The sequence below is a fragment of the Ferruginibacter sp. genome (assembly GCF_028288465.1).
In the GTDB taxonomy this organism is placed as follows: domain Bacteria; phylum Bacteroidota; class Bacteroidia; order Chitinophagales; family Chitinophagaceae; genus Ferruginibacter.
In genome coordinates, this window is record NZ_JAQBNR010000004.1 from 57672 (window position 1) to 102853 (window position 45182).

Consider the following 45182-nt stretch of genomic DNA (forward strand, 5'->3'; position numbering starts at 1 on the left):
TACCTGTGGCTTTTTATTTTGTGCGGTAATGATTTCATTTTGTATTTTAAAAAACTGTTGCAGGTTGGTGTTTTCAATTAGTGAAGGAGTATTTTGTAATCCTGCCTCAATAAAATATTCTACAGTCTTGCTTTGTGCTCGCAAAAGAAAGGGCAGTGAAAAAAATGCCACCAGTAAACTTATTTTATACATGAAAGTTTGCCTTTTGTTTTGATTCAAGTATGCACAATTTAATATTTTCAATTGGTGTAACTAAGATTAATAACTCCAGCACGTTTATAATAATTACAATGGTAAAGGCTCATTCTGAAGAAATTCTGATTATTCGGTTTATTAAAAGCAAGTTCTTTAAAATCTTTACAATATAAAAATCAGATAGCTGCCTTATCAGACACATTGAGGTTATTAAATTAAAATAGCATTACCTTGTCAGGCAATGCTATTTTCCAAATCTTATTTTATCGAAACTACATAATTCGCCGGAGTGAATCAACCTATGCTGTCTGGTTTCTCAAATTTTTTATTTCGTCATGCGCACTTCGTAACAATTCCTGTTGTTCTCTTATCATGTCTTTTAAATAATGGGGAATATGTTCTTCAGTCAATGCATCCTGGTACGCTCTTTGGGCCGCATCTTCCCCGGCCTCGCAATTTGAAAGTATTGAATGAACATCATGGCCGGTGAAAAGCGCCTTGACATCCATCCAGGCCCGGTAAATTTTGCCGCTGGCCATGGTTCCTTCGGCCATTTCGCCGCCAAGCACCTGCACTTCCCTTCCCAGGGCATTGCGTAATTCCCGGCTTTCATCAATCATCTTTTCAAAAGTTACCGAAAGGTCTGTATCATGCCCTTTCAATTCTTCAATTGCTTTTTCATAGCCAGCAATACGGTCATTATTGATCATAATAAGATCATTCAGCGTTTCTATTGTTTCATTTTTGTTTTCCATAATTGAAAGTTTTCTTACTGTGGCTTAAATTCCATGCCAGTTGTTGCCTTTAACTGCTTAATAATTTTCAATAATAATGATTTCTTCATAATTGACAGGCCTTGCCAGAACCTGGGTCGAATAGTCTAATTAAAATGTACGGTAAGGTTTTCAGCTGAAATTAAATGCGTTGTTTTGAGCAATCTCTTACACAATGTAGCAACTCGAGTTCCCGGCAATAAAAATGACGTTTAACAGGGGGCTTTAATATCGGGGAGAAGACCTTGAAATGCCGTCCACCGCGGCAGATACGAAAGCGATACTGTGTGAGGTATTGTTTTTACAAAATCCCTGCTCACTCCCGTTTTCAGGATTTTTTTGCACGCCGTGTTTCTTTTTTATTATTAAAATTTGGGGCGAAAATTAATACCCAAGGACGAATTTTGGTGTCCAATCTTTACCGAAATTACAATGGGATAATACTCTTTGGGCAATATTTTTCGTGAAACCTGTATACTGCTTGTGGTACCCGATGAATTTAATATGTAGACAGTTAGATCATGGCAATAATAAAGCCCCTTGTGAAAGGGGCTTAGTATCGGGGAGCAGACTTGAACTGCCGACCTTCGGGTTATGAATCCGATGCTCTAACCAGCTGAGCTACCCCGACATTTCGGGGTGCAAATATAGGCGTTTTTACCAAATGCCAGAGACTAAAAACTTAAAAATTAAACGGGGTATCCAAACATGGAAGGTTTTTCCAGGAATATATAGGCAATTATTAAGCGCCGCCAGGGACAAAACTTTAATCAACAGTAAGGGAAGCTATGAATATTGATTGCTGCGGCTGAGGGAATTAGAAGTATAAGAAGCTAATTTATTTTATCTCTAATTTTAATAACATCTCTTTTTCAATAAAAGCTTCCAAATCGTCTCCCACCACGCATTCTCCTACTCCTGCCGGGGTACCTGTAAATACCAGGTCGCCGATGTTTAAAGAAAAATAATTAGAAATGTGAGATATAATATAATCGAAAGAAAATATCATTTGGTTACTATTGCCTTGTTGTACCAGTTCTTTATTTTTATAAAAACTAAAGTTGAGGTTTTTTTTGTTGAAGGTTGGAGTAAGATCTATAAATTTTCCAACAGCAGCGGAGTTATCGAATGCCTTGGCTTTTTCCCAGGGTAATCCTTTCGATTTTAATTCATTTTGAATGTCCCGGGCGGTAAAATCTATCCCAACGGTAATGCCATTGTAATAATTGGTGGCATGTCTTTCCTGAATGTATTTTCCATTTTTACATATTCTCAATACCAGTTCGCATTCGTAATTAAGCTCGTTGGTAAATTCAGGATAGTAAAAGGGCGTATGGCTCTGCAGCAAAGCACTTTTAGGCTTCATAAAAATCACAGGCTCGTCTGGTATTTCGTTGCCAAGTTCATTGGCATGTGCCGGGTAATTCCGGCCAACACAAATTATCTTCATTTTATTTTTATTATTAGGATAGCCGGGGTTTAGAGAGCGAATATAAACAAATCAAATAAACAAAACAATTGTGTGATTACCATGCAGTTTAAGGCTGTATAGAAAGTTTGTTTACTTCACTCATAGTTTGCTCAATACCCGCAACAGCGATACGTTCAATTATTTCGATGCATTTTTTGATTTTCAACTGTACTGTTGCCAGCTCACTAGCCAACCACTTACTTAGCACAAAGTCAGCTTGCATACCCCTTGGATAATTATTACCGATTCCAAAACGAAGCTTGGCATATTTATCCGTTCCTAAAGTATTTTGAATATCTTTAAGTCCATTGTGCCCGGCATCAGATCCAGCCGCCCTCAATCTCAGTTTATCCAACGGTAATGCAAGATCATCCACAATTGTGAGCGTATTTTCTAATATCACTTTTTCTTTTTCCATCCAATATTTAAAAGCCTTACCGCTAAGGTTCATGAAAGTAGTAGGGCAGATACAAACAAATACATGTCCTTTCCATTTCACTTCTGCTACCATGGCCAACCGGTCAGTTCTGAAAGTGCCGCCATGTTGCTGCACAAATGCATTTACCACGTCGAACCCAATATTATGACGGGTATTAGCATATTCACTACCAACATTTCCAAGCCCTACAATTAAAAATTTTGACATTAAAACGAAGATAAAATAAAAGCAGTTGCTGCCAATATTCTTTATATCAATGTTGCAAATTCTTGAAAATAATTAAACGTAATGAAATTAGTTTTTAGTACAATTTATAATATTCTGATTTATTGTTTGCCACACAGATTTGTTCACGTTTATTCCAAAACAAGAACTGATATCCAATAGTAATAGTAACAGTATTTTTGGTGGCATTTTTTGAATCATTAGCTTTCCCCATATAATTTACCGTAAAAAACCGGCCTGTTAAGGGCCGGTATGAACAAATTATTTAAACAGCATTTCAGATCATTTGCTCTCAAATTAATCAACTAACAGTTTTGCTTTTTTTCCTGAAGATCTTACTTAATATGTTGAGGGCGCCTAACTTAACGGGGGCTGCTTTTCTTGCCACGATATTAGCTAAACCTAGCTCCATTGCAGTTCCGAATAATTTTCTGGCAACACCCGCCGATTTTCCAATTACCAATCTGTTAGTAAGTAAGCTCAGTCCTACTCCCATCCCAGTATTCACAATCTTCTCAACAACATCTGGCGAGTGTACAACCTTGTTCAAAGAATTTTTTAAAATATTAATCGGTTTCATGCTGTTGTAAGTGTCATGAAATTGCTTGACCAATTTTTCTTTCTGTTCTTCAGTTTGTTCCTCCAGTTGCCTGATGGAAGTCCGCAACTCCTTCACATTATTAATTTCCATGGCCATCAATTGAGTAATTTTTTAATAATAAGGTCGCCAACAGGTTCTTTAATCCATTTATTTTTAAAAGCTACGATCAATGCCCCAATCAGCAAATATAAACCTCCCACTATAAAAAAGCCATACCATGCTTGCCCCAAAACCGATCCCAGCCAAATGCATAATCCAAGATTTACGATAACAAAACCAAAGATCATCACCCCGGCAATAATTAGTCCCGCTGTAAGAGATGCAATAATATCGGCTGATTTGTCGACTGTCTTTAATTTAAGTAGGTCAACCCGCGTTTCCACGTAATCTCCCGCAGTTTCAAACAATGCTCCAATTGAATTTGGCTGATTTTCCATTTAAATGATTTTACCCTAACTTATAAAGATTAAAAAACTAAGACAAAGAGTGCTTGATACGGGATTGCGCAGTTGTTGCTTTTTCTTTTCCTTCAGCAATCGCATCTTCTGCGTCAGCTTTCGCAGTCTCTATCTGATCAGAAATACTGTCTACAAGATCATTGAATTTTGCCTTGAGAGAGTCCGTTAAGTCTCCGCTTTTTTTACTGATTTTTTTTCTTGTATCAGCTCCTTTTTCAGGTGCAAATAAAATACCCAATACTGCGCCAGCGGCGGCTCCAATCAAAAGGCCGGTGATAATTTTAGAAGAACTCATAGTTTTAAGTTTTAAATTGTTTAAGAATTTCTATCCTTTAAATCCAAAACACTGCCAATTTTTTATTAAGGTATATAATTCTCTTTATTATTAGAAAATAACTTCAAAGTTTTTACTATGCTTTAAAAATTAAAATGCAGGGTAAGTAATTTGAGTAAATTGTTACCCGATGGAGTACTACTTCTTACCAGGTGGTAAAGAATTGCAGCATTAATGAAATTAAAACAAGTGTATAGGTGCGGTTTCATGCGCCCGAAAAAAAACGACGGAGCAGTTAACTTTTTTGGATGACTTTTTGAGTATTGCTCTTGTAAGTTTTAACAAGTATAACTTGGATAAATTTTTATTCTTGTATTGTCTTTAAAAAGTTAGCTGGCTAATCAGCATTCAAAAACAATTTTACCACATTATAATGGCAGCAGTGACCTTTTACATAATTACTCTTTATGCTCAATGTTATTAAACAATTACAAATAGACAGGCGTATTCGGGTTGGTTATGGGACTGCGTTTTTGCTTTTGCTCATTTCTTTTCTATCTACTTTTTACGCAAACCGGGAATTATTGAAACAAACTACCAATATTACCCGGGCAGACGGAATTGTTATCCATCTTGAAGACCTGATTTCAGGAATAAAGGATGCGGAAGCAGGCTTAAGGAATTATTTTATAACGAAAGATGACAAGTTTTTGGCGCCTTACCATGCCAGTTTACAACAGGTAGAAAATTCATTTTTACTGTTGAATGTTTCGTTCAGCAATTTGCCTGGCAAGCAACAAAAATTACTTCAGTTAAAGTCTTTGTCAGATAGAAAATATCAATACCTGTCGACTGAATTACAATACTTTTTAAAGCACAATTCCTTTATCAACGATTCACTTATTGCAATTGGTTATGAGGGTAAACCCCTCATGGATTCTATCAGTCAAATAGTAAGATCGATGGAGGCAGACGAAAAAAATCAGTTGGTTGAAAAGGCCGCCAATCTTGACAACCGCTATCATACACTGAACGTGTTTATTGTTATTTCCGCTATACTAGCTCTGTTATTTGCCTTGTTGGGCTTGCTCACGTATATCAGGGAGAAAAAGGCCCGACAGGCCTCAGATAAGAAAGTGATTGAATTTCAAAAGCAATTAGAGTTAAAAATAAATGACCTGGCCAATGCGAATAAAGAGCTTATACAAATGCGCCGCATTGAAAAATTTGCCGCTACTGGAAGAATAGCCCGCAACATTGCCCATGAAGTACGTAACCCGCTTACCAACATCAACCTGGCAATAGCACAACTAAAATCCGAATTGCCTGATACAGATGATAACGCTGCTCTTTTATTTGACATGGTAAACAGGAACAGTCAACGAATTAACCAGCTGATCACAGAATTATTAAATGCAACCCGTTTTGCAGAATTGAATTATCAACCCGTATTGATAAGCGTGTTACTGGATGAAGCCCTGGAATTAGCAAAAGACAGGATTGTTTTAAAACAGGTGAAGATTGAAAAATATTATTCAACTAACCAATTTACTATTTCAGCGGATAAAGAGAAGATGAAAATTGCACTTTTAAATATTATTGTAAACGCAGTTGAAGCTACTGAAGCAAAGACTGGCATTGTAAAAATTAGTACAAAACGAGAGGATGATAAATGTTTGATTGAAATTGCCGACAATGGGATAGGAATGGATGCACTAGCACTCAGCAAACTTTTTGAACCCTATTTTACCACCAAACAAAAAGGCAATGGCCTGGGCCTTACTAATACCCAAAATATTATTTTGAATCACAAGGGAAGCATTCAGGTGGATAGTGCACCAGGAAATGGAACACTGTTTTCATTACGTTTTGAAATTTTAAGTTAGATTATTTTTCGCCTGTTACAATAGCCATAATGTTGATACGAGGAAGGAATTCATATAAAACAACAACAAATTAGCTGCAACCCAATTTTTTTATTTTGCTGTGTAACGCAGATTTTAAGGATTCGGAAGCGTAGCATTAAAAATAAGAGGGGGCCCTTACTTCTCAAAATACTGGTTGCCTTGGCTTTAAAATAAAAGACGGGAATAGTGTGGAATGAATTGCCAATTGCGATTCGAAAAAAATGCTAAACAATCAATTCAAAAGCCAGTCTTTTTATTATTGCCATACACAAAACACATAAATAATTAATTACCAATTACTAAAACATTATTCATTTAAGAATGAGAATGTAGAAAAATATCTACAATTGGGGAATGCTTCCGGATTGAACTGAAGCAAGCGCATTAAGAATTGCATCTTTGGAGAAAGGCTTTGGAATAAAAAGATCAACGCCATTTCGAATGGCTTGTTGCCGGTCTTCGATTGTATCGTATGCCGTTATCATTATTATTTTGGTGCCCGGATAATCTTTTTTGATGGCGGCGGCAAAGTCTGCCCCGAACCCATCGGGCAAATGATTATCTAAAAAAACAACTGCAGGGGCTACATTTCTTAATGCAACTACGGCATCTGCTAAATTATTAACATAATTTGTAAGGCAGCCTTTTTGTTTTAATATTCCACTCAAAAGATAGCAAATATCAATTTCATCATCAATAATAAGCGTTTTCAAATTGTCTGTTTTTAAAGAGGAAAGATTACCAAACGTTTTGATTCACTGAAATGCAAATCATGAACAACAATTTCAAAGCCAACTAAAAAATTTGACCGTTAAAAGTTGAGACCTAGCTATAACGAATTGCAAGCGTTGTATATTTTAATATTTGATAATATTTTTCACCATAGCTGAAATTCAAACAATTTATAATAATAACCTTTCAATTTTTTATTGGTTACATTGTTTAATGTAAATTGTCAACCATGCACAAGAAAAAATTTTCTCTCTACCATTTTTTAAAACAGGTTGCAGCTGAATTTATTGACGATAATGTAATGAAGTATAGTGCTGCGCTGGCTTATTATACCGTATTTTCCCTGGCTCCCATGCTGATTATTATGATTACAATTTGCGGGATATTGTTTGGGCAGGAGGCTGTTGAAGGGCGGGTGTATATTGAGATAAAGGATCTTGTAGGAAGCCCGGCTGCCCTACAAATACAGGAAACTATAAAGAATCTTCATCTCACAAAAAACAGTCCGGTGGCAGGTACCTTTAGCATTATAGTTTTAATCATCGGAGGAACGGGAATTTTCGGAGAAATGCAGGATTCTTTAAATAAAATATGGGGCTTAAAAATAATAGCAAAAAAAGCCTGGTGGAAATTGATCATTAACCGTTTACTTTCCTTCTCGCTCATCATTAGCCTGGGCTTTGTACTCATAGTATCTCTTTTGTTAAATGCATTGGTGGCCATTATTGGCAATCATCTTAACAGCATACTTTCAGGAGTAGGTAAAGTTTTTATTCCTGTGATCGACAATGTGCTTTCATTTGGCATCACTTCCCTTCTTTTTGCCATTATTTTTAAGGTTTTGCCGGACGCCAAAATAAAATGGAAAGACATAACAATTGGCGCTTTTATAACAGCCATCTTATTTACACTTGGCAAATTTTGTATAGGATATTATTTGGGCCGAACCAATTTAGCCTCCATTTACGGAGCCGCAGGATCAGTAATTATTATCATGTTATGGGCCTATTATAGCTCGGTAATTTTATACCTTGGAGCAGAATTTACTAAGGTATATGCCAACGAACATGGTACCAGTATCCAGCCATCTGAGTACTCGGAATGGATAAAAATTAAGGAAATTCCAGTTTTAGAAGTTACCCTAAAAAAAGAAGTATAAGTAGTTGTATATTTGAGAAAAAATTGCCCCAATGAGTAAGAGCATTTTAATTATAGATGATGATGCGGATATGTGTGCATTGTTGACAAGATTTCTATCCAAGAACGGCTATACAGTGGAGGCTGCACACAGTGGTAACAAGGGTTTGGAAAAATTTAAAGCCGGTAAATTTGATATTGTGTTATGTGATTTCAGGCTGGGCGATAAAAAAGATGGAAAGGATATTCTTATAGAAATAAAACAGCATAATCCTAAAACAATTGTGCTGATTATTACCGGATATTCGGACATTAAAACTGCCGTAGATGTTATCAAAGCTGGAGCATACGATTACATTACCAAACCGCTTATTCCCGACGAGGTATTAAATGTATTGCAAGCCGCAATCCATCAATCCGAAAATAAAGGAGACACTGACAACTATGCAAATGACAGACACCTTTCCAATACTAACAAAAAGAGTAGTGGCTCCAATTCAGAATTTTTGATAGGTGAAGCTCCTGCAACCAAAGCGTTGTATAACCAAATTGCCATAGTTGCGCCGACCAATTACAGTGTTATTTTAAATGGTGAAAGTGGAACAGGTAAAGAAGTAATTGCAAAAACCATCCATGAGCTAAGCAGTCGTAAAAGCAAACCTTTTATTGCCATGGATTGCGGTACACTCTCTAAAGAACTGGCGGGAAGTGAACTTTTTGGTCATTTGAAAGGCGCATTTACAGGTGCCATTAATGATAAGGAAGGACATTTTGAATTAGCCAACGGTGGCACTTTATTTTTAGATGAGGTAGCTAACCTTTCATCTGAAATACAGGCATCCCTTTTACGGGTAATACAGGAGAGAAAAATAAAACGAATTGGCGGTAATAAAGAGATTGATGTGGATGTTAGAATTATAGTAGCAACCAACGAAAATCTGCAGGATGCATATAAACACGGCAAATTCAGGGAAGATTTATACCATCGGTTTAATGAGTTTTCAATTCAATTACCACCGTTAAGGGAGCGCAGGAATGACATTCCATCTTTCGCGGATTTCTTTTTACAAAAAACAAACAAAGAACTGGGCAAAAATATTGAGGGTTTTGAAGAGGAGGTAATGAAAATGTTCATTGCTTACTCGTGGCCAGGAAATTTGCGTGAATTTAAAAATGTAATTCGCAGATCTGCACTGTTAACCATCGGAGGTAAAATTTCACCTGCAACATTGCCGGCTGAAATAACAGGGTTCATTTCCACAAAACCAATACCCGCAGCAGAAGAACCGCAGGCTGTAAAAGCCACTGCTGTAGATTTAAAAGACACAGCCTCGAAGGCAGAATACGAAGCAATTATGCAGGTGCTGAAAGAGGTAAATTTTAATAAAACAAAAGCAGCTGAACTTTTAAATATAGATCGTAAAACACTTTACAATAAGATTAAAAGTTTTGAAGATGCCCAATAATTCGTTCTAATTTTAATTGAATGTAAAATGTAAAAATTGATATACTTAAAAGGCTTCAAATACGAAATTGAAGCCTTTTTTATTTGTGCAGCTCCCGAACGATGGTTTAGTAAATAAAAAGAGGTTGAATTAACAACTAATTAATACATCAGATCTTCTATAAATTATTTATTGAACTCAACTTTTACTGAAAGGCAGTTTATCTATTTTTTCCAGCGTAAGTGGTTTCTTAACGATTTTATTAGGTGCATGTTTAAATTCAGGAAGCATTTTCCCCAAAAGGGGAGCTATCATTTCGTTGCTATGAGCAATAGCAGCAGCTTCCAGCTTAATCAGTAAGGAATAAAAATTGGGATTCGTATCTGAGCATTTTTTTGCTCTTAATATTTTTGGATGGCTTGTAGGTGCAAATTCTTCGGAATCCTTAAATAATTCTTCATACATTTTTTCTCCTGGTCTTAACGATGTACACTGTATGGCAATTTCTTTACCCGGTACGAAGCCAGCCAGCTGAATCATGCGGGTAGCAAGGTCCATTATTTTAACTGGTTTACCCATGTCAAAAAGTAAAATATCACTGGATTTACCAATTCTGCCAGCTTCTAAAACTAACTTGGCTGCTTCCGGTATCGTCATAAAATACCGCGTAATTTCCGGGTGGGTAATTGTAACCGGACCGCCTTCAGCAATTTGCTTTTTAAAGGTTGCTACCACTGAACCTGCTGATCCAAGTACATTTCCAAAACGGGTGGTGATAAATTCTGTATTGGATTCAATGCGGTCGTTTAACGATTGAATATATATCTCGGAAACACGTTTGGTTGCGCCCATTACATTGGTAGGGTTTACCGCTTTATCGGTTGATACCAGCACAAATTTTTTCACGCTGTGTAACATCGAAAGATCTGCAATAACCTTTGTTCCAAAAATATTGGTAAGTACAGCTTCACTGGAAAAACACTCCATTAACGGAACATGTTTATAAGCTGCTACATGAAAAACAAAATCTGGCTGATGTGCGACAAATAATTTTTTAATCCGCATATAGTCCCTTACAGAAGCCACTTCCACTTGTATTCCCTGCCGCATCCCTTTCTGTCTCAATTCATATTCCAAATCAAATAATCCTGATTCTGCCTGGTCTAAAATAATCAACTTCTTCACATCGTATCCTACCAGTTGGCGGCAAATTTCACTACCAATTGAACCAGCTGCGCCGGTAACCAGAATTGTAGCATTTGTATAGTCAGATTTTGATTGATCATTAGGAAGAATAATTTCATCCCTTTCCAGCAAATCTTCGATATTCATTTCCTTTACCTGGTTCTTTTGAAATAAACCACCAGACCATTGTTTGGCGTGCGGAACAACGTTTACTCTAATTTTGTAGGGCGCACACAAATCTGTGAGAGCGATTTTTCTATCTACACTCAATTTATCAATCGCAATGTATAAGTGTGTAATTCTTTTGCTTTTAAACAACTTACCCAATTGAGCAGCATCTGCTGCATTGTAAATAGGAAGACCTTCTAATTTTTTTCCAATCTTATATTGACTATCATCTATAAATCCTACAAGCGTGGTATTTATCTTTGCATCTTGTTGCAATACTTTTTGTGTAATTTGTCCCATCATGCCCGCGCCAAATATAAGGGTACGATTTGCAGGATTGGGTCTTGCCTGGGCCATAAAATAAACTTCCTTTACCAACAAACGAAAAGCAACTAAAACAAATATTACCGCAAATAAATTAATTACCAATAACGGAAAAGTAACCACACCTGAAACAAGATGATTTGTATCAACCAAAAACAGAAGAACCCAGATGGCAAATTGCAAAAAGGCAAATTTTATAATTCTAACAATATCTTTTGCTTCAGAATACCGAATAATTCCTTTGTATATAGCAAAAACACCAATGCAAAAAATACCCACCACAAGATTGGTAATCAGTGCCGGCAATAAGCTTAACAAGTCATGCACATCAATTGAAAGATGTTCAATCAGAAAAAAGGAGCAAGTAAAAGAAACCGTGATTAAAATAATATCACAACAAAAAATAATCCATCTCGGGGCAAAATTCTTTAAAAAAAAACTTGACATAATGCTTCAGTTTAGTTGTAGGTATTTGGATAATATGTATAAGAATTATAAAAAATCCGGTAAACCTGTTAATTCACTTCAAAATTCCCATAAAGACCTGATTTTTAATAACATGTTTAAATTAAAACCGGATATTTTAAAGGTATTTGTACGTTTAAGGAAAACAAACTCTTCCATAAATAACAAAATTACAGCCAAACTATAGAAATAGAACAACTTGAAAGTTTATTTCGCCTATGGCAACCCGAATTTAGCCATTTGTAGAAAAAACACTACACAATTACAAAACCCGGCAAACTGTAACGCCAATTATATTGAATTATTTGATTTCGTCAATGGTTTTTATAATCTGTTCAAAATTGACCATTGATAAATAAATAGTATTAGTGAACCTTTTAGGAAGATAAAAAGAGAAGGGACAATTTATCTGAATGCATTACTTTGGTGGGAAGACGTAGGTGTGTATTTCCGTTTACTCGGCGGAATTAATAGTAGTGGTGTAGGGAAGAATGTATAATACAGCAGCGCCCTTCACAAGGAGTTTCCTTTTATTTTCACTCGCTTAAAAAAGAAGAATAGTACGCCTTGAATGCAGAAAATTCAGGACATTGTATTCGCGCTTTAAGTTTTCAAAAATGAGGTATAAAAACGTTCATATACACTATTCTAATATCGCTTTAATTACCTGAATTACTCTATTCAGGTCAGTAGTACTCAGGTTTGAACCGGATGGCAGGCACAGCCCGTTTTCAAATAATTGCGCTGCGGTTTCATCGCCGTAAAAAGGTGTGCCGGCAAATACCGGCTGCATATGCATTGGTTTCCACAACGGCCGGCTTTCTATGTTTTCTGCTTCTAATGCCAGTCTTACATTTTCACGTGTAATTCCATTCGTCTTACCGCTGTCAATTAGAATGGCTGTTAACCAGCGGTTACTGAAAAAGCCGTTTGGTTCCTGCAAAAAAGAAACACCCTCTATTCCGCTAAGATGTTGTACATAATAGTCAAAATTATTTCTTCTCTGTTGAATTCTTTCAGTCAAAACCTCCATCTGGCCCCGGCCAATAGCTGCACAAACATTGCTCATCCGGTAATTGTAGCCAATATGCGAATGCTGGTAATGCGGTGCAGCGTCCCTTGCCTGTGTAGCCAGGAAGCGGGCTTTTACAATGTAATCATTGTTATCCGCTATGAGTGCTCCACCTCCGGATGTGGTAATTATTTTATTGCCGTTAAAAGACAAGATGCCCATTTTGCCAAAACTGCCACAAGGCTTTTCGTCAATTGCCGAACCAATGGCTTCTGCGGCATCTTCAATAACAGGAATCTCAAAATCATCCGCTATTGCGGCTATCTCCACCATTTTTGCAGGCATTCCGTACAAATGAACCGGTATGATGGCTTTTGGTTTTCTACCCTTTTTTATTCTGTCTTTTATGGCGTTCCGCAAATGCTCAGGACTCATATTCCAGGTATCCCTTTCAGAATCTACAAAAACAGGTGTGGCACCCTGGTAAACTATAGGATTGGCAGATGCGGAAAAAGTAAAGCTTTGGCAAATTACTTCATCACCTGCTTCAACACCACACAGTATCAATGCCAAGTGAAGTGCGGCCGTTCCGCTGCTCAATGCCGCAGCAGATTTCACTCCTGTAAATTGGCAAAGATCATTTTCGAAACCATTTACGTGCGGACCTAACGGCGCTATCCAGTTGGTGTCAAATGCTTCTTTTACGTATACTTGTTCTTTTCCGCCCATGTGGGGAGAGGAGAGCCAGATTTTTTTGTTCATAGGTTATTAGGTTTGTTAACCATTACATTTTTATAGGTTTAAAAATGGTAATTTTACCGATCATTTTATTGATTTATATTTTAAGTGGTTGTTGAAATGATGCATGCAAAATTATATCTTCCTCAAAGCAAATAAACACAAATTTTATTTGAAATAAAATTGTAATGACTGTAAAGACTGAAGCGATAAAATTTGATCTTGACACTCCCGGAGCTAAAAGAAAAGTAATTATCTTTTTTATAAAACTGGCCGTAATATTTACCTTATGGTTTGGCATTTATGGTCAGGTGCTCGCCCCCCGGAGAACAATAGACAAGCCCCTTACTCATTTTATCAGTGTGTCAGTTTTGTATTGCGTGAATTTAATACCGGATGATGCCCCATTTACGCTCGGCACAAATTTACCTGAACGATATTATAATTTAATCCGTAATAATATTTCCATATTACGCATTTATGATTCCTGCAATTGTATCAATATTATGTTTACCTACGTTGCTGTTATTATAGCCTTACCCAACCCATTAAAAAGAAAACTACTTTTTATTTTAGCAGGGCTGGCAGCAATCATAATCGCGGATATTTTAAGGATAATTATTTTACTGTATGTCTATTTGCATTTTAAAAGTGCTTTTCATTTTAGTCACGATTACTTGTTTACAATATTAATCGATCTCCTCGTACTGTATTGCTGGATGCTGTTTACGCACAAAAAAAGTGTTTTATGAATCGCACCATCAAAGCCGTTATAGTCTATTTAGTCGTATTGTTTTTGTTTATGCTTCTTTCCCAGTGGCTTGAGATCTCCGATTATAAAATTTCAATCAGTCAAAACAAAATGGTCATCACTCCAATGATGATCACATCGAGCTTTGGAGGAATAATACTTGTCGGATTTGTACTCTCCTTTAAATCCTTCAAAACTTTCCTTCTTTTCTATTTCGGCTTATGGTTGCTACGATTTATTTTACTTTGGATAGGAAATCAAATTGGTCAAATACATCTTTGGAACAGGACGTTCCAAGCTGACTGGATAATTGCCAATTATTGTACTTATATATTTCGGCTGGATGCACCTTTCTCTTTTATTATTTTCCTATTTGTCTATACCGTTTTTTCAAAACGGGAAAAAAAGAATCAAATTCGAATAGAAGAATAAAATTTGTTCGGTTAGTGTCTTTAACTCAACACGCAATTTATAAGTTAACTGTTGATGTTTTTTTTTTTCGATTAATACCTTGTACAAAAAATACGTATCTGCCAAAATAATAAATACACCCGTATTAAATGTTGTCCACGCAGATTTATCTCTTCCATCGACTTTATGGTTTAACCTGAAGATTAAATAAAGAAATAATTTGCAGCTTGCTACTCTTTAAATAACAACCACCATATTGTTTTTATTAATTCAGAACAAGTAGTACTAATGCCATATCCGGTTTTCCAGCAGGTTGTAGAAGTATAAACAGCGTATGAATTTAAAGGAAAGTAAATATAAGAGTTATTTTTTTACGCTTACTTTTCTATCAAAAAATTAGTTCCCCATGCCTTAATTTGTATTTCTTAAAACCACGTTTGGTTATTTTTAGCTTTCAACCATTTCGTTTTCATTCAAACTGTTACTATTTGAAATAGGTAAATATGTTTGTATATTATTACCTGAAGTTTGTTTTGGGATATACGACCCCTCGTAGAAAAAATCAAAATAAGCTTCGTAACAATAAACATACGCTTAACATTAAAAAAAACTAATCTTTCTTAATTTACATTTTACAAAATACCTTCTTAGCAGTAAATTTTTCTGATGACCATAAAAAGTGCATTGATAGTCTTAATTGTGGCATTGTGCCATCTTTCAATATGGGCGCAAACCAACTCTGTTAATACGACATCCGAATTAATGCATTTAAGCACCAATGACGAAATAATAGTTGTAAAAGACGCATTAAGTGGTGGCATTTTTGCCCACGTGGACTCAAGTGTAAATGGTATAGATCAGGGCGTGATTTATAAAAGAATCAAGGGAGGATACTGGCAAAGAAATTTTGATCGTTCCACTGGAGTAAACCCTTGTTGGTGGGGCGCAAAAGGCGATGGCATCAACGATGATTTACCAGCGATCAAAGCTGCAACTGCTTATTGTCTCCAAAATGAAACGATCATGCAATTCCCTTCTGGTGTTTTCCGCATTACCGGCCAGTGGGTAATAGGTGCCAAATCTATAGGCGAAGAAGATTTATTTAAAGGAACTGCAAACCGTACATTTAAAATCAGGCAGCATGAGATTGCAAGAAAAACAGCTCCATTAATTATACGCGGTTCTATTCGAACATGCATCTATGGAGATTTTGCACCCACTGTGCTCACTGCAATAATCTTTTATAATATTTATGGCTGTGGCCTTCCAAAAAAACCGAGCGCTCATTTGTATACCCACGAATTCAGTAATATTGGCGTATATGGCAAGGATTTTTTTAAAGGAAAGATCCCTACACCCCCGGATAGCGCAAATATGAATAATAATCAAATAGGGTTGGCAATATACAATTGTACCAATCCTAAAATAGATGGATGTAACTTTTCAGGATTAAAATATGGACTTATTTTCAAAACTTCCTATTTCGGCAGTATCAAAAACTGCCATTTTGAATTATGTCGAACAGGCTTGTACACAAGTGATTATAATGCCAATTTAATAGAAAATATTGATGGTGATAGATGTAATGTTTTTGCTGAAATTAACGGAACCAACTTAGTTGTTAATAATTTCAATACAGAATTCTGTGCAACCACACTTATTTTATCAGGGCGAAATATTGTATTTAACGGTATGTATTGTGAAAACTATAAAGCTGAATTACCTAACCACTGTCAGTTGATTTTTGGAATCAACGAAACTGACAGTGATTACAGCAAGAAAACCGCCGACGAAACTTCCAGAATAATTATAAATGGCCTTAGCGTTAGTGCAATTGGCCGCGACGCTATCCTTTTTAAAAATAATGTACATCAAATCAATATCAATGCGGGCAATATTAACGGAAATATTATTACCACAAACACCACCAATAAAATTGTATTGGATAATGTTATTGGCATATTTAAGCTTACCGGACCTGGTGTTATTAAAAAGACGGAGTAACAAATGTATTTGCAAACTGTCTGCTGTTTGAATTTTCAGTTACGCTGCGTTACCGTAAAAAAGATTCTTTTATACTTGAGCGTAAAATTTCATTGACTTTTTGGAATAGCTATTACTTTTTCCTTAAACCGGTAAAACACCACTTCATCGTCGCCCACATTTTTATCCAATACCACTCCTGCGGCAATTTTGTTGCGATTGCCAATTTGTATGCCCGGTATGGTAGCACTGTTGACACCAAATAAATTTTCATCGCCCACTACAGTAAACCCAGAGAAACATACATTTGGACAAATAAAATTATAAGCGCCAACTTTTGTATCATGCCCCATACTGCTCCGCGAATTAATCAATGTAAAATTCCCGATCGAAACCTTGGGGCCAACATTTACACCGGGAGCTATTACTACCCCTGCGCCTATTTTTGAAGAAGCGGAAATATAAGCATCGGGATGAATAAAGGTGGTAAAAACCGCACCAGCTGCCAAAAATCTTTCAATGATAGGCCGGCGATATTTTAAATTAGCAATGCCCATGATATAATACACGTCTTGTTGAATGACATGTGATTGTATATGCCCCAGAAAAGGAGCTGTAAAATCGTAGTTCCCATAACTCAATGCATTGTCATCAATATAGCCCCGGATCTCCATCCCAAAATCTTGCAACTTCTTTTTGGCATATTGAAAATAATCGTCTATTTCGGCACTATGCCCACCTGCACCAATAATAATAATTTGTTTCATTATTTAATAAATTTAATTCAGCAAGAAGGGCAGATTTACAAATAGTTTTTGGGAGATCAATGAATAGTTAACAAGAAACCCCCAGGGTGCAACCGCCAGCCACAAACCACGAAAAATAAACTACCTCATCATCAAACTTTAACCAAACGCTTTCAAGCTACAATTCCTATATTCCATTCTAAAACCTACAACGACTAACGTAAAGATTAAAACCCAAGAGCACCAGTCTTACACCCCTTCAGGGGATGGGATTTTACCTGGCTGTATAGCCACCATCAACCATTAACTGGGTTCCTGTAACCCATCTTGCCGCATCTGATAAAAGATAAATACAGGCATTGGCTACATCTTCAGGCACTCCCAATCCCAATGGATGCAAACCTGTAATGTGTGCTTTCAATTCGGGATTTTGGCTATAATAGGCCTGTTGTGACATAGGAGTATCCACCACACCAGGCGCAATGCAATTGACCCTTATTTTTTTGGGTGCCAGTTCTATCGCCATTGAACGGGAGGCGGCTAATAATGCTCCCTTGCTCATGCTATATAAAACTTTGGCAGACTCGCCTACCTGTGACATTACGGAAGTTATAAAAACAATACTGGCACCATTGGCAGCTACACTACCTGGTTTAATTAATAATTGGGTAAGGTGCAAAGCTGCCGCTACGTTTACCTTAAAAAAATGATCCATCTTTTCCACCGTACTATTCCGAAAAGGCAATGTAGTGGAAATACCGGCTGCATGTATTGCTCCATCAATTGGCCCAAAACCAGCAATCGCCGCTTTTACCTTTGTAGTTACTTCTTCAAATTGGGTAAGGTCCAATACAAGGATTGTTGCCAATCCTGGAACTGGAAGCATTGCTTTTGTCTTTTCTAACTCTGCTTCCTGCCGGCCAATCAACAGCAACTTCGCCCCAAGCTGACTGCAACCTATTGCGCAGGCTCTGCCGATTCCCGAGGAGGCTCCGGTGATGACAATGTTTTTATTTTCTAAATTAAATGGATTTTGCATAATTAAAGCCCTCCTGCCCCCTGAAGGGGGTTCTTGAAGCCGGCTAAATCTTCCAGCTTTTATATATTTGAAATATCAGACAATTTTATTTAAAACACCTGTGTAACTCAGCAGCGTATAAAGCCCCTCCCTTCAGAAGGGTTGGGGAAGCTTCCCTTCGAAGGTTAGAGGGCTCTTTACACTTCTACCAAATCACTAATGTGGCAGCCGTTAAAATTGATGAAAGCTGTGGCCCAACTCATGCCTACACCAAAAGCGCATAACATGGCCTCTTTGTTCTCTACCAGTTTTCCCTGTAATTGACTCACTATTGTCAGCGGTATGGATACCGATGACGTATTGCCAAATTGTGCAATACTGGAGGGAACTCTCTCTGCCGGTAGTTTTAATTTTTTTGCCAGGTAGCCATTCATATAATCATTGGCCTGGTGAAACAGGTAGTAGTCCAAAGAATGTAATGCCTTGCCCGAAAACGCTTCCAGTCTCTTAATATCCGGTGGAATTTCTCTTAATACAAAATTGAATACATCAGCTCCTTCCATGTAACCATGCTCCTCACTCCGCATATTGCCGTGTTCATCGATCACTTTTTCTACCAGTGTTTCAGCGGTGCTGGGATATCTGTAACCGCCGGCTTTTATTTTAATCAGGTCTTCCCTGGAGCCATCTGAATTTAAGGAAAAAAAACTTTCACCAAAACGTTCATCCCGTTCAATAAGGGCGGCAACACCGCCATCACCGAATAAAAAAGCCGTCTTTCGGTCTTTGGGAGAGTATACCCTTGATCGGGTTTCGCCATCTAATAACAAGGCTTTTTGAAAGCCGGATTTTTCCATCATGGCATACACGACCGAAAGCGCATACACGAACGCCGAACAGCCAAGGCTGATATCAAATGCCATGGTTTGCATGGATAGTCCGAGGCGGTTTTGTAACAATATTGATGTGGCGGGCATCCGGTAGTCGGGCGTTTGCGAAACAAAAACCAGCAGGTCAATTTCTGACTTATCAACCTGTAGATCTGCAATCAATTTCTCCGCAGCAGCAAAACAAAGATCGGAGGAGGTTGTGCCTGGCAAGGCAAACCTTCTTTCCTGTATGCCCGTTTTATCCGTTACCTCTTTGGCTTCTTCTGCAGAAAAATGTTCCGTATAATTATAATTAACAATGGTATTGGCAGGAACGCAGGCTGCCATACCGGCGATGCCAACGTTATTGAACTTTAATAGTGCCATCAGAATGAATTTTTTATTAGTGCCTTTGGACGTTCTATGGTTTTTGTTTTTACTCCAAAATTGCGCCAGGCAAAAAAGGCTACCCAAACAAAAAGCAAAAGCAATTAACCATTTACCTTACTTTCCACCACCGCCATCAAATCACCCACTGTAACCAATTGCTCAAACTCCCTATCCTCAATTTGCAAATCATACTCTTCATCAAGGGCGGCAATCAAAGACAGCCTGCTCAATGAATCCCATTCTTCGTAATCACGAAAAACATCTGTTATCAATACTTCCCTGTCTTCAATTTGTAATGCCTCTTTAAAGGAAGCTAAAAAATTTTCTTTCATAGTTATAGTTTTATTTGTTGTCAATATTGTACAGGTAAAATGCTACATTTACTTAACACGCTTACCTAAAAAAGGCCTCAAGTATTTCTCTTTGGAGATAAATTGTTAAGGCCTAATTATTTCCGTTGAATGCCGAAATGGTGGCACTGCCCTGTTCTGTAATTCCTTCCCGCTTAAATATTTTAATGATGGTTAACCAGACGATTTTTACATCCAGTAAAAACCCCAGGTTGTCTACATACCAAACATCATACTCAAACTTTTTTGACCAACTGATGGCATTCCTGCCATTTACCTGTGCCCATCCCGTAATCCCCGGCCTTACTTCATGCCGCCGCTTTTGCTGCTCATTGTAAAGCGGTAAATATTTAGGCAGCAATGGTCTTGGTCCAATCAGGCTCATATCCCCTTTTAGCACATTGATCATTTGAGGCAATTCATCAATGGAAGTGGTTCTGATAAACTTACCCACTGGTATAAGGCGTTCTCTATCCGGTAATAACTTACCATGCTGATCTTTTTTATCATTCATGGTTTTAAATTTGATCACCCTGAATAACCGCGTCTTTCTGCCGGGCCTTTCCTGTGTAAAAAACACGTTGCCATTGTTAGCAAAAAACAAGCAGGCTGCGGCTATCAATAAAACCGGTAAAGCAAGGATCAGCAAGACCAACGCAACCAGGCAATCAATTCCTCTTTTAATAAAATTACGATACATCATTAAATAAATTCAACTGCATTTGCAGGGCTAAACAACTTTGAGGTTGCCAATGAACGCTGCCGGAAGGCCTCCAATTGGGTTTGATCATTTTTAAGACTGGTGATAAAATCAAGCATCCGATCCGTTTCATTTGAATTAAAACATTCGCCGGTCCCATGTTCATCTACCAATGCAGCCAGTTCCGAATCGGGCGATGCAATACAAAGCAACGGTGCCCCTACGGATAGATAATTAAAGGTCTTACTGGGTACACTTAATAAAGAAGCTTCTTTACCCAGGCTTACTACCGCTATATCAGCCGCCGCTAATGTAAAGGGCAACTGGCCAGTTTCCTGCCAGGGCAGCAGGCGGATATTTGCCAGGCCCTGCTCCTGAATTTTATCTGCCAGTGATGCTGCTTTGTCACCACCACCAATAATTAAAAAAAATAATTCAGCATCCGCTGCTTTGGCTGCCAGCTGCACCAATACTTCTACCTCCTGTGTTTTACCCAGGTTACCGGAGTACAATACAATGAATTTGTTCTCTAGTTTTTGTTGCGTTATAAAATGATTGGTTGTTTTTGGCAGGGGCTTGAGAAATTCATTATCAGTCCACACAGGTACTACTTTAATCTTCGACGGGTCAACGTAGGCAGCAAGCAATTGTTTCATCCCATTGCCAATGGTGTAAATTCCTGCTGCCTTTGCAAACACTTTTTTATTGGCATTCCACCACCATCTTGTCAGCATGGAATCCTGCTTCAATAAATTGTAACTGACCATTGCGTCCGGGTAAACATCATATACCAATACCCGAAAAGAGTTATTGCAAAATAAGGGTATAAATAAAGCAAAGGGCGGATTGGAAACCAAAAACAAATCTGCTTTTCTGTATCTTGTTTTAATCAGCCAAAAGGCCTTTATAAAAGCCAGCGACCAGGACAACAACCGCTTTAAAGATGAGCTTCGGTTATATTTCGCCAGTTTGATAATTTTAACAGATGTGTCTACTTTTTTATTACGGGGATTAATAAAACCTGCCATTAAAATACGCTCCTCATAAGTAGACCCAAATGCGTCAATGATGTCGAGCATCAGGTAACCCGAACTCTGGTTCACAAAAACGATTTGCTTCTTATCTTTCTCCATTGCAGATATAATAGGGTGTGAACTGAGAATATTGACTATTGACCATTCACTATCAACAGCGATTCATACAACTTCAAATAATCACTATAGCGGTCATTTTTATTAAATAGTTGCTCTGCCCTTTGGCGGCAAATATTTCTATAATGATCCTTTCCCTTTTCGAACACTTCCCCGATGGCTTCAGCCAATCCCTGCAGATTGCCCTTTTCAATTACGAAGCCGGTCTCCTTATCAATCGCCTCCGGACTACCCCCAGTATTATAGGTTATAACAGGTGTGCCGCAAGCCAATGCTTCAATATTGGTGGTTGGGAAATTGTCCTGCCAGGTAGGATTTACGAACACATCTGCAGCTGAATATAAAGCTGCTAATTCGTTTATATCCTCCGTACGCTCAATGCCAACAATATTTAACTGCAATAATTTTAACTGTTGTTTATTTACGCCAATCAATACAATTATCTCGTCGGATGACAGATAATTGCTCAGCTGAATAAAGTCATTGAGTCCTTTTCGCTTATCCCATGTACTGGCAACACCTAAAACTATTTTTTTGTTTGCCAGTTGATATTTTGTAACTATTTCCTTCTTATTGCTTAAAGGCTTAAATATTTCCAGATTGATCCCACTGAAAATATGATGGATTGGTATTTCATTAAGAAAAGACTGACCTACTATATTTTGTAACCATTTAGAATGAACTACAATCTGGAGATTTTTAAAATCGGCATACAGATGCTTCTTGTCCAGGTAATTTTCCTTGCTATTATCTATCAAAAAAGATGAAGGATATTTCTTTTTTTTGGGACACTCAAAACAACCTTGAATCCATTTAGTACAGTCAATATCATCAAAATAGGTACAATGCCCGGTAAAAGACCAACAATCAAACAATGTCCAAACAACAGGTATTTGAGTGGTACGCAGATATGTAAATAATATTTTAATATCGATGTAATAACCATGCAAATTATGTAAGCCAATCACGTCTGGTTTCAAAATTTCGATTTCCTTAATTAGCTTTTGAGTTGCCGTAGTAGACGCAAATGCATGCCTGTCAAAAACCATTGTTTGAAGGCCGTGCCAGTAAGTGTCCCATTTGTTACCAATTTTTATCAGTTGCGATTTGCTTGGCCTGTTTCCTCTGCCAAAAGCGATAAAACTTTGATGACCATTATCCAACAGCACCTTCCCTATATCTTCAGCAATACGGCCGGTACTTCCTGAATTTACAATCGAATTTATCTGAATAACTTTCAAGCTGATTTCTTTAGGATAAATAATGAGATGCCGCAATAACATTCATAGTGAATTCCTCATACTTCCTCCTGTCACACGCCTCCATGGCAATGTGTCCTTATAAAAACAGGGAAGCTTACAAAGACTCCTAAATTTTCACCGGGGATTATTTCTTTCAATAATGAAAGTTAACAAGAAAATTAAATAATCGTACTTTCCAGTTAACTGGTCCTCAGATGCCAAGTCACAATCACACGGTAACGAAATGAGGTAGTTACGAACGGAATAATTCGTTGTGCTCTAACGTTTGAGACTTCAGTTAAAAGAATGATGGAAAAAATATTTCTATCTGGAAAGTATCCTTATAATTTCACTTGTTACTTTTATAGAGCCATTGTAATTCAAGTGATTCAGACTCAACCAATCTTTGTTAGGGTCCAGCAAAGTATCACATTTACTATAATTATTCAAATTATGCATAATCAAGTTAAAGTGATTTTGAATAACTTTATTTTGCAAAACCAAATCTGCGCATTCATTCTGGGCAAATTTCCAACAAGGCAATTCAAACACCTCAAATTGTATATTTCTCTCTTTACAAAGAGAAGCTATTCTCCACATATACTCATATCCCTCATTGTTATAAAAAGACTCATTCAAACATCTAATGGTAGTATCATTTTTTTTCGATGAATTATCCGGCACGATACTCTTAATTCTCAATTGTCCCTTGATGATCTTTGCTGTTCGGTGATTAGTTGAAAGCAGCTTTTTAATATTTTCAATAACCAACCACCTGAATTTAAAAAGAGGAATATCTTTTAATCCACTAACTGGAAGAGAATTTCCGTAATAGTAGTCTACAATTGGATTTACTTCATTTGGATTGTAATATTTAACGTGAGCGCTACTTAAAAATAACAGCACTTTTTCCGGACGCTCATTATGAAGTAAATAGTCGCTTAATTGAATATAATTTGTTAAAAGTGAAGCACCTCCGACTGAAAAATTATATGCGGGGCCAAAATGCTTGTCTATTAAGTCGGTATTAACACCATCCATTGCCGTACTGTTTCCAAACACCAGTACTTTTAAATGTTGGTTTTTAAACCCATGGGCTTCTTTCGTTTTACGAAACTCCCAGTCAATATGGGGCAATAAAAAAAGGTAAAGCCCATTAGCCACGATAAACGCAAAAAAAAGTCCAAAGGAAAATTTTAAAAAAGTCTTCATTAAAATTGAAAGTATATAAAGCTTTGCCTTGAAAATTGCCCAAGAACTGTTATTAAAATAAGTAATAGAAATGTAACAGTAAATTGTAAAAAACGCGATGTTTTAACAAGATTATTTTTTCTGTATAATCTATAGATGCTGTTTATAAAAAAAATGGCAAAAGCAATAAAATAACTTATAATTTCAACATTTGTGAGTCCTAAAGCTCGTCCCTTTTTATTGACTATAATATCGGTCACATATTGAAAAGCCTTCGATAGAGATGCAGCTCTGAAAAATATCCATGCAAAAGTTACCACGCTGAACGTAATAATTATTTGAAAAATATCTCGAAAAGAAGGAACCCATTTATTCTGATGAACTATATCCTCTTTGTATTTTCTGTTTGATCCAACTAAAAAAGAGGGCATAAAGAGTAATGCATGAATTCCTCCCCAAACAATAAATGTCCAGTTTGCGCCATGCCATATTCCGCTTACCAAAAAAATGATAAACACATTTCTTACACTGAAGATTCTTGAAACTTTTGACCCACCCAAAGGAATATACAAATAATCTCTAAACCATGTTGAGAGGGAAATATGCCACCTTCTCCAAAACTCTGCTATGTTACGTGAAAGGTAAGGAAAATTAAAATTCTGGATAAGGTCAATACCCAGGAGCTTTGAAGTGCCAATGGCTATATCAGAATAGCCACTAAAGTCGCAATATATTTGAAATGAAAAAGTAATGGCTGCAATAATTAAGGCAACACTACCATATGAAGTGTATTCATCAAATACTCTATTTACAATCACTGCAATAGAGTCTGCGATCACCACCTTTTTAAAAAAACCCCAAACCATGAGTTCGATTCCCCGAATAGCGTTCTCACTATCAAAAGTTCTTTCATGTTTTACTTGCGGCAGAAGATGGGTGGCTCTTTCAATTGGCCCGGCCACCAGCAAGGGGAAATAACTGACGAATAAAGAATAGTCTACAAAATTTCTTTCTGCCTTAATCTTTCTATTGTAGATATCAATTACATAAGAAAGTCCATGAAATGTATAAAATGATATACCCACTGGTAGTATCACCCGTATAGTCCAGACGTTGAGATGAATTCCCAGGCGTGAGAGACCCTCAGCAAATGATCCGATAAAAAAATTATAGTACTTAAAGATGCCTAAAAACCCTAAATTGATAATTACACTTACCCAAAACCAAATTCGCCGTCTCTGATCATTTACACTCTCATCCATTTTTAGACCGGTATAAAAATCAAGTCCGGTAGAAAATATGAGGAGGAAAAGAAAGCGGTAATCCCAGCAAGCATAGAAATAATAACTTGCCACCAGTAATAGAATATTTTGCCATTTTAAGTTTCCATTTGTAACAAACCAGTATATAACAAATACTATCGGAAAAAAAACAAGAAAGCTTAATGAATTAAATAACATTGATTGACAGTATTAAAATGACCCCAGTCGAATTGGAATATAACTTGATCTGGCTTCCCATTGATATTGAGGGAGAAGTATTAATTATTAGTCTGGCAAGAAGAACAAACTATCTATGGGATGTTCAAGATTGAGAAAATTTGAACTGACGATTTTTTTATGTTTTAGCTGAGCCAAAACTTTCTAATATACTTTTTATTAAAAAAAATAGGAGACTTATGATTATTCATTTTACTTCATTATAAGTCAAATTTTATCGAAAATGCGATAATAAGCATTGAGCATTTCAGTATCATCAAAAAGTTTAGCCCGTTCCAACGCCTTTTTTGAGTAAGCTTCAAGTAGACTTGGGTTTGTTAAATAGGTTATCATCTTATTTGCAAGAGAATCATCATTTTGCTCGGCCAGCAATCCGTATTTTTCATTGTCAACTAATTCTTTGCAACCACTACAATTAGTAACAATAACCGGCTTACCTAATATCATTGCTTCACACAATACTGTGGGTAAGGCCTCAGAAACAGAACTCATAATAAAAGCATCTGCCGTGAGTAAAAGCGGATATGGATTGTCATAAAACCCTAATATTGATACAACATTATCTAAATTTTCCAATTTGATTAAACGCCGTAGATTTTGCTCTTCATTCCCTTTCCCAACTATTTGCACATTAAAGGTAAATCCCGTATCTCTCACTATTTTAGAAGCCCGGATAAGGCGATCAAATCCCTTAACTGGTAATAGGCTGCCTAGTGCTATAAATGTAAACGTTCCGCTTTTTACTATTTGGTTTTTTGTTGCTTTTAGTTTCACAGCTTCAGCATCTATTAGATTGTAGATTACCTCCATGCTGGTGTAGGTGCCAAATACCTCAAGGAACTCACTCATAGAATCATGGGAAACAAAGCAAATTGTATCAAGCTTTCCGTAACGGTTAATTTTTAATTTGTTTTTGTAATGTTCATTTTCATAAAACCTGGCAAAATTTCTATAAGATTTATAGGAGCTGTGAACCCAGGCCACCCGCCTTTTTAATCCCTTAATAAAAAATAACAGGTCAGTAAAATTCCCATCTAAAAAAGAAATTCCCAGGTCATAATCTTTAGTGATTTTTTTTTTAATCGCCCATCTAAAAATAATTGTAAAACCAACCCGCTTCTGCAAATAAGCCAATACCCTTACAAAAAAATCATTCTTAAACAATGCCGTAAGTTTTACCTCATCTGGAATTTGATTAAGGTAAACGCCTTTGTTACATACAATCACTAAATCAATTTCGTATTTTGAATAATCTATTTTGTGTAGCAAATTTATTAATGTACGCTCCGCTCCCCCACCTACCATCGAGGGCATTAAAAACAACAACTTTTTTCTTACCATCTTAATTACTGTGTTCTATTAAATTACCTAATTGGTCACTTGTCATAAATTCGACGGCCGGCCATTTTTTCATAATACTACGCAAGAGAGTACTAAACATTTTTAAATTCTTATCCCTATTGTTTATATCAATTGAACCTATAAAGTTTAAGCGGTGACTACATATAATAGCTGGTTTGTTCCACCTAAATGCAATTTCAATTCTTTTCAGACACTCATCTGCCACATCTGCATTGCTTTTTAATGAAGGTTCAAAAAATGCATTCCGTAACAAATAGCGTTGTCCAAACTGGTTGCGCTCTCCCATGTAATGACTAACGACACGTAAATCATGTCGGTTGTGATTAAACAATACTGGCTGAAATTGATTATAAATGCCTTGCAAATATTTAACTCCCATACCGGCTAAAACGGTCTCAGATCTCTTGCTCCAGATGTAACAATTGGCTATAAATGACTCTGAAGTAAACCCAAAAATTTCTTTAAACAGATCCATGCCCTCATTCAAAATCGCGACCTTATTGTCTAATTCCGTTTCATTGAAATAATCAAGGCCTTCCATATAACAATATTTTAGTTCACATGGAACAGAGCTTATACTGATCATTTTTAAGTCAAAAGCTTTTCTTAAAAGGTCTTTATGCTGCCCGATACCCAACATCCACCTGTCTACATTAAGATGTTCTCTTCCATGAAACTGGGGATGGTAGATTTTGTTTTCAATTCCCTGTTTTATCATTAGAAAAGTGGAAGAATTTTTATCATACTTTTTTAAAGTCTCCGTAAAAGGCTCAAAATAATATTTACTAAATGCAGACAGCCTGATTTTGTCGAAATCCGGATTAGCAACAACCGTGTTGGCAGTTATAACGGCAAAATGCCCGTTCGAATCTTTAACACTGCATAGTATTTCAAACAATGCGGTTAAATCACTACTATTTTCTAAGCAATCATATTTTAGATAAGGGTCTCTTTCGACATTTAAGTTTTCTGCTGAAAGTTTTGAATAAATCTCTTTCGATGGCATTCTTATGCTTCCCCAATCATCAGATTCTATCACTACAATTTTTCTTGGAGTGCACCATCCCCGAGCGTTAATATAATTCCGTTTAACTTTTGATAGTATATTCATTTTATTTACCGGAAATTATAAACCCCAGTTCTTCCGAAGTAATAAACGTTGCGTCAGGCCACCTGTTAATTATACTCTTTAATAGGGTTTTTAATTGCCTCAATCCCTTTTCCCTGTTTGTCAAATTAAGAAACCCGGTATAATTAACTCTGTGGCTGCTAATAACCGCCGGTTTATTCCAGTTAAATGCAATTTTAATTTCATTCATACAACTGTCAACCCAGTCATTTTTTAAATGAGAAGATGGCTCAAAAAAACAATTCCTTGTAAGGTAGGTTTGTCCAAATTTATTTTTTTGACCAATATAACGAAAATTTCGTTTGTACTTTTCATTACCCATCGGCTCCTTTTGTATTTTAGAGGTTCCAATAAATTTAATACCGCCTTCATGTAGCGTTTTTTCCAATTGATTGTTAAATGGTCCATTAGTGGGAACAAAAAATGTACTTCTATAGCCAAAGAGTTGTTCAAATAAATCCAGCCCTTCCGTTATAACCGTCTTCTGGTATTCAATTTCTCCAACATCAATTATATCAAACGCCGCCTGGTATGATATTCGGTTAATTGGATCACGCGGGGATATCCCATAAACCTGCTCTTCGAAAGCCGAACGCGTATCGGGGTTATTAAGCTGAAGTGCTTTTAACCAGCTATGAACATTCAGGTGCTCTCTTCCATGAAATTGTGGCAAAAATATTTTTTCACGAATCCCCTGTTTCCAAAGTTCAAAAGAATTGGCATGTTGGGGATATCGTTCAAGGGTTACATTAAACGGTTCGTAAAAATATTCCTTATTTGCAGCGTCTTTTATTTTACCAAAATCAGGGTTGGCAACAACAGCCACAACAGTAAAAACGGCAGGTTTTCCACTACCATCTTTTACAGAATGTAGTACTTCGAATAAATTCGTCAGGTCGCTTTCAGATGCAAGGCTATCATTTTTCAAATACCTTTCTTCATCCTTATTTAAAGGCTTTATTCCTAAATTGAAAAGCCTATCATAAGCTTCTTTTGATGACATTCTGATTGCTCCCCAGTCATCTGATTCCAATACTACAATTTTCTGATTAGTTCTCCATCCAGGTAGATTGGATAAATTGCGGACTATACTTTTTTTAATCCTCATTTAATCAGCTGGTTTATTGATAAACTATGATACATTCACTTAAATATTAAATAAAACAGGTTATTAAATTTCATTAATAAAGGAACTGGTATTAGCTTATCACTAATTTTAAATACAACTTCGATAAAATAGATAGCTTAAGAGTTTTCACGGTAATATCAAAGCTTTTGATAATTTTGTTACCACAATATGATTTTGTAAAAAGCTTTAAAAAAAAGAAAATTCAATTTAGTATCACCAATAAGTACTGAAGACCGTAACCCGTTCATTTCTAGTTATCGTAAACTATGTACGAATTCTTTCTATTTATTATGTCGTCTTTCAATCTATTAACGTTGGTAACTTGTCTTAAAATAGAGCCAGAGTCTAATATTGAAATTAAAATTTTCTGATAAGTTAATTCTCCTCCATGAAAACCATCAATTGTCTCATTATCACTTGAATTACACAGTGCAACTTTAGAGAAGTCATACACTTCAAAATCGTATTTTTCGAAGATTGGCTTTATTCGCTGATAAAGATCTATTAAATAAAGATAATTACCGCTTTCCACCATTTTACTATATACTTTATCAGCAAACGGAGGTAAAAATGCGATTACATTTATTTGCTGGCTCTTACAATAATTTAAAAATTCACTTAATTTGATAAGCGCTTTTTCATTAACGGATTTGCAATATTCAAAATGTCTGTTACCATGCTTGATTCTATCAAATGTGTTTGAATTGTTAAAATCGTTTGCTGTTGTATCCTTATTTATTAACTTTTGAATTTGTGATCCATAATAAATACTGCCGTCATTTCTAAATCCTGTATTATTCACTATGGCATTTAATCCTATTTTGCTGATAAAATTGGAATGCTGCTTATTAAAAGTGTTAAGAGTATATTTACCTGCAAAGAGATCAGCGTAGCAAGTTTTATAGGTAGGAAATATTTTAGGAATAAACGTAAAACTGCTTTGCCATGATTTGGGTGAGGGTGTTGAGTTCAAATTATCATACGATGCATTAAACATCCATTGGTCAAGTCCTACTATAATGTATTGGGGATGTTTAGATTTAGGTAAGCTTTGAATGAATGGTTCAAAATCATTTATACTCGAAATTGTATACCCTGCATTGTAAAACGTAGTGTCAAACATGCGCCCTCTAAATTGCAAAACACGGGACGATCCTAATGCCCAGACGCTTTTATTTTCATTTGAGTTAAGATAAGCCCATTTTACAAAACCATAATTATTTTCATGATAGGCATATCCAATTAAATATTTTTCTTTGCCGGATAAAATTTTATCAATTTTAAAAAAAGCTTCTTTGGATTGCCACAAAACATAGGTCGGAATAATTAAATAAAGAATTACCGGCGCAGTAAATAAAAATAATTGAATTAAAAATTTTTTCATCCCTAAAATTGAAAATAGATAAATTGCTGTTCATTTCCCGTGAAGTGGAAAATTGCCACAATAATGGCATAATACATTGCCCATCTTAAAGGTTTATACCATTTTATTCCTAAATTTTCAATTGCATATTGTTGTTCTCTTCCGATCCATTCAATGATCAGAAATATGAATATCAACAAAACTATTGGAACTGCTTTTTCCATCCCTGAAAAATTGGGCCTAGTAAATAGTGTACTCGAAAAAATTTTAGAGATATACTTAAAAGCGTTTGTTACACTATTCGCCCGAAAAAAGATCCAGGCAAATACAGTTAAACTAAAAGTAATTCCGATATTAAAGAAATCTTTTAGAGATGGGAAATACCTTCCCTTGGCTACAATTTCGAGGTTGTTTCGATTTGTATTGAATATTACGGAAGGCGTTATATATAACGCATTTAGCAATCCCCACACAATAAAAGTCCAATTTGCACCATGCCAAAAACCACTTACAAGAAAGATAATAAAGGTATTCCTTACCTTAAACCATATACCACCTTTACTGCCCCCCAATGGGATGTATAAATAGTCTTTAAACCATGAGGATAGCGAAATGTGCCATCTTCTCCAAAATTCAGCAATATCCCGGGAGAAATATGGAAAGGCGAAGTTTCGCAAAAGGTCTATTCCAAATAGACGAGCTGTCCCTAACGCAATATCAGAGTATCCTGAAAAATCACAATATATCTGGAAAGTAAAAAATAAGGCACCGAAAATTAACGTACTTCCTGAATATGCCGCTGAATTATTAAAAATTGTATTGGCATATTCGGCGCAGTTATCAGCTATTACAATTTTTTTGAATAAGCCCCACAATATTTGTCTTAATCCATCAATAGCCTTAGCATAGTCAAATGTCCTTTTTTTAAGAATTTGAGGTAAAAGATGTGTTGCCCTTTCTATTGGTCCAGCAACAAGCAAAGGGAAAAAGCTTACAAATACAGAATAGTTAATGAAGCCTCTTTCAGGCCTTATTCTATTTTTGTATATGTCAATTATATAGGATAAGCCATGAAAAGTATAAAAAGAAATACCGACTGGAAGTACCACTTGTAACGTGCCGAAATTTGCTTTAAATCCTAATTGCGTTAGGCCACTAACAAATGATGCAGCAAAAAAGTTATAATATTTAAAAACTCCCAAAAATCCCAAGTTGATACTTATACTAAGCCACAACCAAAACATTTTCCTTTGTCTATTATTTGCCTCGTATATTTTAATCCCTGTATAATAGTCCAGTAAAGTGGAAAAAATAAGTAAAAACATAAATCGCCAGTCCCAGCAAGCATAAAAAAAATAGCTTGAAAAAAGCAGCAAAATATTTTGAAGTCTGAGATTTCCCTTCGTTGCGAACCAGTGAAGTATGAAAACAATTGGTAAGAATATTGCAAAGTTTAGCGAATTAAAAAACATATTGTTTATCTATATTGTAATTCTTTGAACTGGTAAGACAAATTTGCAAATCACAATTTCAAATAGTATCCTCCAAAAGGTGAGAATTGGCTTTCTTAAATTTGCTTGAAAAAAGATTGGAAATTCATCGGCTCGATTCTAAAACAGATGGTAATTTAAAATAAAAATTATGCAGCTGTTCTAATTTATATCAACCGTTAAACCATTTTATAAATGTTACGCTAACTGCCCAATATAGATTTTATAAAATCTATGACGGGCACGTGGTCTTGATAAATAAAAAACAAAAAAGGATTGCCAATGTATGCTAACAGTCCCGTAGTATCAACCAAAAATCTCAAAGCCACAATAATAAAAAAAATTAAAACGGGCGCGGTAACCAATTGAAGCATTTTAAAACCAGGTCTATTTTTTAAAGAGTTGATATTTAAAACAATCACTGCTATCGCAAAAAGCCTTGCAACACCTATAAACCTTGATCCCGAGGGAAATAAACTAACCAAATTTGCTACACCTGCAAAGAACAGGGTGAATCCAAACAACGTAAATAACCCCATATTTTCCATTAAGTATTTTCTATTAAATACATAGACATAAATTATCATTACTGCAATAAAGTAATCAATTGCCTTACCAAAATATTGAATGTACCAGTTGGCAGTTGAAATACTTTCTACTTCACTTTCAGCATACCCTTCGTTACCATAAATTGCAACCTTATCCTCTAATAATTCAGGGGCATTAGACTCTAAAACGGTATTGATAGATTCTAATTTTACCTGAATAAAAAAACTGGTAAGTATATAAAAGATGAAAAATAAATGGACATTCTTAGGCAAATAAATATAAACCAATAAAACAGCTACGGGTATAAAAAAGGAAAAATGCACGAAAACGGAAGCAATTGCAACGAAAACATATTTTGTATTTTTTTCAAATAAAAAAGGCATGGCACCAAAAAAAAATAGGTGAGCTGCCGTGCTGAACCGAACAAATTGCAATGCCTGGATTGGGAATATAAATAAAAAAGAAAATAAAACCAATATTTGAAATTTGGTAAAATCTCCTTGTACTTTATCGATAATGTAACAGAAATTTCGTGAAAAAAGAAAGCCGTATATTACACCTACAAAAGCAAAAAAGATATGGGAATTATTAGTAAACCTTGAAATAAGGTACATCATAAGCGGCCTGAATATATCTAATGACCCTGAATCAGAATAGGCAATGCTGAAAATATCACCAATAGTTTTATTAGTTTTAGCAATTAATTCAAATTCTCTTGCATATCTAAAAGCATCCAATTCTTCCGACGTTGTGATAAGGCATAGCCCGACAAATACCGTAAAAAACCAAAGGAAATTTTTATACCGGGGATTTTTGAAATCGAACAAAGACTTCACTAACATTCCGAATGGCCACAAAAAGTAAAAGAAATAGTCCAGAACAATATTATTACTATTCTTTCTATTTTTTATTGCCGTTCCCGTTAAACCGAAACCCATGTTAGCTAAAATTGTATTGATAGATTATGCACCTGCATTAACGATAAACCGGCACATTTAAAATGAGTTGCCATTTGTTAATACGCTGTTCAAATTATCCAGTAGATTTTTTGCAACGGTCTTTGGAGAAAGGTAATTCCGAATTTCCTTTCGTTCGCCGAAGTCAATTAGGTTTTGAGATTTATTGAGAGCTTCCTCCAGCGCATTGAGAATTTCTGCCTTAGAATCAGCAGTAACTACAACGGTATTATGAAGGTGCTGCATTAATTTTCTTGCCGGGCTGTCCGGTGGACTAATGCTTAGAATCACTCTGTCTGCAACCAAATAGTTGGTCAGTTTGGAGGAAATGAAAACATCATGCTGAATATCGGCATCGATATCTACCAAAATTGCACATCGGAAAATAAAGATTTCCGGCTCATCTGTCCAGTTAATCAATTCAATTTTATCTGCAACATGTTTCGAAATGACGGCCTTCCCAGGATCGATAGATCCCACGAAATAAAGCTTTGCATCTTGATGCCGATTGCAAAAAACAGTAAATGCATCTATCAAATGCTGAATATTTCTTTTTCCATAAACAGAACCGAGATAAACAAATGATTTTTGCTCAAGGGGGGCCGTTAAGTTATTCTTTAACGGGCTGTATGGATTGGGCAACACAAAGGAATTTTTTATGTACTTTTCCCCAATCACATTTTTTTGATAGTTTAACATGGACTCATTCGTAGATGAGACGATTGTAGCGTGTTTATAGTAAGGTTTTATAATTGAAATAATAGATTTTCTAAGTTGTTGATTTTCTCCCCATCCTGCCGTAGAAGGCAAGGGATCAACCGCATGAATGGCCAAAGGAATGTTGAACTTTCGTGAAATTCGATACCCCAGTTCAAACACGGGAAACCCATAAGCGGAGGATATTACTAACACCAACTCTGGATTGAAGCTATCAACGATTTTTTTTGCGATTTGCACTCCTTTGTAAATCCAGGATAATCCTTTAAAATTTTTCCGGGTTAATACGAGTAAAAGTTTATCGAACCGATCATAGTCCAGATTACCTCCGTTTATTTCATAGAAAATATCAGCAGGTATTTCATTATTAGTAACCTTATTGCATATTATTTCCAGTTCAGGATTTTGAAGAACAAGACTTCCAAGTACATTTTTAATAACCAGTCCTGTGGCTGAATTGTTTATATCAAACACAACTAAAAGAATTCTCATCGATTATATTTATAAAGGTTGTGCTGGTTGATCCATTCTTTTAATTCTTGTAGCATGCAGTTATAACCTGGCACTTCAAATTCAAAGACTTTCGATTTTGTCAGGCTCTTATCAACCCGGTATTTATCCGTTGGCTTTATTGTAACACTGTCATTTTTAAAATTGAGATTTAGCAACTGTAGCAATTCATATTTTGAAATTTTGACTCCGTTAGTGACATGAAGCAATCCACTTAGATTATAATTGAGCGCTTTTTCAATTGATTTTGCCAGCTCTAATGTGGATATTCCGCTCCAGAATGCATCAGTGTAGCCATTGACCTCACTGGATTGATGCATGAACCAATCAAATAGACCTTCGCCCCTTGGTTTCAGTTCGGGACCAATAATAGAGGTACGCAAAGTCAGGTGTCGTTCACCATTGATTTCGCCTAATGCCTTAGATCTGCCATACACATCATCAGCATCGCGAAAACTATCTTCGCCATAAGCGCCCTTTTTGCCATTAAACACACAGTCTGTGCTGATGTGAATGAGTTTACTTCCAATTTCATTGGCAATTCTTACCAGGTAATTCGGAAAAAATGCATTCAGGTAAACAGCATTATCCGGGCTAGCCCTCGACTCGTTTATTAATGCACCTATACAATTGATTATGTAATCAGGCGATATCATTTTTAGCATTTGTGCTACTTCTTCAGTTTTTAGCACATCACAAATAATACTGTCAGTTGTTAGTTTGTTTCTATAACTTGTATTGTACATAGTATAACTACCCAGTTCATTCAGATAGTGATATACTACATGACCGGCCATCCCTGTAGCACCAAAAACAATTATCTTTTTCATTTGCAGGTGTTTTCTTTATGCCAAACTGTTCTGTTTACAAATTCGGTATAGGATAGTATTATTTTTAAAACTTTTCTGGAAACATTGCTAACCTTGTAATCACCCACCGTATCGTAAGGCAACGGATTTTCTTTAAAATGAGCCACCGTAACTTCTACTGCTTTAAGAATACTCTTTTTATTTAATCCTGCCATTATAACAGTGCCTTCATCCATTCCCTCTGGCCGTTCGTGGGCCTGCCGGATGGTAATTGCCGGAAATTTAAGTATAGACGCCTCTTCAGTAATTGTTCCACTATCCGAGATTACACAGAAAGCATTTTGTTGTAGCTTGATATATTCAAAAAAGCCAAAAGGTTTCATAAATTCAATCAGAGAATTTTGGTTCACAAAACCAATTTCAACTAATTTATTACGGGTGCGGGGATGAGTAGAAACGATTATTTTTTTACCAAAAAATTCTGCAAGCCCTGACAACGAATCCAGGAAATTGCCAAAATTTACTTCAGAATCAATATTTTCTTCCCGGTGGGCACTTACAATTATGTATTCGCCCACTTGCAGGCCTTCCTGTTCAAGTATAGCTGACTGATTGATATCTTCTTTGTAAAAGTTCAACACTTCCAACATGCCCGACCCCGTCTTAATAATCATATCCGGCTTTATTCCCTCACTAATTAAATATCGCCTTGCATGTTCAGAAAGTACCATATTAATATCACTCAGGTGATCAACAATTTTACGGTTAATCTCTTCTGGCACCCGTAAGTCAAAGCACCTGTTACCTGCTTCCATATGAAAAATCGGTATCTTGCGCCTTTTTGCTGCAATTACTGATAAACAGCTATTGGTATCTCCGTAAATGAGCATAGCATCGGGCTGTTCAGTGGATAACACTTCATCAGATTTTTTTATTACATTGGCAATGGTTTCGGCAGCGTTTGCTCCTGCAGCATCTAAAAAGTGATCTGGTTTTCGAATACCTAACTGCTTAAAGAATACTTCATTTAATTCATAATCATAATTTTGACCGGTATGCACCAATACATGATTTGTGTGTTTCTCTAATTCTGAAATCACCCTGCACAATTTTATAATTTCCGGACGAGTGCCCACAATGGTAAGTACTTTGATCATTAACTAAATTTTAATATCCCTTGGCAGGAACTGTATTATGATTATTTTTCAATAAATTTTTCAACCTGACAAAACTGATATACAATTTATAAAACACTTTAAATAACAGAGCGCTATTCCAAATTTGCATATGCTTAAACCCATAACCGAATGTTTTTCCAAAAAACTTAATTGGATAGGGTTCATTTTTAATTGTTTCTGAATAAAGTTGATGATTTAGAAGATAAAATCCATATTTGAGCGCCCCGGTAATTGGTTTAGGTTCCAAAGAATTTCTACTTATCAATGTGGTTGTTTCAGCCAAATCAGCGGGAATATATGCTACGTTTTGAAGGTAATAAGTTGTACCTCCCAATAAAATGACCGGCTTTCGCCAATAACAAGCTTCAGCTCCAACTGTTGATCCAAAAACAATCACTTTCTCGGATTGATCGATTAGCTTATATGTACTCACTGGTGAGTCTCCGGGAATAACCGTAACATTCCTGAATTCATTTTCCAGATCGCTTAAACGTTTGTGATAACCATAAGGAACTTTTATCAGGTTTGGATGTATTCTTAAATAAAAATGAAATTCATTATTATTTATAAATTCCGTCAATAATTCACTTATTCCTGATTCCTGGCTTTTAAAAATCCGGTATTGTTCCCATTCTGCGCCTAAAGCAATAAATTCATCTTCCGAAGAATTAAATATCACAATATTGCGCTTCGAAGTGTCCCAGTTATCAGGCAATTTTTCTGCTTGTTGATCTGCCGTAAACACTTTAATATCTCCCCTTACAAAGTCTGCATTCTTCCGCTTTTTATAAAATGCTGACGCCTGCTCTTCCTTTACTTGCGGATCCAAGCAGGATTCTTCCCAAATACGATTGATAATCTGATCGCGATAGTGAATATCCTGGGGTAAAACATTCACATATATTTCCCTGTCAAAAGAAGTTGTTCCATTGTTTACAGACTCAAGGACGTTAACATTTATATTTCTATTTTTGCAAATATCAAAGACCGGACGCACATCAGCCCAGCGGCCATTGTACAAAAAAACCTCATCGAAATTAATCTCGTCAAGCAAATTCTCCATTGCAGTGATTAGAATAATTTCTGACGCAAGCAAATCATTGAAATATTTTCTAAATTCCGTATCCATTACGGGCTCTTGATTTCGGGTATAAGAAACGTAAGATGAGAGTGCGCCATAGCCGATATAGCAATTCTTATAGACTATATTTTGAATATCAACTATATTTTCATAGGCGAATTCAGGGAACTGAATCTCATTGATATTAGCAAAATTCCCGATGCGCAAAGTTTTCACCCTGCCTTTGTATGAATTTTCCCCTACATTGCGTGCAAATTTGCAAACCTCGCATAAGGACCGGTCCGTGGTGTTATTAACAAAACAATTACGCAAAATTCCATCGCAACTCAATATAAAAACCTCATTATTAGGATTGGCTATAATTTTATCAATTTCATGCATCATGATGCCATAAAATGGTATCACCATTTGCCAATTGTAGTAAAATAAATATTTACACTTATTCATATCGCTTAGAGAAAAGGGTTAAAAAGGTATTTCCAGGGCATTGGATATACTTTACTACTTTGAATTCCTACCAAAAGCGCCATCAGAAGATTTATAAAAACACTAGTTATGATAATTCCCATAACGCCGTAGTGTACAACAGCAAAGTAACTGAGTAAAGCTTGAAGTAAAGCTGTTGAGATTGTTATAACGCCGAGCATTTTGGTACTTTTCGTGTAAAAGACATAGGAAGAAAATATAGAATAAAACATACCAAAAAAGCCCCCAAGTTGCAACCAGGGAATAAACTTTACAGCAGCTCCATAGTTTTTAAGAAAGAAGAGTTGGATAATGACCTTAATTGCAAAGTAACCTATAATATTTGCGGCAACATAAATTAAAATAAAATATTTCACTTGTTTCAATAACCTGATCTTAATATTTCTTTTTTCGCTTTCTACTCCAATCAGGTCAGTAGAGGCCAGAGTTTTAAATAAATAGGGTGTATACGCCGAAAAAAAAGCATTTGTAATCATAAAGAAAATGGAAGCTAATATTCCGGCAAAGGAAAAAATTCCATTTTCGGCAATCGAAATGGTATTGGTGATATATATTTTATCCAATCCTCCCTTCAACCAAAATGAAAGGGTATGTGGCAGTAGGGGAATTCCAAATATAAAAACCTGCTTAATTTGTTTCCAGTCAAATTTTGCTACAATTATATTTTCATGGTACAATATAAAAAGTGCGAAACCGCCGATCGCCACATTTGTTAGTACCAGACTTTCAACTCTCCCCTGCCATCCCCATTTAAGCAATACTACAAATAACAGTGTAAAAACAGCAGAAATAAACGATTGTACAAATTGATAAATGCCGAATTGTTTTACCTTTTCATCAAGTCTTAATTTGGCCTGGTAGATATAAATAGCACAATTAAAGAAAACCCAAATCAATGCATATAGCTGCCATTTGATAGTTAATTCAGTGTATTTAAAAATAACATTGTTTAACAACATGGTTAAAGCCAATGATATTGTTAACAATATTCCTATCAGGCAAAATATATTAAATACCAGGCTTGATTGCTCTTCTTTTTTAGTTTTATAATAAACAACCGTTAAATAGGTTGGGGTATTTAGCAGCGTGAAGGCAAATAGCACCTGGCACAGTACATTGAAATTTGACACTAGGCCAAACTCACCAGGGGTTAAATAGTAGGCAACAATGGGGAATACCAAAAATGGCATAGCCTTGCTAATTCCGTCAGAAAAAGCATAAATCGCCATATGCCGAAACAAAGGGTTAGAGGTAAAGTTTTTAATTGACGCTGCAACCTTCACCCTGATTATTGTAAGTTTAGATCAACCCGGATTTCAGGAAGTGTCATCAATAGATTTTTCATTCCTTCCACGTCTAATCGTTCGGTGTTATCTGAATGATATTCGTCAAAAGTGGCAACCTGCTGATCTCCTTCTGAAAAATATTTGGCATAGTTTAAGTCGCGGTTATCTGCTGGTATCCTAAAATACTTACCAAGATCTTCCGCTTTTATCATGTCCTCCCTGTTAACCAGTGTTTCATATACCTTTTCACCATGCCTGGTGCCAATAATATTGATCTCGCTGGATGATTTGTATATTTCAAGCAAGGCTTTAGCTAGATTTTCAATAGTCGCTGCGGGTGATTTCTGTACGAACAAATCGCCCTGTTTTCCATGTTGAAATGCATACCAAACCAAATCAACAGCATCATCAAGGGTCATCATAAAGCGGGTCATATTAGGATCTGTAATCGTTAACGCCTTCCCCGCTTTAATCTGCTCTATAAACAAGGGGATTACTGACCCTCTGCTAGCCATTACATTCCCATACCTTGTACAACAGAAAATAGTTTTTGTGTCATCCAGGTTTCGGGATTTAGCAATCGTCACCTTTTCCATCAATGCCTTTGACATACCCATTGCATTAATGGGATAAGCCGCCTTATCTGTACTTAAAACCACTACATTTTTTACTGAATATTTTTCAGCCGCAGTTAGTACATTCTCTGTACCCAAAATATTCGTCTTTACTGCTTCAATAGGGAAAAACTCGCAGGATGGCACTTGCTTTAAAGCGGCGGCATGAAAGATGTAGTCCACCCCTTTAACCGCTGCATCCACACTTCCTGGATCCCTTACATCGCCAATATAAAATTTAACTTTATCACTCTTAAGCTCCTTTCTTAAATCATCTTGCTTTTTTTCATCTCTGCTGAAAATCCGAATTTCTTTAAACTGCTCAGTGTGCAAAAAGCGCCGTAATACAGCATTCCCAAACGAACCAGTACCACCTGTAATGAGTAAAATCTTATTTATCATTTGAATGTTATTTTATATTTATCTGAAAAGGTTATCCAATGTATTTATACAGTATTGGGCAAAAAGCATTTTGTAAAGCGAGTTTATAGTTGAATTGTACCGGTTTTTATAAATAAAATATTAAAAATTTAACAGCAACTCTATCATATTGGAGACTGCGGCTTTTTGTAATTATCTCTTTATTATCCCAGCAAATCAAATGTAAGAGCAGTTCCTCTTGTTACATCCCGGTTAACATGCTTACCTATCAGTGCGTCAAAGTATTTTGGCGACAAACCTAAACCAGGTCTGATTATTCGGATATTCTTTTCAGAAAAAGCTTCCCCTTTTTCCATGTCTGCTATTATGTAAATGGAACGCTTAAATGTTAAACTCTTTTTCTCGTCTTCCTGTATTCCATATTGCACCTGGCCCAATCCCAAAAAAGCTCTTTCTGATTCTTCTACCAGCATCTTAAATTCTCGTGGTTCCATAGAGAATGCTGCATCCACCCCACCCTCTCCCCTGTCGATGGTAAAATGTTTTTCAATTACCCTTGCACCCAGTGCCACAGCAGCAACGGCTACACCAATACCTAACGTATGATCTGATAAACCTGCATAACACTTGAATAATTGGTATAAATGAGGTATGGTGAGAATATTGCTGTTTTGCGGTGTCGCCGGGTATGTGCTGGTGCATTTTAACAGTACCAGGTCTTTACAACCATTTTCCTTTAAAGTTTTTACTGCAATTTCAATATCTGCCAGTGTAGAGATACCGGTGGACATAATTATTGGCTTACCGGTTTGCGCCACTTTTTTTAATAAGGGCAAATGATTGTTTTCAAAAGAAGCTATTTTATAGGCGGGAGCATTTAACTGCTCCAGGAAATCAACCGCTGTGTCATCAAACGGTGTACTAAAACAAATGATCCCTCTTTGTTTAGCCCTGTCAAATATAGCTTGGTGCCATTCCCATGGCGTATATGCCTCTTGGTATAAATCGTATAAATTTCTCCCATTCCACAATGATTTAGGATCATTGATCAGGAACTCCCCATGTGAAACATTGATGGTCAAAGTATCCGCAGTGTAAGTTTGAATCTTAACAGCATGTGCTCCTGCATCAGCTGCTGCATCAATAATGGCTAATGCTTTGTCTAAAGACTGGTTGTGATTGCCACTCATTTCAGCTATAATAAAAGGCTTATGATCTTTGCCAATCAAAGTGTTACCAATGGTAATGTCAGGTATCATTTCTGTTTAAATATTTTATTTAAAATCTGCTGTTAAATTTTATCCTGGTAATGCTCGTATAAATACAAGCTGTCATCTGCTGAATACACACTCTTAAATCCCAGGCTTTCGAAAACTTTTTTTGAAGCAGTATTAACTTTTTTAACTACAGCCCTGAATGAATAAGACGGGTACTTTTCTATACTGAGTTTGACAATTTGTTTTCCATACCCCATCCCCCTGTAGTTTCTATCAATCGAATAGTTAATATTCCAGCACCCATCCTGTAGGGCTATCCTGATTTGCCCCACTGGAACATGATCATTCTCCAATATTAACATGCTAATATTTGCATCATTTAACTTTGAGTTGAACCAGTCAATGTGATCATCCCATAATATTGGCTGCTGGTTAATAGAATTATTCCGTACCGCATCATCATTGGCCCAATAAAATAGCAATTTTGCATCTCCATCAACAGCTTCCCTTAGCCTTAATCTTGCATTGTTATTATTCAATTGATTACAATTTAAACTGTATGATGTGCGGTATCAATTAGAACCCATATTAAATTGCTGGAAAATATGCTGCAGGTTACGTTTTGACAGCATCACTTTTTTGCTGGTTTGAGTAAGGCCTATTTTTGACAAAGCCTGTTGAATGATGCCTGCCTTTAACTCTTTCAAATTGCCCAGGCCAGCAGCCCTGTTTTCATTTAGAAAACCATTATAAATAAATAACTGGTTATTTACATAAAAACCGGTAAAGCAGGTAAGGCCTCTTGCATAAGCCTCCAGCAGCACGGTACTGGCAGAAACAAATGCATACGTACACCTATCCATTAAAACAACTATTTCAGTTGCAGTTAAATTCTGATACAGCTTTATATGGTCCGATTGTTCACTTATCAATAGAAGTTCCCGCATCATTTCTTCGGGAAAAGAAGAGGAGCACATAATATGTAATGTTCTAAATTGATCAATATGCTTTAAAAAACGAACCAGATTAATGGTGATTTGGAAATAATCAGATCCCCCCAAACTTATAAACACATCACTGGTGATTTTACACGTTTGGGGAAAAGGCATGAAAAAAGGTTGTCTTAAAATAGCATAGTCCAAACCAGTAAAGAGTTTTGTATATGGCGCTGTCTTATAAATATTTTCATCTATTCCCGGAGCATGATTGATGACTGCATCAGCATAAAAAAAATTCACAGCCTGGTCATCGATACAAACCAGTTTACATCCTTTTCTTTTAATTGCCTGCTGATACCTTGTTCCAAAATAATAACCGTCCAGAACAACAATCTCATTCCCACTCAGCAAATCATTCAGATCGAAGTCTATTTCATCTGAAGCTGTTATTTCATCCGCTGTTTTAAAAGGAAGTTTACCGGGTAATATCAGTACTTCATCACAATATTTCCTAATTTCTACTTCTATAAAATCACTTGACCTGTATAAAGCAAATACAAGGTAATAATTCTTTGTCAGTAGATCCGCCAATGCCAGCAACCTGTATACATGGCCAAAGCCAATGAGATTATTTCCATCGGCACGAAGTAAAAGTTTTTGTTTAGCCATTCGCAACTTTGGTGAGCAGCGAATATTTTAACTCTGCGATTTTCCAATCCATTTCATTATCTATATCCTGCACCTGTAATTCATTTAAAATGACCGCACCACTTTTGTCTGTAAATAATTTCTGTTTTTCTAAAAAAGCAAGAACATTGATCCAGTAAAACTGTCCCGCATCATGATAAAAGGGTGGCAGATCCTGCGATCTTTTGTCGATATTTTCCGGCCATTGCATAAACACCTTTCCTGCTTTCTCCATTTTTAAAGATCGCATTACGGGATAGCTAAAAGCACAAACGGGGAATACGCTATCATAATTTCCTTCCTTAAGCAACCTGTATCCCTTTTCTAATATGCTGGTACTTATAAAGGGAGCTGTAGGATATATGCAACAGGCATCATTATACGTTTTCCCAATTTCATCCAACTGCCGCAATACCTCCAGCAATACATCTGCAGTGCTGGAAAAATCTCCTGCTGTTTCCTCACTGCGAAGAAACGGAACATTGGCACCAAATTCTTTAGCAATTGAAGCGATTTCATTATCGTCTGTTGAAACAATTACATCTTCAAACAAACCAGAAGCCAATGCAGTCTGAATGGAATAAGCAAGAATCGGTTTACCCCAAAAAGACTTAATATTCTTCCTTGGTATCCGTTTACTTCCTCCCCTTGCCGTAATAATAGCTACTTTAGACATTGAAAAAATCAAAAATTGATTTTATAGTAAATTCTTGTTCTTCTTTAGTTAATGTAGGATACATTGGTAAACTTAGACAATGTTTATAATAATTCTCTGCATTCGGCATATCATCCTCTTTCCAACCAAATTGTCTGTAATATGGCATTAGATGAACCGGTATATAGTGCACTTGGGCAAATATATTATGTTCTCTTAGATAGTTTATTAATCCCTTTCTATTTTCAATCTCAATAACATATAAATGATAGGCGTGTCCTTCCACTATGCCAGATTGCCCTTTTATAAAAAAGGCCTCCGCAAATGCCTCCTGGTATAATGATGCAATTTCTTTTCGCCGCGCTAGCCCTTGCTCCGCTCTTTTTAATTGGCTCATGCCTAATGCTGCCTGGAAATCGGTCAATCGATAATTATAACCTAACTCCTGCATCTCATAATACCAAACACCATGATCCTCTATTTTTTTTGTGGCATCCTGTTGAATACCATGGGTTCTTATGTTTAATAACTTCTTATAAAGGTTTTCGTCATTTGTTGTAATCATTCCTCCTTCACCTGCTGCGATATGTTTTACAGGATGAAAAGAAAAAATAGCAAGGTCAGCAAATTTGCCATTCCCACAATTGTTTTTGCCTCCGGTTGAATCAATAAAATACCCTCCCGGAGCATGACATGCGTCTTCAATAATCCAAAGACCATATTCGTCTGCCAGTTTTCTAAATGCTTCCAAGTTATTTGCTCTCCCCGCAAAATCAACAGGTATCACACCCTTATA

Annotated in this window: 42 protein-coding genes and 1 tRNA gene (1 of these 43 only partly in view); 6 read left to right on the forward strand and 37 right to left on the reverse strand. The window is 36.2% G+C overall.

All coding sequences use genetic code 11. From position 1 onward, the window contains the following. The 8 genes from JWR61_RS02200 to JWR61_RS02235 all read right to left on the reverse strand — a co-directional run. A protein-coding gene (locus tag JWR61_RS02200; RefSeq protein WP_301926222.1) for a TolC family protein crosses the window boundary here: on the reverse strand, positions 1–192 show its beginning. The gene continues 1086 nt to the left of window position 1, outside the view; 192 of the gene's 1278 nt are visible here — the first part of the coding sequence; it begins with the start codon at positions 190–192; the stop codon falls past the left edge of the window. Between the two features lie 302 nt (positions 193–494). After that, positions 495–950 carry a PA2169 family four-helix-bundle protein gene (locus JWR61_RS02205; RefSeq protein WP_301926223.1) on the reverse strand — a complete coding sequence of 152 codons (456 nt, stop codon included), beginning with the start codon at positions 948–950 and terminating at the stop codon, positions 495–497. 575 nt (positions 951–1525) lie between these two features. Continuing rightward, positions 1526–1599 (reverse strand) — tRNA-Met (locus JWR61_RS02210). 207 nt (positions 1600–1806) lie between these two features. After that, the gene (locus JWR61_RS02215) at positions 1807–2418 is read right to left on the reverse strand and encodes a fumarylacetoacetate hydrolase family protein (RefSeq protein WP_290340298.1); all 612 of its coding nucleotides are present in this window, start codon (positions 2416–2418) and stop codon (positions 1807–1809) included. Between the two features lie 88 nt (positions 2419–2506). After that, positions 2507–3085: an aminoacyl-tRNA hydrolase gene (gene pth / locus JWR61_RS02220; protein WP_290340299.1), complete on the reverse strand. Its 579-nt coding sequence runs from the start codon at positions 3083–3085 to the stop codon at positions 2507–2509. 319 nt (positions 3086–3404) lie between these two features. After that, a complete protein-coding gene (locus JWR61_RS02225; protein ID WP_301926224.1) occupies positions 3405–3794 on the reverse strand; it encodes a hypothetical protein in 390 nt (129 codons plus the stop codon). 5 nt (positions 3795–3799) lie between these two features. Then, complete coding sequence (locus JWR61_RS02230; RefSeq protein ID WP_301926225.1) at positions 3800–4141, reverse strand: phage holin family protein; 342 nt, start codon at positions 4139–4141, stop codon at positions 3800–3802. A 37-nt stretch (positions 4142–4178) separates the two neighbouring features. Further along, the gene (locus JWR61_RS02235) at positions 4179–4457 is read right to left on the reverse strand and encodes a YtxH domain-containing protein (protein ID WP_301926226.1); all 279 of its coding nucleotides are present in this window, start codon (positions 4455–4457) and stop codon (positions 4179–4181) included. Positions 4458–4903: 446 nt separating this feature from the next. On the opposite strand from JWR61_RS02235, the gene JWR61_RS02240 reads away from it, so the two are divergent. Further along, the gene (locus tag JWR61_RS02240; RefSeq protein WP_301926227.1) at positions 4904–6322 is read left to right on the forward strand and encodes an ATP-binding protein; all 1419 of its coding nucleotides are present in this window, start codon (positions 4904–4906) and stop codon (positions 6320–6322) included. A 362-nt stretch (positions 6323–6684) separates the two neighbouring features. On the opposite strand, the gene JWR61_RS02245 is transcribed toward JWR61_RS02240, so the two are convergent. Continuing rightward, positions 6685–7056: a response regulator gene (locus tag JWR61_RS02245; protein WP_301926228.1), complete on the reverse strand. Its 372-nt coding sequence runs from the start codon at positions 7054–7056 to the stop codon at positions 6685–6687. Between the two features lie 248 nt (positions 7057–7304). On the opposite strand from JWR61_RS02245, the gene JWR61_RS02250 reads away from it, so the two are divergent. Both JWR61_RS02250 and JWR61_RS02255 read left to right on the forward strand, forming a co-directional pair. Next, complete coding sequence (locus JWR61_RS02250) at positions 7305–8234, forward strand: YihY/virulence factor BrkB family protein (RefSeq protein ID WP_301926229.1); 930 nt, start codon at positions 7305–7307, stop codon at positions 8232–8234. A 31-nt stretch (positions 8235–8265) separates the two neighbouring features. Continuing rightward, positions 8266–9678 carry a sigma-54 dependent transcriptional regulator gene (locus JWR61_RS02255; protein ID WP_301926230.1) on the forward strand — a complete coding sequence of 471 codons (1413 nt, stop codon included), beginning with the start codon at positions 8266–8268 and terminating at the stop codon, positions 9676–9678. 177 nt (positions 9679–9855) lie between these two features. Here JWR61_RS02255 and JWR61_RS02260 read toward each other — a convergent pair whose 3' ends face one another. Next, the gene (locus tag JWR61_RS02260) at positions 9856–11781 is read right to left on the reverse strand and encodes a nucleoside-diphosphate sugar epimerase/dehydratase (RefSeq protein ID WP_301926231.1); all 1926 of its coding nucleotides are present in this window, start codon (positions 11779–11781) and stop codon (positions 9856–9858) included. A 661-nt stretch (positions 11782–12442) separates the two neighbouring features. Then, the gene (locus JWR61_RS02265; RefSeq protein ID WP_301926232.1) at positions 12443–13573 is read right to left on the reverse strand and encodes a DegT/DnrJ/EryC1/StrS aminotransferase family protein; all 1131 of its coding nucleotides are present in this window, start codon (positions 13571–13573) and stop codon (positions 12443–12445) included. Positions 13574–13737: 164 nt separating this feature from the next. Here JWR61_RS02265 and JWR61_RS02270 point away from each other — a divergent pair, with 164 nt between their 5' ends. From JWR61_RS02270 to JWR61_RS02280, 3 genes are all read left to right on the forward strand, one after another. Continuing rightward, positions 13738–14301: an archaeosortase/exosortase family protein gene (locus JWR61_RS02270; RefSeq protein WP_301926233.1), complete on the forward strand. Its 564-nt coding sequence runs from the start codon at positions 13738–13740 to the stop codon at positions 14299–14301. Further along, complete coding sequence (locus JWR61_RS02275) at positions 14298–14732, forward strand: hypothetical protein (RefSeq protein WP_301926234.1); 435 nt, start codon at positions 14298–14300, stop codon at positions 14730–14732. The genes JWR61_RS02270 and JWR61_RS02275 overlap by 4 nt, the downstream gene beginning before the upstream one ends. Positions 14733–15377: 645 nt before the next feature. Beyond that, on the forward strand, positions 15378–16715 hold the full coding sequence (locus tag JWR61_RS02280; RefSeq protein WP_301926235.1) for a hypothetical protein: 1338 nt from the start codon (positions 15378–15380) through the stop codon (positions 16713–16715). 89 nt (positions 16716–16804) lie between these two features. Here JWR61_RS02280 and JWR61_RS02285 read toward each other — a convergent pair whose 3' ends face one another. From JWR61_RS02285 to JWR61_RS02410, 26 genes are all read right to left on the reverse strand, one after another. Further along, positions 16805–17461 (reverse strand): acetyltransferase, encoded by a 657-nt coding sequence (locus JWR61_RS02285; RefSeq protein WP_301926236.1) that lies wholly within the window; start codon positions 17459–17461, stop codon positions 16805–16807. A gap of 253 nt (positions 17462–17714) precedes the next feature. Then, a complete protein-coding gene (locus JWR61_RS02290) occupies positions 17715–18479 on the reverse strand; it encodes an SDR family NAD(P)-dependent oxidoreductase (RefSeq protein WP_301926237.1) in 765 nt (254 codons plus the stop codon). A 176-nt stretch (positions 18480–18655) separates the two neighbouring features. Next, on the reverse strand, positions 18656–19714 hold the full coding sequence (locus JWR61_RS02295; RefSeq protein ID WP_301926238.1) for a ketoacyl-ACP synthase III: 1059 nt from the start codon (positions 19712–19714) through the stop codon (positions 18656–18658). Positions 19715–19818: 104 nt separating this feature from the next. Next, on the reverse strand, positions 19819–20049 hold the full coding sequence (locus tag JWR61_RS02300) for an acyl carrier protein (RefSeq protein ID WP_301926239.1): 231 nt from the start codon (positions 20047–20049) through the stop codon (positions 19819–19821). Between the two features lie 112 nt (positions 20050–20161). Beyond that, the gene (locus JWR61_RS02305) at positions 20162–20770 is read right to left on the reverse strand and encodes a sugar transferase (RefSeq protein WP_301926240.1); all 609 of its coding nucleotides are present in this window, start codon (positions 20768–20770) and stop codon (positions 20162–20164) included. After that, positions 20770–21900 carry a glycosyltransferase family 4 protein gene (locus JWR61_RS02310; protein ID WP_301926241.1) on the reverse strand — a complete coding sequence of 377 codons (1131 nt, stop codon included), beginning with the start codon at positions 21898–21900 and terminating at the stop codon, positions 20770–20772. The genes JWR61_RS02305 and JWR61_RS02310 overlap by 1 nt, the downstream gene beginning before the upstream one ends. A 35-nt stretch (positions 21901–21935) precedes the next feature. Further along, a complete protein-coding gene (locus tag JWR61_RS02315) occupies positions 21936–23159 on the reverse strand; it encodes a glycosyltransferase (RefSeq protein ID WP_301926242.1) in 1224 nt (407 codons plus the stop codon). A 324-nt stretch (positions 23160–23483) separates the two neighbouring features. Continuing rightward, positions 23484–24371, reverse strand: coding sequence for a hypothetical protein (locus tag JWR61_RS02320; RefSeq protein ID WP_301926243.1), 888 nt, complete (start codon positions 24369–24371; stop codon positions 23484–23486). Continuing rightward, the gene (locus JWR61_RS02325) at positions 24371–25810 is read right to left on the reverse strand and encodes an MBOAT family protein (protein ID WP_301926244.1); all 1440 of its coding nucleotides are present in this window, start codon (positions 25808–25810) and stop codon (positions 24371–24373) included. The genes JWR61_RS02320 and JWR61_RS02325 overlap by 1 nt, the downstream gene beginning before the upstream one ends. Positions 25811–26056: 246 nt before the next feature. After that, positions 26057–27190, reverse strand: coding sequence for a glycosyltransferase (locus JWR61_RS02330; RefSeq protein WP_301926245.1), 1134 nt, complete (start codon positions 27188–27190; stop codon positions 26057–26059). Between the two features lies 1 nt (position 27191). Further along, a complete protein-coding gene (locus tag JWR61_RS02335) occupies positions 27192–28322 on the reverse strand; it encodes a hypothetical protein (RefSeq protein WP_301926246.1) in 1131 nt (376 codons plus the stop codon). A 1-nt stretch (position 28323) separates the two neighbouring features. Next, positions 28324–29448, reverse strand: a complete 1125-nt coding sequence (locus JWR61_RS02340) for a hypothetical protein (protein WP_301926247.1) — start codon at positions 29446–29448, stop codon at positions 28324–28326. A gap of 271 nt (positions 29449–29719) precedes the next feature. Then, positions 29720–30853, reverse strand: a complete 1134-nt coding sequence (locus JWR61_RS02345; RefSeq protein WP_301926248.1) for a hypothetical protein — start codon at positions 30851–30853, stop codon at positions 29720–29722. Between the two features lie 2 nt (positions 30854–30855). Continuing rightward, positions 30856–32034, reverse strand: a complete 1179-nt coding sequence (locus tag JWR61_RS02350) for an MBOAT family protein (RefSeq protein WP_301926249.1) — start codon at positions 32032–32034, stop codon at positions 30856–30858. 491 nt (positions 32035–32525) lie between these two features. Then, complete coding sequence (locus JWR61_RS02355) at positions 32526–33809, reverse strand: EpsG family protein (RefSeq protein WP_301926250.1); 1284 nt, start codon at positions 33807–33809, stop codon at positions 32526–32528. A gap of 57 nt (positions 33810–33866) precedes the next feature. Beyond that, the gene (locus JWR61_RS02360; RefSeq protein WP_301926251.1) at positions 33867–35036 is read right to left on the reverse strand and encodes a glycosyltransferase; all 1170 of its coding nucleotides are present in this window, start codon (positions 35034–35036) and stop codon (positions 33867–33869) included. Then, positions 35033–35884 (reverse strand): SDR family oxidoreductase, encoded by an 852-nt coding sequence (locus tag JWR61_RS02365; RefSeq protein WP_301926252.1) that lies wholly within the window; start codon positions 35882–35884, stop codon positions 35033–35035. Before JWR61_RS02365 ends, JWR61_RS02360 begins: the two co-directional genes overlap by 4 nt. Continuing rightward, entirely contained in the window at positions 35881–37020 is a 1140-nt protein-coding gene (gene wecB / locus JWR61_RS02370) for a non-hydrolyzing UDP-N-acetylglucosamine 2-epimerase (protein ID WP_301926253.1), read from the reverse strand. Before wecB ends, JWR61_RS02365 begins: the two co-directional genes overlap by 4 nt. Positions 37021–37030: 10 nt before the next feature. Beyond that, positions 37031–38530 carry a hypothetical protein gene (locus tag JWR61_RS02375; RefSeq protein ID WP_301926254.1) on the reverse strand — a complete coding sequence of 500 codons (1500 nt, stop codon included), beginning with the start codon at positions 38528–38530 and terminating at the stop codon, positions 37031–37033. Positions 38531–38574: 44 nt separating this feature from the next. Beyond that, positions 38575–39837: an oligosaccharide flippase family protein gene (locus JWR61_RS02380; protein ID WP_301926255.1), complete on the reverse strand. Its 1263-nt coding sequence runs from the start codon at positions 39835–39837 to the stop codon at positions 38575–38577. 59 nt (positions 39838–39896) lie between these two features. Continuing rightward, positions 39897–40910, reverse strand: coding sequence for a polysaccharide biosynthesis protein (locus JWR61_RS02385; protein ID WP_301926256.1), 1014 nt, complete (start codon positions 40908–40910; stop codon positions 39897–39899). Positions 40911–41092: 182 nt separating this feature from the next. Beyond that, positions 41093–42148: a pseudaminic acid synthase gene (gene pseI / locus JWR61_RS02390; protein ID WP_301926257.1), complete on the reverse strand. Its 1056-nt coding sequence runs from the start codon at positions 42146–42148 to the stop codon at positions 41093–41095. Positions 42149–42180: 32 nt separating this feature from the next. Further along, positions 42181–42645, reverse strand: coding sequence for a GNAT family N-acetyltransferase (locus JWR61_RS02395; protein WP_301926258.1), 465 nt, complete (start codon positions 42643–42645; stop codon positions 42181–42183). Positions 42646–42678: 33 nt separating this feature from the next. Then, the gene (locus JWR61_RS02400) at positions 42679–43713 is read right to left on the reverse strand and encodes a hypothetical protein (protein WP_301926259.1); all 1035 of its coding nucleotides are present in this window, start codon (positions 43711–43713) and stop codon (positions 42679–42681) included. Beyond that, positions 43706–44407, reverse strand: a complete 702-nt coding sequence (gene pseF / locus JWR61_RS02405) for a pseudaminic acid cytidylyltransferase (RefSeq protein WP_301926260.1) — start codon at positions 44405–44407, stop codon at positions 43706–43708. Before pseF ends, JWR61_RS02400 begins: the two co-directional genes overlap by 8 nt. Continuing rightward, positions 44400–45182: DegT/DnrJ/EryC1/StrS family aminotransferase (locus JWR61_RS02410; RefSeq protein WP_301926261.1), on the reverse strand; the 783-nt coding region annotated here is incomplete at its 5' end. The genes pseF and JWR61_RS02410, both read right to left, overlap by 8 nt.

What these genes read in the sequence shown, in the direction of transcription:
- JWR61_RS02240 (WP_301926227.1), top strand. Translation starts at nt 4,904, where the DNA reads ATGCTCAATGTTATTAAACAATTACAAATAGACAGGCGTATTCGGGTT.
- JWR61_RS02325 (WP_301926244.1), bottom strand. Translation starts at nt 25,810, where the DNA reads ATGTTATTTAATTCATTAAGCTTTCTTGTTTTTTTTCCGATAGTATTT.
- JWR61_RS02290 (WP_301926237.1), bottom strand. Translation starts at nt 18,479, where the DNA reads ATGCAAAATCCATTTAATTTAGAAAATAAAAACATTGTCATCACCGGA.
- JWR61_RS02345 (WP_301926248.1), bottom strand. Translation starts at nt 30,853, where the DNA reads ATGAAAAAATTTTTAATTCAATTATTTTTATTTACTGCGCCGGTAATT.
- JWR61_RS02380 (WP_301926255.1), bottom strand. Translation starts at nt 39,837, where the DNA reads ATGGCGATTTATGCTTTTTCTGACGGAATTAGCAAGGCTATGCCATTT.
- JWR61_RS02310 (WP_301926241.1), bottom strand. Translation starts at nt 21,900, where the DNA reads ATGGAGAAAGATAAGAAGCAAATCGTTTTTGTGAACCAGAGTTCGGGT.
- JWR61_RS02375 (WP_301926254.1), bottom strand. Translation starts at nt 38,530, where the DNA reads ATGGTGATACCATTTTATGGCATCATGATGCATGAAATTGATAAAATT.
- JWR61_RS02340 (WP_301926247.1), bottom strand. Translation starts at nt 29,448, where the DNA reads ATGAGGATTAAAAAAAGTATAGTCCGCAATTTATCCAATCTACCTGGA.
- JWR61_RS02335 (WP_301926246.1), bottom strand. Translation starts at nt 28,322, where the DNA reads ATGAATATACTATCAAAAGTTAAACGGAATTATATTAACGCTCGGGGA.
- JWR61_RS02330 (WP_301926245.1), bottom strand. Translation starts at nt 27,190, where the DNA reads ATGGTAAGAAAAAAGTTGTTGTTTTTAATGCCCTCGATGGTAGGTGGG.
- JWR61_RS02225 (WP_301926224.1), bottom strand. Translation starts at nt 3,794, where the DNA reads ATGGAAATTAATAATGTGAAGGAGTTGCGGACTTCCATCAGGCAACTG.
- JWR61_RS02260 (WP_301926231.1), bottom strand. Translation starts at nt 11,781, where the DNA reads ATGTCAAGTTTTTTTTTAAAGAATTTTGCCCCGAGATGGATTATTTTT.
- wecB (WP_301926253.1), bottom strand. Translation starts at nt 37,020, where the DNA reads ATGATCAAAGTACTTACCATTGTGGGCACTCGTCCGGAAATTATAAAA.
- JWR61_RS02255 (WP_301926230.1), top strand. Translation starts at nt 8,266, where the DNA reads ATGAGTAAGAGCATTTTAATTATAGATGATGATGCGGATATGTGTGCA.
- pth (WP_290340299.1), bottom strand. Translation starts at nt 3,085, where the DNA reads ATGTCAAAATTTTTAATTGTAGGGCTTGGAAATGTTGGTAGTGAATAT.
- JWR61_RS02400 (WP_301926259.1), bottom strand. Translation starts at nt 43,713, where the DNA reads ATGGCTAAACAAAAACTTTTACTTCGTGCCGATGGAAATAATCTCATT.
- JWR61_RS02250 (WP_301926229.1), top strand. Translation starts at nt 7,305, where the DNA reads ATGCACAAGAAAAAATTTTCTCTCTACCATTTTTTAAAACAGGTTGCA.
- JWR61_RS02275 (WP_301926234.1), top strand. Translation starts at nt 14,298, where the DNA reads ATGAATCGCACCATCAAAGCCGTTATAGTCTATTTAGTCGTATTGTTT.
- JWR61_RS02280 (WP_301926235.1), top strand. Translation starts at nt 15,378, where the DNA reads ATGACCATAAAAAGTGCATTGATAGTCTTAATTGTGGCATTGTGCCAT.
- JWR61_RS02215 (WP_290340298.1), bottom strand. Translation starts at nt 2,418, where the DNA reads ATGAAGATAATTTGTGTTGGCCGGAATTACCCGGCACATGCCAATGAA.
- JWR61_RS02320 (WP_301926243.1), bottom strand. Translation starts at nt 24,371, where the DNA reads ATGAAGACTTTTTTAAAATTTTCCTTTGGACTTTTTTTTGCGTTTATC.
- JWR61_RS02285 (WP_301926236.1), bottom strand. Translation starts at nt 17,461, where the DNA reads ATGAAACAAATTATTATTATTGGTGCAGGTGGGCATAGTGCCGAAATA.
- JWR61_RS02205 (WP_301926223.1), bottom strand. Translation starts at nt 950, where the DNA reads ATGGAAAACAAAAATGAAACAATAGAAACGCTGAATGATCTTATTATG.
- pseI (WP_301926257.1), bottom strand. Translation starts at nt 42,148, where the DNA reads ATGATACCTGACATTACCATTGGTAACACTTTGATTGGCAAAGATCAT.
- JWR61_RS02385 (WP_301926256.1), bottom strand. Translation starts at nt 40,910, where the DNA reads ATGATAAATAAGATTTTACTCATTACAGGTGGTACTGGTTCGTTTGGG.
- JWR61_RS02360 (WP_301926251.1), bottom strand. Translation starts at nt 35,036, where the DNA reads ATGAGAATTCTTTTAGTTGTGTTTGATATAAACAATTCAGCCACAGGA.
- pseF (WP_301926260.1), bottom strand. Translation starts at nt 44,407, where the DNA reads ATGTCTAAAGTAGCTATTATTACGGCAAGGGGAGGAAGTAAACGGATA.
- JWR61_RS02230 (WP_301926225.1), bottom strand. Translation starts at nt 4,141, where the DNA reads ATGGAAAATCAGCCAAATTCAATTGGAGCATTGTTTGAAACTGCGGGA.
- JWR61_RS02270 (WP_301926233.1), top strand. Translation starts at nt 13,738, where the DNA reads ATGACTGTAAAGACTGAAGCGATAAAATTTGATCTTGACACTCCCGGA.
- JWR61_RS02235 (WP_301926226.1), bottom strand. Translation starts at nt 4,457, where the DNA reads ATGAGTTCTTCTAAAATTATCACCGGCCTTTTGATTGGAGCCGCCGCT.
- JWR61_RS02265 (WP_301926232.1), bottom strand. Translation starts at nt 13,573, where the DNA reads ATGAACAAAAAAATCTGGCTCTCCTCTCCCCACATGGGCGGAAAAGAA.
- JWR61_RS02305 (WP_301926240.1), bottom strand. Translation starts at nt 20,770, where the DNA reads ATGATGTATCGTAATTTTATTAAAAGAGGAATTGATTGCCTGGTTGCG.
- JWR61_RS02355 (WP_301926250.1), bottom strand. Translation starts at nt 33,809, where the DNA reads ATGGGTTTCGGTTTAACGGGAACGGCAATAAAAAATAGAAAGAATAGT.
- JWR61_RS02300 (WP_301926239.1), bottom strand. Translation starts at nt 20,049, where the DNA reads ATGAAAGAAAATTTTTTAGCTTCCTTTAAAGAGGCATTACAAATTGAA.
- JWR61_RS02365 (WP_301926252.1), bottom strand. Translation starts at nt 35,884, where the DNA reads ATGAAAAAGATAATTGTTTTTGGTGCTACAGGGATGGCCGGTCATGTA.
- JWR61_RS02295 (WP_301926238.1), bottom strand. Translation starts at nt 19,714, where the DNA reads ATGGCACTATTAAAGTTCAATAACGTTGGCATCGCCGGTATGGCAGCC.